This window comes from Microbacterium tumbae (assembly GCF_054780175.1).
In genome coordinates, this window is sequence record NZ_BAAGWV010000004.1 from 281,645 (window position 1) to 337,514 (window position 55,870).

Sequence of the window (55,870 nt, forward strand, 5' to 3'; positions counted from 1 at the left end):
ACAGAGGGACAACTCCTTGTCAGGGTGCAGGCGTGCGTTGCGCGCGCGCCGAACGGATGCGCCGGGCAGCTGCGATGACGCCTAGCGCTACCAGGATACCAGGGACCGTGAGCGCGATGAGCGGCAGGGTACCGTAGCGCAGTGAATCGGCGCTGGGAAGAAGCGGGGAACTCGCCGCGCTGGGGGGATCCGCGGCCGGCAGAGGGTCGACCTCGACCGGGCCGACGGTAGGCAACGGCGCCGGTTCCGAGTCGGCGCGCCGGTACAGTCTGATCCACTCGGCGAGGTCGGCGGCGGGATCGGCGTCGACCTCGGCCACCTTCGCCGTGACGGCGGCGTTCGCATCGATGAGGCCGTAGCCGTAGATCGCGTCGGGGACCTTCGTAGCGCCAGGAGCTGGCAGCGCCGTCTTCAGGATGCGGTTGATGACGTTGCCGGCATCCAGATCGGGATGGGCCGACTTCACCAGCGCCGCGACGCCGGCGACGATGGGCGCCGCACCGCTCGTGCCGCTCCAGTCCGCGAGCGTGCCGTCGGCCGAGACGCCGAGAAGTCCTTCACTGGGCGCCGATATGCCGATCGTGATGCCCTGCGTCGATGCCTCGATGCTCGCCTCGCCGTGCTGATCGACGCCCCCCACCGTGAGAACGCCGGGGATCGTCGCCGGAGCCCCGACGATGCTCGTCCCGCTCCCCCTGTTGCCGGCTGCGACGACCACGATGACGTCGTGCTCGAAGGCGTACAGGAAGGCGTCGTCCCAGCTCTCGTCCCAGTCCAGCGTGTTCGTCGTGAACGAGAGGTTGATGATGTCCGCGCCCTCGTCGACGGCCCAGCGCATCGCGTCGGCGATCTGCTCGGCGAACGGCACGGACGCCGCGGCGCCGAAGTTCACCGAGATCGACAGCAGATCGGCTTCGGGTGCGACGCCGATCATCCCGGTGCCGTCCGCAGCACCGCGACCCGCCGCGAGCGAGGCGACCCACGAGCCGTGGTCGACGTCGACCGTGCCGACGGGCGTCCGTCCGTCGGATGCCCCGGTGCCGGAGACATCCGTCCCGCCGATGACGGCGCCGTCGAAGATCGGGACCGTCGCGATCCCGGTGTCGATCACTGCGATCGTGACGCCCTCGCCTCGGGTCGCCTGCCAGGCCTGACGGATGCTCGCGCCGTCCAGCCAGTACTCCGCCGCGCGGATCGGATCGGTGGGATCGTCCGCCACCGGGGCGGGAGTGGCGGTGGCTCCGGCGAGCAGGACGGATGCCGCGACCGTCGCGAGGGCGACGGCGCTGCGCAGCATCCTGCGGTCGATCATGCGATCGCCGCGCCAGGACTCTCGCACTGGCATCGTTCGGGCGACCAGCTCGAACGGGCCAGCGCCGCATCGCCGATCGGATTCACGCCAGGGCCGGCCGCCAGCGCATGCCCGGCCAGTGCGTGCAGGCACTTCACGCGCGTCGGCATCCCGCCGGCGGAGACGCCGTCGATCTCCGGGACATCCCCGAACAGCGCACGGTCGGCCAGATACGCCTCGTGCGCCGCACGGTAGGCGGCTGCGACGTCCTCGTCCTCATCGAGCAGGGCGGCGAGCTCGGGCATCACCCTGGTGGCCTCCAGCGTGGACATCGCCGCGGTCGCGGCGGGATGGGTGAGGTAGTAGAACGTCGGGAAGGGCGTGCCGTCCGGAAGCCGCGGCGAGGTCGACACCACGGTCGGATTGCCGCAGACGCATCGGGCGGCGATCCCCACGACCCCGCGCACGGGGCGGCCGAGCTGGGCGGTCAGCACGGCGATCTCGGCGGGCGTCGGCGGGTCGAAGGGCGGTGTCGTCACGTCTCCAGGTTACGGGAGAGGATGCTGGCAGAACCCCTACCGCGCCTCCACGGCCGTCTGGGCGAGCCCCGCTCCCGCGACGCTGCGGAGCAGCTGCGCCATCCAATCCGCGGCGCCTTCCTCGAGAGCATCGCTGACCGGACCCTGCTCCTGCGGAAGGTCGGCGACGTCGAGATCGTCGTCGATGAGATAGACGACCTCGCCCGGCTTCACGAAGTACAGCCGCTCGCGGGCCTGCGTGACGATGTAGGCCGGGTCGTCCCAGCGCTCCTGCTCCTTCTCGAGCGCGGCGATCTCGTCCTCGGAGACCTGCACGGCCTGCTCGAGCGCGGCGATCTTCTGCCGCTGGTCGATGTAGGTGCCCAGCGTCGGCACGAGGACCCACGCCCCCAGCACGACCAGCGACAGCATGATCGCGGAGAAGGCGGAGAGACGGATGCCGGAGGCCCACTCCCGCACGTCGACCGTGCGCGCGGGGCCTTTGTCCTCGGCGCCGCCTCTGCCGGATCCGGCACGCCGCGCCGCGGCAGCGGGGCTCGCCCTCCGGGGGGACGACGAAGGGGGAGCCGGACGCCTCGCCATGGCTCCCCCTCAGTCGGTTCGATGTATCGCGCGCGCTCGCAGGTCAGGCCTGGAAGCGCGGGAAGGCGGAGCGGCCGGCGAAGACCGCCGCGTCGCCGAGCTCCTCCTCGATGCGCAGAAGCTGATTGTACTTCGCGACGCGCTCGGAGCGAGCCGGCGCACCGGTCTTGATCTGACCGGCGTTCGTCGCGACCGCGAGGTCGGCGATCGTGGTGTCCTCGGTCTCGCCGGAGCGGTGCGACCACATCGAACGGTAGCCGTTGCCGGTGGCCAGGCTCACGGCGTCCAGGGTCTCGGACAGCGAGCCGATCTGGTTGAACTTCACCAGCAGCGCGTTGGCGACGCCGCGGTCGATGCCCTGCTGCAGGCGCGTCGGGTTGGTGACGAACAGGTCGTCGCCGACGAGCTGCACCTTCGAGCCGATGGCGTCGGTGAGGTCCTTCCAGGCATCCCAGTCGTCCTCGGCGAGGGCGTCCTCGATCGTCACGACGGGGAAGGAGTCGACCAGGTCGGCGTAGAACGTGATGAGGTCGTCAGCGCTCTGCGCCTTGCCGTCGAGGGTGTACACGCCGTCCTTGAAGAACTCGGTGGCGGCGACGTCCAGGCCCACGGCGACGTCGGAGCCAGGAGTGAAGCCGGCCTTCTCGATCGCCTTGATGAGGAACTCGAGGCCCTCGCGGTTGCTGGGCAGATCGGGGGCGAACCCGCCCTCGTCGCCGAGGCCCGTCGCGAAGCCCGCGGCCTTCAGCTCGCCACGGAGCACGTGATAGACCTCGGTGCCCCAGCGCAGCGACTCGGAGAAGGTCTCGGCGCCGATCGGGGCGAGGAAGAACTCCTGGAAGTCGATGCCGTTGTCCGCGTGCTCGCCGCCGTTGATGACATTGAACAGCGGGACCGGCAGCACGTGCGCGTTCGGGCCGCCGATGTAGCGGAACAGCGGCAGGTCGGCGCTGTCGGCCGCGGCCTTGGCGACCGCGAGGCTGACACCGAGGATCGCGTTCGCACCGGTGCGCTGCTTGTTCTCCGTGCCGTCCGTCTCGATGAGGATCTGGTCGACGATGCGCTGCTCGCTGGCCTCGACGCCCTCGATGGCAGGGCCGAGCTCATCGATGACGGCCTCGACGGCCTTCAGCACGCCCTTGCCGCCGTAGCGGCTCTCATCCCCGTCGCGGAGCTCATACGCCTCGAACGCACCGGTGGATGCGCCGGAGGGGACGGCGGCGCGCTGCACGATGCCGTCATCGAGGAGCACCTCCACCTCGACGGTCGGGTTGCCGCGCGAGTCGAGAATCTCGCGTGCGCCTACAGCCTCGATCAGTGCCACGAATGTGCTCCTTGCTCAGGGAAAGGTGGTGGTGGAGCGTCGTCGATCCGCCGCCAGTCTAGCCGCGTAACCTGCCCGTCACACGACGACGGCGAGCGCGATCCCTTCAGCCGCTCCGTGGGGCTCTGGACGGGAGGAGGCTCTTGCACTTCCTATTCAACACGTGTCACACTACCGTCAACACGAATTGAACGAAGGAGTTCGAATGCGGATCATTCTCGACACGGACATGGCGATGGGCGTCCCCGGATCGGAGATCGACGACGGATTCGCGCTCGCGCTGATCCTCTCCGACGATGTCTTCGATCTGGAGCTCGTCACGACGGTCAACGGCAACATCGACGTGGAGTCGGGCACATATCTCGCCGCCGAGCTGCTGGAGCGCCTCGGTCGCAAGGACATCCCCGTCGTCCGCGGAGCAGGGGCTCCGCTGGCGGAGCCCGATCGGCTACGCTCGGCCTCCGACTCCACGCGCACCGCCTTCGGCCACCACGTCGCCGCCCCGGGATACGCCGCCGCGGAGATCGCCCGCCGGGTCGTCGATTCGCCCGGCGACGTGACCGTGATCGCCATCGGCCCCCTCACCAACGTCGCCGCAGCCATCGCCCTGGACCCCCGCGTCGCGACGCACGTCAAGGAGATCGTCGTCATGGGCGGCGTCTACCTGCAGCAGACGAACAAGGTCGGCATGCCGGGCGAGTTCAACTTCTGGGTCGACGCGCTCGCCGCACGCGCCGTGCTGCGCTCGGGGGCGCCGCTGCGCCTGGTGGGACTCGATGTCACGAACCGTGTGCGTCTGACGCGCGAGCATGCCGCGCAGATGGCGGCGAGCGGTCGCAGCTTCGGCACCTTCGCCGGCGACTCGACGCTCGCCTGGATCGACGCGAACGCGCAGCGGCACCCCGGCGACATCGCATCACTGGGATCCTGCGCGATGCACGATCCGCTGGCGGTCGCGGCGATCAGCCGGCCCGATCTGCTCACCTGGCGCGATGCGCGCGTCGACATCGTTGCGGACGACCCGGTCGGTCGCGGCATGTCGATCGCCGACTTCCTGCTCTCCGAGGATTCCCCCGCCGCCAACGCACGAGTCGCCGTCGACGTGGACGTGGACGGCTTCACCCGATACTTCGTCGGTCGCATCGACTCTCTCTGACCCGTACCCGCACCAGAACGCAACACCCGAGAAAGGCAGAAACATGCAAAGACGCAGTATCGCCGCCGTCGCCGCCCTCGGCACGGCATCCATGGTCCTCGCCGGATGCACGGCAGACCCCTCATCCCCGGACGGCGACGCCTGGGCTCTGCCGGAGGAGGATCCGACGGCGACGATCCAGGTCCTCGGCCACCAGGCGGAGGACACCGGGATCCTGGAGGTGATGGACGCATTCGAAGCGGCGCACCCGAGCATCACCGTCGAGTACGAAGCGGTGCCCTTCGATCAGCTCAACTCGATCCTGGATGCGCGCATCGGGAACAAGGACGGCAATCCCGACGTGTACTGGGCCGATCAGCCGCGCATCGCCACCCTTGCATCCCGCGGATTCACCGAGTCGCTCACCGAGCAGTTCGCCGACGAGATCGGCGTCCTCGACGAGGCCCCCGTCGAGTCGAGCTCCTACGACGGAGACCTCTGGGCACTGCCGATCGCGAACTCGACTCAGCTGCTCTACTACAACAAGGCCCTTCTGGATCAGGCGGGCATCCCGTACCCGTCGGCCGATCCCGAGGACCGCATGACCTGGGAGGAGCTCAGCGAGGTCGCCGCGCAGGCCGTGGACGGCGGGGCGAAGTACGGCATCCTCTTCGGCCAGCCGGATCGGTATTACCAGCTCGAGCCCCTGGCCGTCTCGCTGGGCGGTTCCGCCGGCGGCGCGGGCGACGGCAATCTCACCCCGGACATCACCACTGATGCCTGGGTCGACGCGCTCACCTGGTACGGCAGCATCTTCGCCGACGGACTGTCCCCGCAGGCCGTGAACTCCGAGCAGAGCTCCGAGGAGTTCCTGGCCGGGAACGTCGCCTACTTCGTGCAGGGGCCGTGGCTCGTGCCGAACCTCACAGGCGCCTCCGTCGACTGGGGCGTCGCCGCGCATCCCTACTTCGACGGCGGTGATCCGGTCACGCCGACCGGATCCTGGTCTCTCGCGATGAGCCCGTTCTCGGACGAGAAGGAGGCCGCCGCGATCTTCATGAAGTGGATGTCGATCGATAACGGCGGAGGCTATGCGGTCAACTTCCCCTCGCCCGAGCTCCCGGTCAGCGCGGAGGGCAAGGAGTCCTACTACGGCCGCGACGTCTTCGCCTCGCCCGCCGGCCAGGACGCGGCCGCTCTCATCGACTACGAGACGCAGAATACAGCCGTGCCGCGTCTGTCCACCATCGGATACGTCGAGTTCGAGGAGATCCTCGGACGGGCGTACTCCGACGTGAAGAACGGCACGGATCCGGCGAAGGCTCTGGCCGCGGCGAGCGCCGAGCTCGAGACGGCGTGGGCGAAGTACCAGTGAGCGTTCGCGAACTCGCGCAGGTCCGGGGGACGGACGCCCGTCCGTCCCCCGGACCCCGGCGCCGCACCGGACGTCGCCGCGAGGCGGCATGGGCCGTGGCCTTCATCGCCCCGGCGCTGCTGGCCATCATCACGATGAGGATCGCGCCGTCCATCGGCGCATTCTGGTCGTCACTGCACACCGCGTTCCCCGGCGGGCTCAAGGAGCCGGAGTTCACCGGCGCGGACAACTACCTCGAGCTGTTCGGCAGCGCCGCCTTCGGCGAGACCGTGCTGCGCACCCTCGTCTTCAACCTCATCATCAACCCGGCGCAGGTCATCATCGCGCTCATGATCGCCGTGCTGGTCACGCGCAGGATCAGGGCGAAGATGCTGTGGCGCACCCTGATCTTCATCCCCGCCACCATCCCGATCGTCGGATCCTCCATCGTGTGGGGCATCGCGATGCGCCCGGACGGTCCCCTCAACGCGCTGCTCGAGGCGCTGGGCATCGGCAGCCAGCCGTTCCTCACGTCGCCCGAACAGGCGCTGGCCTCGATCATGATCGTCGCCACCTGGGTGGGCGTCGGGTACTGGATGCTGTTCCTCATCTCCGGCATCGAGACGATCCCCGACGAGTACTACGAGGCGGCCAGACTCGATCGCGCCGGGCCCGTCCGGACCTTCTTCTCCATCACCCTGCCGCTCCTCAAGCGCCCTCTCCTGTTCGTGCTCGTCGCCGACACCGTCGCCAACTTCGTCCTCTTCGTCCCTGTTCAGATGCTCACCGGAGGCGGACCGGAGAACTCCACGACCATGCTCATGTTCGACGCCTACCGGACGACCTACACATACAGCGACAAGAGCCTCGGCTCGGCGGAGGTCGTGATCCTCACGCTGATCATGCTCGTCTTCGTCGCCGCCCAGTTCGCGCTCCTGCGCGAAGACCGCCAAGGAGTCTCGGATGAGTGAAACGACCTACCGCCGAGCGCGATGGACACGTCCGTCATGGCCGCTCACCGCCGCCGCGGTTCTGGTCAGCGCGATCTTCGTCATCCCGGTTCTCTGGCTGCTGGCCGGATCGCTGCGCCCAGGATCCGAGATCTTCGATTCCCTCTCGCCGCTGAGCTGGCGGATCCTGATCCCGTCCTCGGTGACCTTCGACAACTATGCCGCGATGATCTTCGGCCCGTTCGGACGGTCGCTGGTCAACTCCCTCCTCATCTGCCTGATCTCAGTGGCGATCGGCACCGTCGTCTGCGCTCTGGCCGCCTATGCGGTGGCCGTGCTGCGCTTCCCGGGACGGGGCGTCGTGTTCGCGGTCATCGTGGTCGGGTTCATGATCCCGTTCGAAGCCGTCGCGATCCCGCTCTCGCAGCAGTTCACGAGCTGGGGACTGGCCAACACGATCGTCGGCCTCGTACTCCCCGGCATCGGCAATGGATTGGCGATCTTCAACCTGCGTCAGCACTTCCTGTCGATCCCCTCGTCCTACCGGGAGGCCGCGAAGATCGACGGGGCGTCTGAGCCGCGGATCTTCGCCTCGATCTACTGGCGACTCGGCGGCGGTTCCCTGGTCAACTCGGCGCTTCTGATCTTCCTCGGCCAGTGGGGAGCATTCCTCTGGCCCCTCCTGGTGGTCTCGGACAGCGATCTGCAGGTGGCCCCGGTCGCCCTGGCTCAGACGTTCGGCGAGCACAGCGCGAGCTTCGGGCAGCACTTCGCCGGCGCGGTGATCCTGTCGCTCATCCCGGCACTGCTGATGTTCGCGCTGCAGAAGTCCTTCGGCGGCCTGTCCGTCGCGAGCGGAGAGAAATGAACCACACGCATCCTTCCCATCCCGTGCTCGTCGTCGGCAGCGCCAATCGCGACTACCTCGTCCGTGTGCCCGCGTTGCCCGCGCCCGGGGAGACCGTGCTCGCGCAGAGCATGAGCAATACCTGCGGCGGCAAGGGGGCGAACCAGGCGGTCGCCGCCTCGCGTCTCGGCGCGTCGGTGAGCTTCGTCGGCTGCGTCGGCGACGATTCGGACGGCGCACTGCTGCTGCGCGAGCTGCGCGCGGAGGGCGTCGAGGTCTCGGACGTGACCGTGCTGCACGATGCCGACACAGGTCGCGCCTTCGTCTGGGTGGATGATCGCGGCGAGAACTCGATCGCCGTGGTCTCCGGGGCGAACTTCCGCCTCTCACCGGCGAAGGTCCAGCGCGTGGTGAGGCGCTCGCCTGCGGGCACCATCCTGGTGATCCAGGCGGAGATCCCCGCGGACACCGTGACGGCCGCGGTCCGCGCGGCGGAGACGACGCGCGTGGTGCTGAACCTCGCCCCCGTGATCACGCTCCCGGAGGATGTCCTCTCCCGCGCGGACCCGCTCGTTCTCAACGAGGCGGAGGCGTCGGCGCTGACCGGGATCGAGGTACGATCACCCGACGACGCGATGCGCGCGGCCAGGGCGATCCGTCCTCTCCCGCGCAGCGTGGTCGTCACGATCGGCGCAGGAGGTGCAGTGTGGACAGACGGTCCGAGATCGGGCATCGTGCCGATCACCGAGCAGGTGCCGGTGGTCGACACCACGGGGGCCGGCGACGCCTTCGTCGGCGCGCTGTCCGCCGCTCTGGCGAACGGCCGGGCGCTGGATGCCGCGGTGGAGCACGGCGTACGCTCCGGAAGCTACTCGGTGACCCGGCCGGGTGCGCAGGCGTCCTACGCGCGGGAGTCCGACCTCGCCCCGGCACGGGCGTCCTGAGCACGTCCACGCCGGGGAGACGATCATGGCGGTGACCCGCGCCCAGGTCGCCGCGGCCGCCGGGGTGTCCCCCGCCGTGGTCTCCTATGTGATCAACGGAGGACCGAGACCGGTGTCCGCGAACGCCCGGAGCCGCGTCGAACAGGCGATCTCCGAGCTCGACTACCGTCCGAACGCGGTCGCATCGGCGCTCCGCCGCGGCAGCACACGGATGATCGGCCTGCTCACGGACAGCCCGATCAATCCGTTCTACGCCGAGCTCGCAGAGGCCATCGCGAAGGAGGCGACGCGTCACGGACTCGCCCTCACCCTCGGGATCGTGGACATCGTCGGAGAGAAGCACGTCCCGTTCCTGAAATCGATCGTCGATCATCGGGTCGACGGAGTGATCGCGGCGACCGATCATTACTCGCGGCTGGCGAACGACGTGCTCGGCGCCGTCCCCGTGGTCGCGATCCAGAGCACCCGCAGCCGCCGTGTCGGCACGTCTAGCGGCGTGGCGTTCGACAATGAGCACGCCGCACGCCTCGCCGTGGAGCACCTCATCGCCCATGATCATCCGGTGATCGCCTGCGTCGCCGGCCCCTGGCACTCCGCGAGCGCCGACGGTCGCGTGATCGGATGGCGGGAGACGCTGACGACCGCCGGTCTCCCCGCAGGAGACGACCTGATCGAGCACGCCGAGTTCTCGGCAGCGGGAGGCCGAGCCGCGACATACGCGCTGCTGGGACCGAGCGCGCGGCATCTCAGCCGCGCCAGCCGCCCTCGGGCGATCCTCGTCTCATCCGACGTGCAGGCGATCGGCGTGCTCCAGGCCTGTGCCGAGCTCGGGCTGCGCGTCCCGGAGGACGTCGCGCTCGCCTCCATCGACGGCACCGACCTCGCGCTGCGCCTGAGCCCACCGTTGACGAGCGTCCGCCAGCCCCTGGACCAGATGGCGTCCGCCGCGATCGAGGCTCTGCTCGCGATCGCTGACGACGCCGGGCCCTCGACGGAGATCGTCCGCGGCAATCTCGTCGTGGGCCGCAGCTGCGGCTGCACGCAGGACCTGCACGTCTGAGCCTCGAATGCGCCGGCTCCTCCGGCGCAGATCTCACACCCTCCGGCGCAGATCTCACACCCTCCGGCGCAGATCTCACACGACGACGGCGAGCGCGAAGCCGTCCCAGCCCTTGAGGCCGACGGTCTGCAGGGCCGTGGCGTCGAAACGGGGGTCCTCTCCCAGCATCCGCAGTCCCTGCCGTGTGCCGACGACGCGCGGATCGGCGGTGTCGTCGTTGACGATCTCGCCCTCCCGGCCGATGTTGTCGACGACCACCACGGTGCCCGGTCGCCCGAGCCGCGCCGCCCAGTCGAGATAGACCGTGTTGGACTCCTTGTCGGCGTCGATGAACACGAGATCGAAAGGTTCTGCGCCGTCCAGCGAGGGCAGCACCTCGGCTCCGCGCCCGATGCGGATCTCGACGCGATCGCCGACGCCCGCGGCATCCAGGTTGCGTCGTGCGACGGCGGCGTTGCCCGGCTCCGCCTCGATCGTGACGACGAGGCCGTCTTCTCCGACGGCACGTGCGAGCCAGGTCGTCGAGTACCCGCCGAGCGTGCCGATCTCGAGCACTCGCCGCGCTCCGGCGATCCGTGCGAGCAGGTTCAGCAGCTTGCCGCCGACCGGCGCGACCTCGATCGAGGGGAGGCCTGCCGCGCGCTGCGCGTCCAGCCCGGCCTCCAGGGCAGGATCGTGTCCGACGAGCGTGTCGACGAGGAAGATGTCGGCGGCGCGCCAGTTCTCAGGAGTCGAATCGGCCATGTGCCCAGCCAACCCTCGCGCCCGGAGCCCGTCAAGGGCCTTCAGCGCTCCGGCGACAGCAGGCGGACCGCGGCGCCGTCGAGCTCGGGCTGGCGACGGAACTGGCCGCTCAGCGCGAGCACGACGACCGCCCCGGCGCACACGATCCACCCCGCGACGCCCAAGGGGCCGGCGAGGGCCATGTCGATGGTCGTGCCGGCCGCATGGACCAGGACGACCATGCCTCCTGCCGCGTTCAGCGCGCCATGGGCGAAGACGGCGGGCCAGAGCGACGCCGACCGCAGGCGGAGCCATCCGAGCAGCACGCCCCACGCGATGCAGCCGCCGACCATCAGCAGGACCCCGGTGAGGTCGAAACGTCCGAAGTTGTAGCCCAGGAGGATCACCGGGGCGTGCCAGAGCCCCCAGATCACCCCGCTGATCAGGAGGGCCGGCCACGTGCCGAGCGGACGCAGCGCCGGCACCAGGAAGCCCCGCCAGCCGAGCTCCTCTCCGAACGCCATCACCGCGTTGATCGTCGCCGCGGCGATCGGGATCGCCACGAGCTGGGAGAGGACGACGACGATCGCGGGCGGCGCGGGCACCCCCTCCGGCAGGGAGGCCGCCAGCGTCTCAGCGAACCCGGAGAAGCCGATGAGATCCAGCTGCACCCAGCCGAACACCGCCGCCACGGCGATGCTCACGGCGACGAGGGCCACCGGCGCGAACAGCGCCGCGACGCTCAGCCAGACCACTCGCTTCGCCGGCCGCAGCGGCCACATGCCGAGGAACCTCAGCCGTCCCCCCTTCGGAACAGGACGCAGCGCGGTCATGACGATCAGCACGGCGAGAGCCGGCGTGAACATCATCACGGGGACGAGCGCTCCCGCGAGCGGGTTCGCAAGCCCTCCGGAGATCCACAGGGGAAGGGCGACCAGCCAGGCGAGCCCGCAGGCGAGGGCGACGAAGGCGATCGTCGCCACCGGACGGACGCGGGTGATCATGATGCTCCTCCTTCGGTTCCTTCGGAGATGCCGGACGCCGCCACCAGGACGGACGCCGCCGTGGCCGCATCGTCGACGGTGACGACGAACACCTTCCCGTTCCTCTGCTCCACCTGAAGGGCTTCACCGCCGCGCAGCACGACGCCGCGCCGACCGTCGAGGCCGATCCGGTAGCCCCAGCCGCCGAACTCGCCGAACGGGTTGACGGTCACCACGCGCACCGAGGCGACGTCAGAGGCGGGGATCGCGAACCGCGGCCAGCCCACGGCAGAGCGCACCTGCAGACCCGCGGCGTTCACCCTGACCCTGAAGACGAGCATCGTCGCGGCCAGCACGGCGAGCGCGATCCCGATGATCGCGGAGAACCACCACCCCTCGACTCCCCTCGCCCCCAGCAGAGCGGCTGTCGCGAGCACGAAGAACACCGCGACGCCGAGCACGATCTGCGCGCCGCGCGCCGTGCTCGCCGTTCCCATCCAGACGGCGCGCTCGGTGCCCGCCAGCTCCAGCGGCCCGGCCGGCACCCCGGCATCCGTCGTCGTGTACGCCGCAGGCTGGAGGAACCAGCCGAGCACTGCGAGCCCCGCCATCAGCACGATCCCCAGGATCACCCAGGGCGTGATGTCCGGCGTCTCCGCGGCGTCGGCGAGCCCGCGCTGCACGCCCACGCTTATCAGCGAGGTCGCGGCCAGCAGAGTCGACACTCCGAGGCTCATCGCGCCGAGGAAACGCGCGGTCGGCGACCACTGCGGTCCGTCCGGGCGGCCCTCGGAGCGCGAGCGCGGCGGCAGCCGGTGCCCGAGGAACGCCATCACGGCGAACAGGACGACGATGCCGCCGCCGATCCCCAGCAGCAGCGCGAGATACGTCCACCCGGGTCCGTAGCCGTCGACCCCGTCGAATCCCCAGTGGATCGCGGCGGGCTCGGGAACCTCCGGCAGCCACGCCGCGATGATGATCGCGGAGAGCGCGACGATCGCGGCGGGCACGATCACCCCCACCCAGAGGAAGGCGGTGCGGGCGCGACGGACGTCGGCGTTCATGCGGGAGTCTCCTTCACGAGAGCGGCCAGTGTGGCGGGTGAGAGGCCGAGAGCGGCCCCGCGGGCGACGAGCGCTGCGATGTCCTGGGCGAGTTCGGCGAGCGGCGCAGCGGATGCCGCCACCGCCGCCCCCCTTCCACGGCGCAGGTCGACGAGTCCTTCGTCGCGCAGCTGCTGGTAGGCGTGCAGCACGGTGTGCTGATTGACGTCCAGCGCCTCGGCCACCTCGCGGGCGGGAGGGAGCCGGTCGCCCGGCACGAGCTTCCCGGACAGCACATCGGCGCGCACGGACGCCGCGACCTGCTCGAACAGGGGCCGCGGACTGTCGACGTCGATCCGGATCAGCATGCCACCTCCAATGTTCTATTAATTCTATCCTAACTAGAACTTATGTCGCTACCCTCCATTCCGCTTCGCATACCCGTCGCGATCCGCCACACTGGCGACATGAAGGTCACCCCTCGCCGACTCGCGATCGGCATGAGCCTGTGGATCCCCAACCTCTTCAGCGGAATCCGCGTCCGCCGCTTCAGCACGGACTGGACCCGCGCCACTGTGGAGCTGCACGTGAACGTCTTCACCCGCAACTACGTCAAGACGGCCTTCGGCGGCTCCATGAGCGCGATGACCGATCCCTACTTCTTCATGCTCGTGATGCACCAGCTCGGTCGTGACTACGTGGTGTGGGACACCCGGGGCGAGATCGAGTTCCTCAAGCCCGGTCGCGGCGTCCTCACCGCCGAGTTCGAGGTCGCTCAGGAGCGCGCTGCGGAGATCCGCGAGCGCGCGCACGGCGGCGCAAAGGTGCTCGAATGGTTCGAGACCGTCATCACCGATCGCGGGGGCGACGTCGTCGCGAAGGTGCGCCGCGAGGTCTACATACGCGAGAAGAAGCGCGTCACCGCAGCGCGCGCCACCTGACGTTCACGTCGCCGTGCCACGATGGGCGCGTGCCCCTCTCCCGCCGCCTGAGCCTCTCGGATGCCGTCGCCATCGGCCTCGGCTCGATGATCGGCGCCGGTGTCTTCGCCGTCTGGGCACCGGCTCTGGGCGCGGCGGGTTCAGGCATCCTCGTCGCCCTCGCGATCGCAGCCGTCATCGCCTGCTGCAACGCGATCAGCTCCGCACAGCTCGCCGCAGCGCACCCGGTCGCCGGCGGAACCTACGCCTACGCCCGTGCGGAGATCGGGCCCTGGTGGGGATTCGTCGCCGGCTGGTCGTTCGTGATCGGCAAGATCGCCAGCTGCGCAGCGATGGCGCTGACATTCGCGTCCTATGCCGCGCCGGAAGGATGGCGCATCCCCGTCGCCGTGCTCGCCGTCGCCGCCCTCGTCGTCGTGAACTGCTTCGGGGTGACGCGCACCGCGCTCGCCACCCGCATCCTCGTCGTGGCCTCTCTCCTGGGGCTCGCGCTCGTCGTCGCGGCCGGAGCCTCGGGCGAGACGACCGCGCCCCCTGCGGACCTGGCCGAGGCCACGGCGTACGGGGTTCTCCAGGGCGCGGGACTGCTCTTCTTCGCCTTCGCCGGATACGCGCGGATCGCCACGATGGGCGAGGAGGTCATCGATCCCGCCCGCACCATCCCGCGCGCGATCGTGCTGGCCATGGCCGGTGCCGTCGTCGTCTACGCCGCCGTGGCCCTCACGGTCGTCTCGGTGCTCGGCGCGGATGCCGTGGACAGCGCCGCACCGCTCACCGACGTCGTCGTCTCGGCAGGATGGACATGGGCGTCTCCCGTCGTGCGGGTCGCCGCCGCCACGGCATCCCTCGGCGCCCTGCTCGCCCTGCTCACCGGGATCGGCCGAACGACCCTCGCCATGGCGAGGGAGTCCGATCTGCCTCGCTGGCTGTCGACGATCGACGAACGCTGGCACGCGCCGCGCCGCGCCGAGATCGCGGTCGGCCTCGTCGTGGTCGGCGTCGTGGTCGTCGCCGACCTCCGAGGCGCCATCGGATTCTCCTCGTTCGGCGTGCTCCTCTACTACCTGATCGCGAACGCCGCGGCCTTCCGGCAGCGCGCTCGACGCTATCCGCGCGTGATTCCGGTCGTCGGCGCCCTGGGATGCCTGATCCTGGTGAACACCCTCCCGGTGCTCGCATCGCTGATCGGAACCGGGATCGTCCTCGTCGGCGTGCTCTACCGGATGCTCCGGCTGAGGCTCATCCGGAGGCGGAGCGATACGACGCCGGCGTGAACCCCAGCACGGCGCGGAAATCATTCGTGAGGTGGGCGTGATCGGCGTAGCCGAGCTCGGCGGCGACGGTGGCCAGATCGGCCTCCGGATCCTCGCGGATCCGCTGCGCAGCCTCCTGCAGGCGGCGACGACGGATCATCGCGGCCGGGGACAGCCCGACGTGACGCTGCGCCAGACGCTGCAGCGTGCGCACGGACACCGCGAGACGCGCCGCCGCCTCCGCCGCCCCCGCGATCGAGGCATCGCCCATCAGCATCCTGGCCATCTCATTGGCCTGGTGCGCCGCCTGTCCGACCTCGCCGACGCGTGCGATGAGCCATGCCGCGAAGGCGTCGACAGCGGCACCGCGCTCGCCCTCCTCCATCGCATGAGCGACGGAGCGATGCAGCTCGGGCGCTTCGAACCGGGCGGAGTCGTCGCGGAGGAGCGCCGGCGCCTCGGCCAGCGCCGCGAGCGCGGCCGGTCGGAGCAGGGCGCCGACGGCCCACCCTCGCCCGGTCAGATCACGATGCGTCGCTCGCGTACTCGGGCCCGCGAGCTCCACGCCCTCCGCCTCGACCACCAGATTCGACGCCGGGTAGGCCACGATGTGCTGACGAGAGGCGCGCCCCGGTTCGACGTCCCACTCCGGGATCCAGAACCATTCGACGAGGTCACCGGCGCCGGCGGGCGGAGGAAGACGGTGGAACTCCGGCATCCTCGCCGGGTACAGCACTCCCCTGCGCGCATCCATCACGCTCACACGATAGTTCTCACCGACGACATCGTGTCGCGAATCTCCAAGCGCGCCTCCTCGCACCGCCCGTACCGTCGAGGCATGGACGACACAGGACTCACCGGAGCGCACACCACGAACGGCCGCCCGAACAACGCGACCTCGCTCACCCCCTTCCTCGCCATCCCCGGCGCCGCCGACGCGATCGTGTTCTATCGCGACGTCTTCGGCGCCAGCGTGATCGACGTGACCCGCATGGAGGGAGTCGTGGTGCACGCGGACCTCGACTTCGGCGCCGGACTGCTGCAGCTGGGCGAGCCCACCGAGGCGTACCGCCTGGTGGCGCCTCCCTCCGGCGAGGACGACTGCTACTCGCTCGGGCTCTACGTCGCGGACGTGGATGCGGTCGTGGAGCGCGCCGTCGCCGCAGGCGCCGTCGTGCGCGAGGCGCCGTCGGCCTTCGTCTCAGGAGATCGGTTCGCGTCGATCCGGGATCCCTTCGGCGTGCGGTGGTCGGTGATGTCGCGTGTCGAGGATCTCTCCCCCGAGGAGAGCGCCCGCCGGGTCGAGGAGTGGGCGGCGGGTCTCAACGTCGCGAGGACAGCGCCGTGACGACCGCGGGCAGCAGCGCCTCGGCGGTCTGCCGGTAGCCGGCGGCGCTGGGATGGAAGCGGTCGAGGCTGAACATCTCGTCCGGCTCCTCATGGAAGGTCGGCCCGACCATGTGCCGGAGATCGACGGGCACCGCCCCTGTGCGCCAGGCCACCCTGGTCTGCGCGAGTGCGAGGCGCCGGGACATGCGGGACAGCAGCGCCCGCAGCGGCTGCGGCACGGGGCGCAGCGCCCCGAGGTCGGGGCACGTGCCGACGACGACCGCGGTCCCGGCATCCTGCAGCCGCACGATGGCCTGCTCCAGCTGCTCGGCGGCGGCGGTCGCCGAGACGAGATGCGTCACGTCGTTGCCGCCCACCACGATGACCGCGACGTCGGCGCGGTACCCGCCGGGCAGCGCGTCGAGCTGGCCGGCGAGCGCGGAGGACTCCGAGCCCACCACGGCCGCCGTGCGCAGCCGCACCGGCCGCTGCAATCGGCGGGCGAGTCCCTTGGCGACCCGCCCGCCGAGCGTCTGCTTGCGGTGCTCGGCGCCCAGCCCGGCGGCCAGCGAGTCGCCGAGCACGAGCAGCTCGATCGGACTTCCATCCAGGGATCGCCGCCAGACCCGATCGGCGTCGAGCGACACCTCGCCCAGGGGCTTGCCGATGCGCCGCCGCGCGATCGCCGCCTGACGACGCAGGAGGATCCGGATGCCTGCGACGAGAACGACGCCGGACGACAGGCACGCCGCGAGGACGGTCGCCGGTCCCCTCACGCGCGTCACGCCCGGGAGTCAACACCGCCGAGGTGAACCCGCGGTGAACCGGCCCCGGGGGGGGAAGAGGACCGGATCGTGATGCGAGGAGCTCCGTTTCGACCCGCCCCGCTCCCTCGGCGAAAGGGAGAGGAGTCTCCGCGGAGGACGCCTGCGAGTCGAGACGCAGCCCCCGATCCCGGCTGCATCAGCTCAGCGGCTTGAGCTCCAGCGATCCGGTCGCCGCGCCGGCGGAGACGGTCGCGAAGGAGGTGTAGCCGTCGGCCGCCGCGCGCTCCAGCAGCGCTTTGAGGTTCTTCGTCCGTCGCTCCAGCCGCACCCGCACGCCCTCGGAGGTCAGGAGCGCCGCCTTGTGCGCGATGAGCTCGGCCACCGGCACATCCGTGTCGTGCACGATGACGACGGACGAGGCATCCGCCGCTTGCGCGTCCGCGACGAGATCGACCAGACGCTCGAAGCCGAGCGAGAACCCGACGGCGGGCACCTGCTGGCCGAGGAACCGCCCGATCATCCCGTCATAGCGGCCTCCGCCGCCGAGCGAATAGGGCACCGAAGGGTGCGCGAGCTCGGCGATCGTCCCCGTGTAGTAGCCCATGCCCCGCACGAGGAACGGGTCGAAGACGAGCGGGATCTCCTCGTTCGCGCCCCGCCCGGCCGCGACCGCCTCCCCGATGCCGACGAGGTGGGCGACGATGTCGTCCGGAGCGCCATCGGGCAGCGCCTTGCGGATCTGCCGTTCGCCGTAGGCGTTGTACTCCCTCGTCTGCGGACGTCGGAGGAACGCATCGAACGCGTCGGCGGCCGATGCGCTCGCGCCGCGCTCGCGCAGTTCGGCGACGATGCCGTCCGGACCGATCTTGTCGAGCTTGTCGATCGTGATGAGGACGCCGGGGCGCTCCGCCTCGGGGAAGCCGAAGGAGTCCAGCATCCAGTCCAGCGCGCGGCGGTCGTTGATCCGGATCGTCGCGCCCTCGAGGCCCAGCGCGTCGACGGCATCCAGAGATGCGACCATGAGCTCGGCCTCGGCACGGGCGGAGTCGTCGCCGATGATGTCGATGTCGCACTGCACGAACTGGCGGTAACGCCCCTTCTGCGGACGCTCCGCCCGCCAGACCGGGCCGATCTGGATGGATCGGAAGACACCGGGCAGCTGCGCACGATTCGATGCGTAGAAGCGCGCGAGCGGGACCGTGAGGTCATAGCGCAGGCCGAGATCGCTGAGCGCCGCAGGGTCGTCGGCGGCCGCGCGGATCGCGTCGGCGTCGAGCCCTCGACGCAGGATGTTGTAGGAGAGCTTCTCGTTGTCCCCGCCGATGCCGGCGTGCAGACGCTCGTACTCCTCGACGACGGGCGTCTCGATCTCGTCGAAGCCGTGGGCCAGGTAGCGCTCGCGGATGACGGAGAGCACGCGCTCACGGCGGGCCTTGTCGGCGGGGAGGATGTCGCGCATGCCGCGCGGCGGGTTCACAGTAGCCACGTGTCCATCTTCCCAGGTCGGACGCCGCGCGCTCACGCCTCGGCGGCGCGCACCTCGTCCTCGAGAAGGCGGATGCGCTCGCGTAGCGCGCGTTCGGCGTCCCACCCGTGCGCGCGCGCCTGGGCGACGAGGGCGAGAAGGGCGTCGCCGAGCTCCGCCTCGGACGCCGGAGTGGGCGGAGCGGGTTCGGAGCTCCATCTCGACTCGCTCGCGCTGCGCGCGCGCTCGCCCGAGGAACGACGGAGGGCGCCGGGGACGGAGGCCGCGCGGCCCAGGACCTTCTGGGCGAGGGCGAGGGCGGGCATCCCCCTCGGGATGCCGTCGAGCGCACTGGTCCTCGTGCGCTTCTCCGCCGCCTTCGCCGCATTCCAGTGGACCAGCACCTCCTCGGGCGTGGTGGCGACGGCATCCCCGAAGACATGCGGATGACGCCGGACCATCTTCTCCGTGAGCGTCCGGGCGACGTCGTCGATGTCGAAGGGATCGTCCTCGTCCTGCGCGGCGATCGCGGCATGGAACAGCACCTGCCACAGCAGATCGCCCAGTTCTTCGCGCAGCTCCGCTCTGTTCCCCGTCTCGACGGCGTCGATGAGCTCGTGGGACTCCTCGATCAGGTAGGGCACGAGCTCGCGGTGGGTCATCCGCTGCGACCATACGCAGCGATCGCGCACGGCCCGCATCGTCTCCGCTGCATCTCGCAGCGCGTCCTGGCTCATCCGGCCTCCTTCATCCGACGTCGTCATTCCGCAGCAGAGCTCACCCTGCGATACCAGCCCGCCCTCGCGGACACCGCGACCGCCGAGATCACGAGCGCGATGAGAGAGCCGACCAGCACGCCCAGGATCGCCTGATCGCGCACCGCTGCATCGCTGGCGAACGCGAGGTTCGCCAGGAGCAGCGACACCGTGAACCCGATGCCGCCCAGTGCGCCGGCGGCGAGCAGGTCGGCGGTCGTCAGCACGGGAGGGCGTCCGCGGGATCCCACCCGCATGGCGACCGCGCCGAACAGGGTGATGCCGATGACCTTCCCCACCGGGAGCGCGATCGCGATGCCGAAGAAGGCAGGCGACAGCTCGGCCGGCGAGACGGCGGGGATCACCACGAAGGCCGCCGCGAACGCGAACACGGGCAGGATCGCGCCGTTCGCCCAGGGCTCGATCGTTCCGCGCGCACGGTCGGCGGGAGCCGGCGCCATCGCCAGCCCCAGCATCACGCCGGCGATCGTGGCATGCACGCCCGAGGACGCCACGACGCCCCATGTGAGGACGGCGACGACGACCATGAGCACCGCGACCGGGATACGCGCCCGACCCCGGAGCATCCGGCTGAGAACGCCGAACACGGCGACGCCGAGGAGGCCGAGCACGAGCATCGCCGGGTTCAGATCGCGGGCGAAGAGGACGGCGATGAACACGATGCCGATGATGTCGTCGAGGATCGCCAGGGCCAGCAGGAACACCCGGACGGTTGAGGGCAGTCCGCGACCGAAGACCGCCAGGACACCGAGCGCGAAGGCGATGTCGGTGGCGGTGGGGATCGGCCATCCGGCCGCCGTCCCCGGGCCTGTCGATGAGCCGCCCGCGATCGCCAGGTAGACGAGGATCGGCACGATCACTCCGCCTGTCGCGGCGATGGCCGGCTGGATCGCCTTCCCGAAGGAGCTCAGCTCGCCGCGGGTCAGCTCGTGCAGGAGCTCGATCGCGACCACGAAGAAGAAGATCGCGAGCAGGCCGTCCGAGATCCAGTGCGACACGGAGAGGTCGAGGCCGGCGAGGGGGATCGCCAGATGGGCGTCCAGCACCCCAGCGATCGCATCGTGCGCCGGCGTGTTGGCCAGCACGAGTCCGAGGCCGGCGGCCCCGAGAAGGAGGATCGCAGGGAACTGCGCAGATCGGAGCGGGTTCCAGGAGGCAGGCATCGGAGCCATGCTACGCGTGGAGGCGTCGGGCCGCCGGTGCGGACGATCACGCCGGCCCTCGAGGACATGTCCGCGAACTCGCGGGTGCAGCGACCCGCCACCGACTCCTTCCCGGACACGGCTCACACCGATGTCGCAGAAGCCGTCGTCGATTCGCGTGAGGACCCGCACCGTCGCGAGGAGGCCCCCACCGTATCGAGCGCGTCAACGCTCCGTCACGCGGTCGGGAGTGCTCTCCGCTCCGGGATACGCTCGAATCATGACCCCCGAGCCCACTCCCACGGAAGCCATTCGCGTCATCGGCCGCTTCGAAGCGGGCCAGGGCATTCCCGAGGCCATGCGCGCGGACGTCCGCATGCTCGGCGCCCTCCTCGGCCAGGTGCTGCGCGAGTCCGGAACCCCGGGCCTGTTCGAGGACGTCGAGCGCCTGCGCCTCGCCACGATCCAGGCCTACGACGACGAGAGCCTCGAGGACTTCGAGCGCGCGGCGTCGATCGCCGACGAATTCACGATCGAGCGTGCCGACGAGGTCGCGAGGGCCTTCACCGCCTACTTCCATCTCGTCAACCTCGCGGAGGAGCACCAGCGGGTGCGCGTGCTCCGGGAGCGCGCCGGCCAGCCGGGACGCGAAGGAGCAGCGGACACGGTCGCCGGGGCCTTCGCGCAGCTGCGCGAAGAGGTCGGCGAGGATGAGGCCCGGCGTCGCCTGGCCGGGCTCCGGTTCCACCCCGTCTTCACCGCCCATCCGACCGAGGCACGACGCCGCGCGGTGTCCACGAGCATCCGTCGGCTGTCCGAGCTGCTCACGCAGCACGACGCCGCCAGCGACGGCGGGGCGGAGCAGCACCGCGCGCGGCGCCGGATGCTGGAGGAGATCGACACCCTCTGGCGGACCGCGCCGCTGCGGGCCGAGAAGCCGACGCCCGTCGACGAGGTCCGCACCGTGATGAGCGTGTTCGACGAGACGCTCTTCACCACGGTCCCGCATGTGTACCGCCGGATCGACGACGCGCTCCGCGGCGAGGAATCGGGCGCCAGCGCCCCGATCGTGCCGGCGTTCGTGCGCGTCGGATCCTGGGTCGGCGGCGACCGCGACGGCAACCCCTTCGTCACGGCGTCCGTCACGCGCGAGGCGGCGCAGATCGCCTCCGACCACGTCCTGCAGGGACTCGAGCGGGCGCTCAACCGGATCGGCCGCACCCTGACCCTGGATGCCGAGAGCACACCCGCCTCCGCGTCCGCGGCCGCACTGTGGGAGTCGTTCGCCGCGACAGACGCCGAGGGCGCTGTCGAGCTTTCCGCCCGCTCCCCCGGAGAACCGCACCGCCGCCTCCTCCTGCTGTTCGCCCGCCGCGTCGCCGCGAAGCGCACCGGCGCCGCCGGCGGCTACGCGCACCCGGACGAGCTCCTCGCGGACCTCCGCACCGTGCAGGACTCGCTCCTCGCCTCCGGCGCCCGCCGGCACGCGTTCGGCGGCGTGCAGCACCTGATCTGGCAGATCGAGACCTACGGATTCCACCTCACCGAGCTCGAGGTGCGTCAGCACTCGCAGGTGCACCGCGAGGCCCTCGCCGAGCTGGACGCCGGTGCGGAGCCGAGCGAGCGGACCGAGGAGGTGCTGGAGGTCTTCCGGGCGATCGCCGAGATCCAGCGTGAGTTCGGCCCCAGCGCGGCCGGCCGCTACGTCGTCTCCTTCACGCAGTCCGCCGAGGACCTCGCGAACGTTCGCCGTCTCGCCCGCTATGCGCTGGGCGACGACGCGCCGGTGCTCGACGTCGTCCCGCTGTTCGAGACCTTCGCCGACCTGCAGGCGGCGCCCGCGATCCTCGCCGAGGTCGTCGGATTCCCCGAGTTCCGCGAACGCATGGCGGAGACCGGCAACCGCCTCGAGGTCATGCTCGGCTACTCCGACTCCTCGAAGGACGTCGGCCCCGTCGCCGCGAACCTCGCCCTCTACGAGGCGCAGGAGAAGATCGCGCAGTGGGCGCTGGATGCCGGCATCGAGCTGACCCTGTTCCACGGCCGCGGCGGCGCCCTCGGCCGCGGCGGCGGGCCCGCGAACTCGGCGATCCTCGCCCAGCCGCCGCACTCCGTGGACGGCCGGTTCAAGCTCACCGAGCAGGGCGAGGTCATCTTCGCCCGCTACGGCGAGCCGGCGATCGCCATGCGCCACATCGATCAGGTCGCCGCCGCGACTCTCCTGGCGTCCTCCCCGACGGTCGAGCGGCGCACCAGCGGAGCGGCGGAGCGGTTCGCCGGGATCGCGGCGACGATGGACACCGCATCCCGCGCGAGGTTCTTCGAGCTCGTGCGCGCAGAAGGCTTCGCCCCGTGGTTCGCCAGGGTCACTCCTCTGGAGGAGATCGGCCTGCTGGCGCTGGGCTCGCGCCCTGCTCGCCGCGGACTCTCCGTGGAGTCCCTGGAGGATCTCAGGGCGATCCCGTGGGTGTTCGCGTGGACGCAGGCGCGCATCAACCTCGCGGGCTGGTTCGGGCTGGGGACGGCTCTCGAGGCCGTCGGCGACGAGGCGCTGCTGACGGAGGCCTACCGGGAGTGGCCGCTGCTGCACACCATGATCGACAACGTCGCGATGAGCCTGGCGAAGACCGACGAGCGGATCGCTCGGCGCTATCTCGCGCTCGGCGACAGGGACGATCTCGCGCAGCTCGTCCTCGACGAGATGACCCTCACCAGGGAGTGGGTGATCCGCCTCACCGGCGGAGCAGGTCTCCTGGAGAACAAGCCCGTGCTGCAGCGCGCCGTGCAGCTGCGCAGCCCCTATGTCGACGCGCTCTCCCTGCTGCAGCTGCGCGCCCTGCGCGCCCTGCGCTCCGAGGAGCCGATCGGCTCCGGGACGGATGCCGAGCAGCAGCGCCTTCTCCTGCTCTCCGTGTCGGGCGTCGCGGCCGGCCTGCAGAACACCGGGTGACCCGGCTCAGGCTGCACACAGCCGCGTGTAACGTGCCGGAAACATTCGCGTAGAGTGAGATCTCGCGCCCACTCGGCGACCCTTTCACGCGACACGATCGCGCTTCCCCGGTTCCCGTTCCAGAAAGCCGTTCCCGCGTGTCCGAAAACACCTCGTTCCATCCGCTCGCTCCTGCCGTCCAGCCCGTCTTCGACGCCGTCCAGGGCCGCAGCCCGCACGAGCCGGAGTTCCAGCAGGCCGTGCACGAGGTGCTCGGCTCGATCGCCCCGGTGCTGGAGAGGCACCCGGAGTACGTGGACGCCGGCATCCTGGAGCGCGTGGTGGAGCCGGAGCGGCAGATCATGTTCCGCGTACCGTGGATGGACGACGCCGGCCGCCTGCACGTCAACCGCGGCTACCGCATCCAGTTCTCCTCCGTCCTCGGCCCGTACAAGGGCGGACTGCGCTTCCACCCCTCGGTGAACCTGTCGATCATCAAGTTCCTCGGCTTCGAGCAGATCTTCAAGAACGCGCTCACCGGCCAGGGGATCGGCGGCGCGAAGGGCGGATCGGACTTCGATCCGCACGGACGCTCCGACGCGGAGATCATGCGGTTCTGCCAGTCGTTCATGAACGAGCTCTACCGGCACCTCGGAGAGCACACCGACGTGCCCGCCGGCGACATCGGCGTCGGCGGACGCGAGATCGGCTTCCTGTTCGGCCAGTACCGCAAGATCACCAACCGCCACGAGTCCGGCATGTTCACCGGCAAGGGCACCGGCTGGGGCGGCGCGGAGGTGCGCACCGAGGCGACCGGCTACGGCGCGGTGTTCTTCGCGCAGGAGATGCTCGCCGTCAAGGGCGACTCCCTCGAGGGCAAGCGGGTGGCGGTGTCCGGTTCGGGCAACGTCGCGATCTACGCGATCCAGAAGGCCGCGCAGCTCGGTGCCGTGGCCGTGACGGCGTCCGACTCCTCCGGCTACGTCGTGGACGACGCCGGCATCGACCTCGGTCTGCTCCGCCAGATCAAGGAGGTCGAGCGCGGTCGCATCGTCGAGTATGCGAACCGCCGCGCGAGCGCCCGCTTCATCGAGAACGGCAGCGTCTGGGAGACGCCCGTCGACATCGCGGTGCCGTCTGCGACCCAGAACGAGCTGCACCTGGCGGATGCTGAGGCGCTCATCGCCAACGGCGTCCGTGCGGTGTCCGAGGGCGCGAACATGCCGTGCGTGCCGGAGGCCGTCGAGGCATTCCAGAAGGCAGGTGTGCTGTTCGCTCCCGGCAAGGCGGCCAACGCCGGCGGTGTGGCGACCTCCGCCCTGGAGATGAGCCAGAACGCCTCGCGCCAGCGCTGGGCCTTCGCCGACAGCGAGCGCAAGCTCCGCGAGATCATGTCAGACATCCATCACGCCGCCTTCGACGCCGCCGAGAGGCACGGCATGCCCGGCGACTACGTGGCGGGGGCCAACATCGCCGGCTTCGAACGCGTCGCAGCGGCGATGCTGGCGCAGGGCGTCATCTGACGCGCTGCGGGCTCCCACCCGACGGATCGCATCGCGCTGCTCTTTCCGGAGTCACGCTGCTCTTCCCGGAGTCACGCTGCTAATTCCCGCGTCACGCTGTTTTTTCCCGGAGTCACGCTGCTCTTTCCCGGATCGTGCTGTTCTTTCCCGCATCCGCTGCGGGAATACCCGCAGCGCGAACAGATTTGAGCAGCGCGACTCCGGATTCAGCAGCGCGGCCTCGAGCGAGGCGGACCAGGGCAGACCAGGGCAGCCTGGGCAGACCAGGGCTGCCTGGGCGGACCGAGCAGGCCCGGCGGAGCAACCCCGGGTGGACCGAGCAACCCGGGAGACTCAGCGCGCGCCGTCCTTCCAGACCCCGGCCACGAACGGCACCCCCGGGTCGATAGGCCAGGTGCACGCGGGTCGGAGCACCGCAGGTGCCCGCTGCCGATCAGGCGCTGCGGATCCTGCGCCACCTCGCGCGCAGGGGCCGGACCTGGGCGCCTCGGCGTTCGAGCTCGCGCCGGCGGCTACGCCAGGCAGGAGCCGCTCGCACGCCTGGGGTGCTCGCTGCTCGCGGCTCTCGCCGTGATGACAGGGCGCGATGTCCTCTACATCGTCGAAGAGCGCACCGCCCGCCGCCCCGCGCTCGTCACCGACGCGGGGGTTCGCCTGCCCGCGCGTCTCACTGCGACGGGTCGCGCGATGCTCGCCGCTCTCCCCGGGAGCAGGTGCGGGCGCTCTATCCCGATGCCTCGGCCTTCACCGAGCGCACCGGGACCGGTCCCGCGCGTCCCGCGCAGCTGCGCGGGGTGCTGCGGGACGTCCGGCGCGCCGGGTTCGCCAGGGAGGACGGCGAGGTCACGGACGGCTTCCGCTCCGTCGCGGCCGCGATCCAGAATGCCGCGGGCTGGCCTGTCGCCGCCGTCGCCGAGCTGCAGCGCAGGGTGCGCGGACGACCGCTCTCTGATCGCCGACTCATGGGAGCGAATCGGGGCGCTACGCTCGAAGGGTGCTCGAGACTCTCACCGGATTCGCCGTCGTGGGACTCGCGATCGCCGTGGGGTACGTCATCGGCCGGATCGACCTCCTCGGCTCCGGCGCACGTCATGTGCTGGGCCGCCTGACGTTCTTCGTGCTCTCTCCGTTCCTGCTGTTCACCGTGCTCGCGCAGGCGGATGCCAGGGTGCTGTTCTCCTCGCTGCTGCCGGTCTCCGCGATCGCCGCCGGCGTCGTGATCGTGGCGTACGCCCTCATCGCGCGGTTCGCCTGGCGACGGCCGATCGGCGAGACCGTGATCGGGGCGCTGTCCGCGGGGCAGGTGAACTCGAACAACATCGGCATCCCGCTGTCGCTGTACCTGCTCGGCAGCGCCGCCTATCCGGCTCCCGTGATCCTCATGCAGCTGCTGGTGTTCACGCCGATCTCCCTGACGATCCTGGACACCGTCACGCGAGGACGCGCCTCGCTCGGGCGCACGCTCGTGCGGACGATCACGAATCCGATCATCCTCGCCTCGGCGCTCGGCACTCTCGTGTCGGTGTTCGGCGTCGAACTGCCCCCGATCGTCATGGAGCCCGCGCTGCTCCTCGCCAACGCGTGCGTTCCGGTGCTGCTGATCAGCTATGGGATCTCCCTCTACGGCCAGCGGGTGCTCGGCGCCTCAGGGCATCGCAAGGACGTGCTGCTCGCATCCGGTCTGAAACTGCTCGTGATGCCGGTGCTCGCCTGGCTGGTCGCGCAGTACGTGTTCGGGCTCACGCCGCACGCGGTGCTCGTCGTTGTGGTGCTGGCGGCGCTTCCGACCGCGCAGAACGTCTTCAACTACTCGCAGCGCTACGACATCGGCGAGGCGATCTCCCGCGACACCGTCTTCCTCACGACGATCGGATGCGTCCCGGTGCTGCTCGCGGCGACGCTCATTCTGGGCTGAGCGACCCGCTTCAGACGAAGGCGACCCGCGGCGTCGGGTGATCGACGTGGACTCGCCCTGCCGGACTGGTCCATTCGATAACCCCTCCTGGGAGGTGCCGAACCCGCCAGCGATGCCGATCCTGCACATCGGGATGCTTGAGACTGTGGTGCTTCACGCAGAAGCAGGAGAGATTCTCGGTCTCCGTCTTCCCGCCCTTGGCGTAGTCGAGGTTGTGGTCGATCTGACATCGTCGCGCCGCTCGCACGCAGCCGGGGAACCGGCAGTGCTGATCCCTCGCCCGCAGGAATCGCTTCATCGTCTCGGTCGGGGAATACGAGTCGGCAGAGGTCGTCATCCCCTTCGCATCCAGGAACAACCGCGACCACACCGGCTGCTCTGCCGCGAGTCCCCGCACGATCTCGGGGAGAACAGGCCCCGCCCCATCGATCTGCCCCATCCGATCGTCCGCACCGGTGAGAGTGGTGGCGGCGATCGTGACCTGGACGCTCGCACGGATCGCCTCCGCGGGAGTGCCGATCATGTGCTCCGCTCCACCGGCGACGAGCAAGGCGATAACGACATCGGTGCGCACCTGATCGAGGGTCCGCTCGTCTTCGGCACCCGGCTCGCGGTCGGCGATGATGGCCTTCGACATCTCTGTCGCACGATCGAACGCCGCGCGCACCAGGACCTCCGGCCCTGTGACCTCCAATACGCCGAGTCCGTCACTGTCCGTGTACACCCGAACCCGGTGGAACGCCTTCGCCCTGCGGTGACGCTCCGCCACATCGAAGGCCGCGATATCCGCCGCGAGCATCTTCGCCTGGAACTCCGTCCGACCGGCTGACTCCGCAAGCGCGATCTCCAGGGCCCGTTCCGCGTACTCCGCCCGGTCTGCCTCCGAAGCATCCACCAGCACGGCACCGGCATTCGCGATCACCTCTGCATGGCGCAGCGTGACCCGTCCTTCCTCCAACGCCGCCAGCACCCTCGGGTACTCCCGGGCGATGATGTGGGACCTGTGCAGCATCCCCTCGGCCATCGCCGACGAGACATGCCCGGCGGCCGCCACCTCAGCGGCCAGGGAGCGCACCGCCATCTCGTGGTAGCGCGACCCGAACGGGTCTTCGCGCAGCAAGAGGTCGAAGCGGTCTGCCAGCGCGCGGACCCGCCGCCCCTCCAGGGAGGCCACATGCCGCGAGGACAGCTCGAGCACCGACAGCAGAAGATCATTCTGCGGGGTTCGAGTCTCTGCGGGGATGGCCATACCCCACTATCGAACATATGGACGTACTATGTCAAGGCATATCTAGAACAAATATTCTAGCTTGGAGACTACCGTGCCCTGAGCACCGCGGGGAGCACGATGTGCGCGTCCGGGATCATCCCCGGCGTGACCCGCTTGCGGAAGATCCAGTAGCTCCACGCCTGGTATACGAGGATCACCGGCAGGGCGCAGACGACGACGATCGTCATCACTCCCAGCGTGTACGGGCTGTTGGACGCGTTGGCGATCGTGAGATCGTATGCGGCGTCCACCGTCGAGGGCAGCACGAGCGGGAACATCCCGGCGAAGATCGCCGCGGCGCCGAACAGTCCGAATCCGGCGTAGCCGAGGAACGCCCTCCCCTCACGGCGCCGGCGCGCGGCCGCCCAGCCGAACGCGGCGGCGGCGACGGCGAGCACGATCAGCGCCCAGGCGAGCAGGTTGCCGCCGTGGACGAGCTGCACCCAGATCGCCCAGCCGGCCGCCGGCACGAGGCACAGCGGCGCCCAGCGTGCGGCGAAGCGCCCGGCACGCTCGCGCACGTCCCCGTCGGCCTTGAGCCCGAGGAACGTCGCCGAGTGCGCGAGAGCGAAGCCGACGACCGCGAGCCCGCCGAGCACGGCCGGGACGGTCAGCCACACGAAAGCACCGCCGACGCGATTGCCGCCCGCGTCGATGGGAAGCCCCGTGGACGTGAGCGCCAGCGCCGCGCCGATGCAGAACGCCACGATCAGCGAGCCGAGACCGATCATCCTCGTCCAGAACGTGCGCCAGCGCTCGGTGTGGATCTTGCCGCGGTACTCGATGCCCACCGCACGGACGATGAGTCCGACCAGCGCGATCGTCAGCGGGAGGTACAGCGTCGAGAACAGCGAGGCGTACCAGGCCGGGAACGCGGCGAACATGGCGGCGCCCGCCGTGATCAGCCACACCTCGTTGCCGTCCCAGACCGGCCCGATCGTGTTGAGCATGACCCTGCGGTCCCGCTCTGAGCGCGTCGAGAAGATCATGTGCATCCCGACCCCGAGATCGAATCCCTCGAGCAGCAGGTAGCCGATCCACAGCGCGGCGATCGCGATGAACCAGAAGACGGCGAGCGGTTCCATGGTCGTTCCTCTCTTCGTGCCGTGGTCAGTAGGCGAAGGCGAGCACGTCGTCTCGCCTGTCGGGGTCGGTGTCGTCGCCGGCATCCGGATGATGTCCGAGCTCCGGCATGGATGCCGCGACACCGCCGCGGACGTACTTCACCATCAGGAACAGCTCGATCACGAGGATGACGGCGTAGACGAGGGTGAGGGTGATGACCGAGAACAGGAGCTCCCCTGCCGTCACGCCGGGCGAGACCGCCGCAGCGGTGTACATGAACACCCCGTCGACGCCGGTGGCATCCGGGTTCGGCGCGACGACGAAAGGCTGACGCCCCATCTCGGTGAAGATCCACCCTGCGATGTTCGCGGCGAACGGCGCCACGATGCCCAGCAGCGCGAGGCGCATGATCCACGGCGAGCGCGGCACGGTGCCCTTGCGGGTGAGCCACAGGGCGACCACGCCGCCGAAGGCGACCACGCCGCCCAGTCCGATCATGAGCCGGAAGCCCCAGTACGTCACCCACATCACCGGCACGTACTGCACGGTGCTGCCCGCCCGGTCTCCGTAGAGTTCATCGTCGGGGATCGTCGCACCGTACTGGTCGACGTAGGTGGGCTCGAGGTCGCTGATGCCGGGCATCTCGGCGCCCCATTCCCCCGTGCCGAGGAAGCCGAGGAGCCCTGGCACCTCGACGAGAGTGATCACGTCGGCGCAGTCGCGCGATCCTGGATCTCCGAGGGAGAGCACCGAGAACGCCGAGCCGGTGTGGCAGGCGGCCTCCGCGGCCGCCATCTTCATGGGCTGCTGCTCGTACATGAGCTTGCCCTGGACATCACCGCTGGCGACCGTGCCCGCGAAGCCGAGGATCGCGACGACCGCGCCGAAGCGCAGCGACCAGAGCCAGACGCCGTGGTCCTTGCGGTCCCTACCGGGGACGGCGGCCGCCTCGCCGACGACGACGCGGCCGGACGCATCCACCGTGTCGATGCCGTCGCGGCGGCGCTGCCAGAGCTGGTACCAGGAGATGCCGAGCAGGAACATGCCCGCGACGACGAGCGCTCCGAAGATCGTGTGCACGTACGCGGCGAGCGCGGTGCTGTTCGTGAGAACCGCCCAGACGTCGGTCATGACAGGGCGCCCGTCCTCGCCGAGCTCCACGCCGACAGGGTGCTGCATCCAGGAGTTGGCGACGATGATGAAGAACGCGGAGACCCAGGATCCGATCACCGCGCACCACAGCGCCGCCAGGTGCAGCCCCTTGCGCAGACGCCCCCAGCCGAAGATCCAGATGCCGAGGAAGGTCGACTCGACGAAGAACGCGAGCAGCCCCTCGAGCGCCAGCGGGGCGCCGAAGACGTCGCCGACGAATCTCGAGTACTCGCTCCAGGCCATGCCGAACTGGAACTCCTGGACGAGCCCGGTGGCCACGCCGACGATGAAGTTGATCAGGTAGACCTTGCCCCAGAACTTGGCCATGCGCAGGAACTTCTCGTCGCCGGTGCGCACCCAGCGGGACTGCATGATGGCCACTGACATCCCGAGTCCCAGCGTGAGCGGGACCATGAGGAAGTGGTAGACGGTCGTGATGCCGAACTGCCAACGGGCGATGTCGAGAACGTCCACGGCGGGACTCCTTCACGAAACGGGCGATCGAGCGGGCAGGGCAGCCGCTCACCAGAATTCTACGCCACGTAGAACTTCTTCGACAGAGCATAGAACAATTTCGACCGGGGGTAGAATGAATGCGCCGTGAAAACACGCCGCGGCGAGGGAGGCCGTCATCATGGGAACGCTCGGAGAGCTCGAACGCGCCGTCATGGACGCGATCTGGGACGCCGATGCGCCCGTGACCGCCTACGACGTGAAGGATCAGCTCGAGGCGGCTGGTCGCCCCCTTGCCGTGACGACCCTGCTGACCGTGCTGTCCCGGCTGGAGAAGAAGGGCTTCGTAGCACCCGACCGCTCTTCGCGTCCGCACCGTTACTCGGCGGTGGCCTCGCGCGCCGAGCACACCGCCGAACTCATGCACTCGGTGCTCGGCGGCGCGGGCGATCGCACCGCCGTGCTGGAGCGCTTCGTCGGCGGGGTGTCCGCGGAGGATGCCGCCGTGCTCCGCCAGCTCCTCGACGGCGCCGCCTGAACCGCGTGGCATGAACGCGCTTCCGGCTCTGAGCGACCCCGCCCTCGTCGGTGCTGTCGTGATCCCGCACGGCGCGGTGATCGTCGGCGCGATCGTGCTGGGCCTCGCCGCCCTCGCGCTCGCGTGGCCGGTGCCCGTGGCGCTGTCGCGGTCGACTTGGCCGATGCGGATGCCGGTGATCGCGCTGCTCCTCTGGCAGGCGATCGGCCTGGCCGGCGGTCTGTCGATGATCGGCGCCCTCGCCCTGGCCGGATACGCGATCGCCCCGCGGCATCCGTGGCTCGCCGTGATCCCGGCCGCCGCCTTCACGGTCTACCTCCTCTCGCACCTGGCGGTCACCGTCGTCCAGGTGACGCGCCAGCGGCACCGCCATCTCGCCCTTCTCGAGATGCTCACGTCTCCGCATCCCACCCGGGCCCGCACCCGCGTCATCGACGAGGCCGTGCCCGTGGCGTACTGCCTGCCGCACGGGGCGCGCTCGGTCACCGTCCTCTCCCAGGGACTCCTGGATCGCCTCGATGCCGACGAGCTCGTCGCCGTGATCGCCCACGAGCGGGCGCACGTGGAGCAGCGCCACGACCTCCTGCAGCTCGCGTTCCGCGCCTGGCGAGCCGCCCTGCCGTGGTTCCCCATCGCTGCGAGGGCGGAGGCGGAGGTCGCGGCCCTCGTCGAGATGCTCGCCGACGACCATGCCCGCCGCGAGGTCCGCGACGAGGTGCTCGCCCGCGCCATCCTCGCCGTCGGGGCGAGCGGGATGCCGGGCGAGGAGCGCGTCGTCTCCGGTTCGACGAGGGTCAGCGACCGCTTCCGGCGCCTGGCGGCCTGAAGCCCTCGCCCGCCCCGGATCCTGGCGCTCCCACGCGGGTTCCTCCTCTTGCCGCCTCTGCCACCGCGAGGTTCCTCCTCGTGCCGCGTGCAGCGTCGACACACGGCGGGATGAGACACCTGCCTCGGACCATGCAGACGGGCCGCCTCACCGCAGGGTCGGGCTCAGCGAGATGACGTCGTCGCCCGGCGTCCGGTCGGCGGAGCGGTGCGAGACGAGGAAGACCACCCGGTCGGAGGCAGCCTGCCGCACATCCGCCATCATCGCCTCGGCGGTCGGTGCGTCCAGATGGGCCGTCGGCTCATCGAGCAGGATCACATCCGCCCTCGTGAGCAGCGCCCGCGCCACCGCGAGGCGCTGACGCTCGCCGCCGGACAGAGCGGACCCTGCGGCTCCGACACGCGTCTCGAGTCCCTCGGACAGCCCGCCCATCAGCGCGCCGAGGCCCGCGCGCTCCAGGGCCTCGCGCATCGCGGCTTCGTCGGGGGCGTCCTCCCGCGATCTCGCGAGCAGAAGGTTGCCGCGCACGGTGGAGTCGAAGACGTAGGCGTCCTGCGGACACCATGCCACCCGTCCGCGCCATCCGCGCTCGGTCATCGAGGCGATCGGAACGCCGTCGGCGCGGATCTCACCGTCCTCCACGGGAAGCGCCCCCATCACGGCGGACAGCACCGTCGACTTCCCCGAGCCGGACGGGCCGTCCAGCACGAGCCAGCGCCCGCGGCTCGCCGTGCCGCTGACGTCCGTCACGGCCGGCTCCCTCGTTCCCGGATAGCGGATGCGCAGCGCGTCCAGTCGCACCTCTGACACCGGATCCTGCGGCTCGCCGCGGCCCCAGGGGATGCGGGGGGCGGGACGGAGCACCGGTCCCAGCGCTGCCAGCACAGCCCTCAGCGCGGGCAGCCGGTGCGCGGCGGCGGCGAAGGCCACGAGCGGTTCGAGCAGCGCCAGCGCGAGGAGCGCGACCACGCATCCGAACTCGGCGGGCAGCCCGGGGTCGAGGACCGGGACGAGCACGGCGAGCGCAGCCGTCACCAGAGTGACGAGGGCGGCGCCCAGGCCCGCCGACCATGCCGCCCGCCGCTCCGCCGCAGCGAGGCGCTCCGCCGCAGCATCCAGCACCGCGAGCGCGGCATCCGACACCCCGTTCCCGCGCAGGTCGGCCGAGGCATCTGCGAGTGCAGCGGTGCCGCGCACGATGTCCGAGCGGGCGGCGACGCGGGCCGCTCCCGCGCCTCGTTCGGCGCCGAGAGCGAGCAGCGCGGCAGCGACGACCGCGCCGAGGAGCGCCACGGCGACGGTCACGGCCAGCGTCGGCGCGATCAGGACGGTCGTGACGATGGCGCCTGCGGTCACGAGCATCCCTGCCGCGAGCGGAGGAAGCACCCGTGGGAGCTGGTCGCGCAGGTCGTCCGTCAGCGTGACGAGGTAGTCCAGCGGTGCACCGCCCTCCAGCAGACGCCGGGAGCCGGCGCCTCGTGCGGAGATCGCGCGCCAGAGCCGCAGCCGCAGCGCATCGACGACCTCGAAGGCCGCCCGGTGCGTGACGAGCCGCTCGGCGTACCGGCTGACCGCGCGCCCGATGCCGAAGGCCCGCACGCCCACGATCGCCACGAGGAGGTACATGATGTACTCCTCCACGCTGGCGCGGACGATGAGCCAGCCGGAGACCGCCGTGAGCGCGGCCCCCAGGCCCGCGGTGAGCGCCGCGAGCAGGACGGAGGCGATCCAGATCCCGAGATGCGGGCGCAGCAGCGCGAGCGGCGCCGCGGATGCTCGTCTCGTCGCAGCATCCGCACCACCGCCATCCCCACCAGGTGTCTCAGATGGTCGCCTCGACTCCGCACGCGACGGCGCGGGGGTCTTGTATGGCCGCGTCACGCGCTCGGATACGACCACACGAGGCACCTCCCCCGCACCCGCAGACCCCGAGGCGACCACACGAGGCACCTCTCCCGCGCCCATCGGTGCGGATCCGACCGCCACCGTGCCCGTCGCGAGCGCGAGGGTCTCGGGCTCGTGGCTCGCCAGCACCACGACGCATCGCTCGGCGCGGCGGAGGATCGCCGAGCGCACCGCATCGGCGGAGGCGACGTCCAGATGCGCCGTCGGCTCGTCGAGGATCAGCAGGCGTGCTCCCGCATCCGCCCTCGCCAGAGCACGGGCGACGGCGAGACGCCGCTGCTCCCCCGGGCTGAGCTCCGCGACGGACGCATCGGCGAGCGCCGCGAGCCCGACCTCTGCGAGGGCGGCGCGTCCCGCTCCATAGAGCTTCAGCTCTTCCAGGGCCGTGGCGCCGAACGCGCGCGGAGCCTGCGGCGCGTAGGCCACCGCGCCCGGGGACACCCCCGCGATGCCGCCCGATATCTCGGCGTCGGCGGGCAGGACGCCCGCGAGCGCGGCGAGCAGTGTCGACTTGCCGGCGCCGCTGGGGCCGACCACGGCCGTGATCCCCGACAGGTCCGCTGTGACGGCGTCCACCGCCGCATCCGATCGCCCGGCGTACCGAACGGTCAGCGCCTCGATGCGCGCCGAGGCGGGATCGTCCCGGCGCACGTCGACAGTCCGGGGGCGGTCGATCAGGGACTTCGCGCGATCCAGCGCCGACAGGCCGTCCTGCGAGGCGTGGAAGGCTGTGCCGACCTCGCGCAGCGCCGCGAAGCACTCCGGAGCGAGGATGAGCGTGAGCAGTGCGGGCTCCAGCGTCATCGTGCCGTTCAGCAGGCGGAGGCCGAGGAACACCGCGACCACGGCGACCGAGATGGTCGCCGTCAGCTCGAGCGCGAGCGCGGAGAGGAAGGCCCAGCGCAGGGTCTCCTCGGTACGCGACCGGTAGCGGAGCTGGATGTCATCGAGCGCCGCCGTCTGATCGAACGCCCGGCCCAGCCCGACCAGCACGGGCAGACCCCTGGCGAGCTCGGAGAGATGATCGGCGAGACGCGTCAGCGCCGAGAGCGCCGCGTCCGTGCGCTGCTGGGTGTGCTTGCCGATGAGGATCATGAACAACGGCACGAGGGGGACGGTCAGCACGATCACGACGGCGCTCACCAGGTCGGCGCCGAGGATGCGCACGCCGACGATCAGCGGCACGACGGCCGAGGAGATCACGGCGGGCACGGTCTGGACGAAGTAGTCGTCGAGCGCGTCGAGGCCGTCCGCCGCGAGCACGGCGGTGCCGCCGCCGGAGACGTCGCCCGCGGCGATGCGGCGCCACAGTCGCCCCCGGAGATCGCTCTTCACGCCGCTCGCGAGGCGCCGGGCGTGCACGGACGCCGCCCATTCCGCTCCCGCGCGCAGCGCGGCTCCCCCGAGGCCGATCGCCACGATCAGGCGGATCGCGCCGGCATCCGATCCCCCCGAGGCGAGGAGGCCGATGCCGCGCGCCACCGACTCGGCGATGAGGACGAGTCCGAACGCCCTCAGCGCCGCGAGGACGCCGAGCGCGTACAGCGAGCGCCGCGGAACGGCGGACAGGTCCGGCGGACGGAAGCCCGGCGCCTTCGCCGCGCGCTCCGCCTCGATGACCCAGGGATCGTTCGGCACTGGCTCTCGGCTCACGAAATAATTCTACATTGCGTAGAAGTCGAGGACGGCGCCCGCGACCCCTAGCGGCGCAGCGAGCGGATCGCCGCGATGAGGATGCCGAAGGCCACGATCTGCAGACCGGGGACGAAGCTGCGGACGTTTCCGCTGAGCATCGGCAGAAGGACCGCCACGATCACCCCGATCGCGAGGATGGCGATGATGATCACGCGCCAGAGAAGCGCGCCCCTGTCCGGTGTCGGTGTCGGTGTCGTCATGCCGTCGCTCTCCTCATCCCTCCGGCGGATCGGAGCCCCAGGCTATCGGACCCGACCTCACCCGAACGGGAGGATCTCACCCGAACGGGAGGACCGGATGCCGCGCACCGCTCCTCCCGTTCGGGTGTCCTCCTCCGGTTCGGAGGGCCCGCATCGCGGGAGTCGATCCCCTGTTCGCGTCCGGGAGACCCGCCCGCGGCCGAGCAGCGGCTACACCGGCTGCGGATGCGCGTCCGCGACGAGCTCGAGCAGATGAGTGGAGGGGGCGCCGCCCCGATCCCACGAGGGCGAGACCACGGAGACCTTCCACAGCGGACCCGCGTCGTCCGCGAGCGCGACCGCGCGCAGCTGTGCGGCCTGGGGCTTGGCAGCGACGTGCTTCGGCACGATCGCGACGCCGAGACCGCGCGTGACGAGATCCAGGAGCGTGTGCACGTCGTTGACCGTGCATCGGATCCGGCGGTGGATGCCCTGCGCGAGCAGCAGGTCGTCGTTGAGCACCCGGACACCCCACGTGGGCGCGAAGTCGATGAAGTCCTCGCCCGCGAGGTCCTTCCAGTCCACGGGCGTTCGGGCGGCCAGCGGATGCTCGGCGGGAGCCAGCAGGACGAGGGGCTCCTGGCCGAGGGTGCGATGCGGAAGCGAACCGAGGTGACGGGCGCCGGCGACGAACGCGACGTCGATCTCGCCGGAGCGGGCCATCGAGATGAGCTCCTGGGACCCGGTCTGCGTGAATCGGGTCTCGACGCGAGGATGCCGGCGATGGAACCTCTCGAGCAGGGTGACGACGTCGACGAAGCCGAGGCACTGCTCGGCGCCGATGTGCAGCGATCCCGTCACCTCCCGCGTCGCCTTCACGACGGCATCCCGCGCGCCGGCCGCGTGCGCGAGCATGTCGCGTGCATAGGGCAGGAGCGCGACGCCCGCCTCGGTCAGCTCGACGCGACGCGTCGTCCGGTCGAACAGCGGCGTGCCGAGCTCGAGCTCGAGGCTGCGGATCGCCGACGACAGTCCGGACTGCGAGATGCCCGCGACCTCGGCGGCGCGCGTGAAGTGGCGCTCCTCTGCGACGGCGAGGAGGTACTCCATCTGACGAAGATCCATTCAGTGCTTCCGCTCATGAGTGTGAGAAATCACGGCTGTTGGACTTCTAGATTAGCGATTCATAGAGTGGCCCTGCGACGCCGCAGCGGCGTCCGCATCTCTCGGAGGAAGAACCCATGCAGCAACGCACCATCGGCGGCCGGAACGTCTCGGCGATCGGGCTCGGCGGAATGCCGATGTCGATCGAGGGGCGCCCCGATGAGGCGCGCTCGATCGCGACGATCCACGCCGCGCTCGACGCCGGCGTCACCTTCATCGACACGGCAGACGCCTACCACCGCGATGCGAACGAGGTCGGTCACAACGAAGAGCTCATCGCACGCGCGCTGCGCGAGTACGGCGCGGGCGATGTGCTCGTCGCCACGAAGGGCGGCCACCTGCGTCCGGGCGACGGCACCTGGACGCGCAACGGCGATCCCGAATACCTCAAGCGCGCGGCGAAGGAGTCGGCCCGCCGGCTCGGCGTGGACGCGATCGGCCTGTACCAGTTCCACCGTCCCGACCCCGAGGTGCCGTACGCCGACTCCGTCGGCGCCGTCCGCGACCTCCTGGACGAGGGCGTCATCCTCATGGCGGGCATCTCGAACGCCGACGTCGCCCAGATCGACGAGGCGCGCGAGGTGCTCGGGGGCCGGCTGGTGTCGGTGCAGAACCAGTTCTCCCCCGCGTTCCGCTCCAGCCAGGGCGAGCTCGAGCACTGTGCGGAGCTCGGCATCGCCTTCCTGCCGTGGAGCCCCCTCGGCGGCATCAAGAACGCCAAGGACCTCTCCGGTCGTCACGGCGCGTTCCAGCAGGTCGCCGACGAAGTGGGGGCGAGCGTCTACCAGGTCACGCTCGCGTGGGAGCTCGCGCTCGCTCCCGTCGTGATCCCCATCCCCGGCGCTTCGCGCCCCGAGAGCATCCGCGACTCCGCCGGCGCACCCGAGCTCGCTCTCACCGCCGACCAGCTCGCGCGGCTGTCCGCCTGATCCGAAGAGGAAGAACAATGAAGACCTTCACCCTGCCCGGCACCGACATCGTCGTGCCCAATGTCGTCCTCGGCCTGATGCGCATCCAGGACAAGTCCGATGAAGAGGTCCGCACGCTCGTCCGCACCGCCCGCGACGCCGGCATCACGTTCCTCGACCACGCCGACGTCTACGGAACCGGGATGCACGGCTGCGAGCGCCGCTTCGCCGAGGCCCTCCGGCTCTCGTCCTCGGAGCGCGAGGAGTACGTGATCCAGTCCAAGGCCGGCATCGTCAAGGAGGGGCCGTACTTCGACTTCTCCTACGAGCGCATCGTCGAGTCCGTGAACGGATCGCTCGAGGCGCTCGGCACCGACTACCTCGACATCCTCCTGCTGCACCGCCCCGACGCGCTCGTCGAGCCGGAGGAGGTCGCACGGGCGTTCGACGAGCTCTCGTCCGCCGGCAAGGTCCGCGCCTTCGGCGTCTCCAACCAGACGCCCCGCCAGATCGATCTGCTGCGCAAGCACGTGACCCAGCCGATCGTGGCGAACCAGCTGCAGCTGTCGATCACCCACGCGCCGATGATCGCGCAGGGCGTCGCCGCGAACATGCAGAAGCTCGACCAGTCGATCGTCCGCGACGACGGGATCATCGACTACTGCCGCCTGAACGACATCACGATCCAGGCCTGGTCGCCGTTCCAGGCCGGCTTCTTCGACGGGCCGTTCCTCGGGTCCGACCGCTACCCCGAGCTGAACGCCGTCGTCGACCGGCTGGCGGAGAAGTACGGCGTGCCGGCCGAGGCGATCGCCGTGGCCTGGATCACCCGCCACCCTGCGCAGATGCAGGTCGTGCTCGGCACGACCACGCCCTCTCGCGTGCAGGCGGCCGCCCAGGGCTCGGACATCCCGCTCACGCGCGCCGAGTGGTACGAGCTGTTCCGTGCGGCCGGCTACACCGTGCCGTGATCGGCCCGCTTCCCTGACGGCGAGAGGCCGGATCCGTGCGTCGAACGGGTCCGGCCTCTCACTGCGCGAGCGTTCGATCGTCGGCGGCCTCGTCGTACCGGTCCTGTGCGTCGAGGACGTCCTCGACGTGGGTCTCCGCCCAGGTCTGCAGAGCCTTGAGCGGTTCGTGCAGCGTGCGTCCGAGGTCCGTGAGCTCGTAACGGCCGTGCCCGTCCTCATGGACCGCATGGACGACCATGCCGTCGCGTTCGAGGGCGCGAAGCGTGTCGACGAGGACCTTCTTCGTGATGCCTTCCACCTCACGGTGCAGTTCGCCGAATCGAAGCGGTCGCTCGTGAAGCAGGATCGCGATCATCGCGGTCCATTTGTTCGCGATCCGCGCCAGCGATCGGCGTGACGGGCACTTCGCGGAGAAGACCGTCCATTCCCGGGTCATGCGCTGCTCCTTGGTGACGTTGAGGTAACCGCCCGCCTCCCGCGAGGCTGGGGTCTCAGGTTATCCAGCAGAAGAGAAGAGGAGACGAACATGTCGGCTATCGATGTCGTCGGACGATACGGGGCCGCGGCGGCGGCGGGAGACATGGCCGCGCTCGCGGCCGCATTGACGGAGGACGTCGTCTGGCATCAGCCCGGCGCCAACCGGCTCTCGGGCGATCATGTCGGTCCCGACGCGGTCGTGGCCCACCTCGGCCGTTTCATGGAGCTCAGCGGCGGCACGTTCGCTCTCGAGACCGAATCGGCCGCCGAGAGCGGAGATCTCGTCGCGACGACCGTGCGGTTCACCGCGCAGCGCCCGGGAGCGGCCGATCTGGACCAGCACGGCGTGGACGTGTTCAGGGTCCGGGGCGACCGGATCGCGGAGATCTGGCTGATCGGCGAGGATCAGGCCGTCGAGGACCGGTTCTGGGGCTGAGCCGACTCGGATCTCCGGCGACCGTCCGCCTGGCGATCAGACCTCGATCGCCAGGCGGACGATGCGCCCGTCGCGGAGCTCGAACTGGTAGCGGAGGATGACCGTGCCGCCGGGGAAGTCGCCGTCCAGCCGGATCTGCACGACCGCGCGAGCGTCGTCGACGACCCTCTGCCCTATCCGACTGCTGGTGTAGGTGTACTCGGCGGAGGAGTTCTCGAGCCAGTCGTCGATCTCGGCGATGCCCGTGTGGACGCTGCCGTCGTCGAGGACGGTCGCGTCCGGCGCGAACGTCGCCGAGGCGTCGGCGAACCGGTGCTCGTCGTGGGCGTCGAGGTAGGCGATCACCGGATCGGGCAGGATCGTCGGGTCGTAGTCGACGAAGGTCTCGGTCATGCTGTTCTCCGTTCAGAGGATGGTCGGATAGGTGGACGGGCTGCGGTCAGGTGGTGCGGATGGTCCCGCCGTCGACGACGACGTCGGCGCCGAGGATGCTGCCCGCAGCATCCGACGCCAGGAAGGCGATGACCTCGGCGACTTCCTCCGGAGTGGCGAAGCGCCCCAGCGGCACGCCGCCCAGGGCGTCGACGAGCGACTTCCACGCGGCGTCGCGATCGCCGCCGAGGCGCTCGGCCAGTCGTTCGACGAGGTGATCGGCGCCCTCCGTCTGGATGCCTCCGGGCGAGACCGTGTTGACGCGGATGCCGTGCGGCGCCAGCTGGCCCGCCAGTCCCTTGCTGTAGGAGCGAAGCGCCGCCTTGGCCGCCGCATACCCGAGGGTTCCGTCCCAGAGCGGCATGCGTCCCTGGATCGACGCCACGTGGATGATCGCCCCGCGCCCCGCCCCGATCATCGCCGGGATCAGTTCACGGTCCAGGCGCACGGCGCCCAGCAGGTTGAGGCCCAGCTCCCTCTCCCATTCCGCCTCGCCCAGCGACGCGAATCCTCCCGAGGGAGAGCTGGACCCGCCCGCCGCGTGGACGATGACGTCGGGAACGCCGGCGGCGAGGACGGCGTGCGCGGCCGCCTGCACCGCGACGGGATCGGTCAGGTCTGCGGAGACGAAATGCGCGAGATCCTTCTCGTCGGAGCTGCGAGCGATGACCGTCACGCTCAGACCCGCGTCCTGCAGGCGGCGGACGACCGCCGCCCCGGTTCCCCGGGTGCCGCCGGTCACCACCGCTCGACGAGTCACTTTTATTTTAGAAGTCATGGTGACTGCTAGAATAGCATGCGATGTTCGGGGCTTCGAGAGCCAGAAGCCCGCCAGCCCTCGGAGGAGATCGGCATGCCCGCACGCGTACGCATCGAGGACCGCGGCTGCCCGCTGTCGACGGCCGTCGCCTACGTCGGCGAATGGTGGACGATCCTGATCCTGCACGACTGCTTCGACGGGTACACCCGGTTCGACGAGTTCCAGTCGAACATCGGCCTGTCCTCGAGCATGCTCACCTCGCGGCTGAACACGCTGATCGAGCGCGGGATCCTGAGGAAGCAGCCCTACCAGGAGCATCCGGTGCGCTACGAGTACGTGCTCACCGAATTCGGGCGGACGCTGCGGCCGATCCTGGTCGCCCTCGCCGCCTGGCGGAACGAGCAGCTGGCTCCGTCCGAACGGCAGATGGTGCTCGTCGACACCGCGACCGGCCGCGAGGTGGAACCGGTGACCATCGACCCCGTCACCGGTCTTCCGGTGACGGATCCGCGCTTCGCCTTCCGCTCCGGCCCCGCCGCGAGCACGCAGATGCGCGCGCGCTACGCCTCCCCGCGGACGCCGTCGGGGGCGGGAGCCGCGCCGAGATGAGCATCCGTCTCGGATATCCGGCGACGGAGACCGTGACGCCGGGGCGAGGAGCCCCGCGTCACCGCCCTCCCTCCGCTGCCATGCTCCCCGCAGGCGGCATGGCCGCGGACGCCCTGGCCGCGGCGACGACCCGACGCTGCTCCGCGAGCTGGTCACGGTCCGCGGCGCTGCCGCGCGCGACCCGGATGGCGAGCACGGTCGCCTCGGCCTGGTAGCGTCCGAGCGCGCGAGCGGCCGTCCTGCCCGCGCTGCGCCGGACCTCCGCACGCCATTGCCTGCGCGCGCGAAGGCGCGTGAGCGACTCGGCCTCGCCGGAGGCGATGTCGCCGCTGCGGACCAGGACGGGCACGCCGGCGGCGATCATCCGTCCACCACGACGACGGAGCACGACCGCGAGGATGAGCACGGCCACGAAGACGGGGACCATGACGGCGGCGTAGATCTTGAAGATCAGATACGGGTCGCTGCTGGCCAGACCCGCCCAGTCCCAGATCCCGTGCAGGACGATCGCGGCGAGGAGGCCGAGCGCGACGGGCAGCAGCCGCGCGCCGCGACCTCTCGAACGCGCGGCGATTCCGGCGCCGATCCCCGTCAGCGCGACCATGAGCGAGTGGAAGAAAGGCATCATGAGGACGCGCATGAAGATCGTGACGCCGAGCACGGAGATCGCGGCGGCATCCGAGGCCCCGGACCCGAGGACCTCGATCAGGGGGCGTCCGAGATAGAGGCTGTTCTCGGTGAACGAGAATCCGACGCCCACCAGACCGGCATAGACGATGCCGTCGAGGACTCCGGTGATCTCGCGTCGCCGGCGCACCAGAAGCCAGACGAGGAGCAGACCCTTGAGCACCTCCTCGGTCACCGGTGTGATGATCAACGGCCGCACCCACAGGCCGGCATCGACGCCCCAGAGCGCGTCGACCAGCGAGTGCAGCCACTGCTGCGACCAGATCGAGCAGAAGGCCGCGACGCTCGCCCCCCACGCGAACGCGGACAGCAGCAGCGCAGGACGCGCCCGATTCCATCTATTCAGCCAGAGGAAGGCTCCGGCGACGGGGATCGTGATGACGAGGGACGAGGCGAGGCCGAGTCCGACGCCGCCGAAGCCGATCTGACTCGCCGCCCACGTGATCGATCCGAGCCAGGCGACCACGGCCATGACGGGCCAGAGCGCCCTCGCTCGTCGTTGTCCGGTTCTCGTGCCGGTCCTCATGTCTCCTACCTCCGAAAGTCGATCCGCCGCCCCCATGGCGGCGGATCGCACCAGTGGACACCATGCCGTTACGGCATACTCAAGAACGGGAGAAGGGAACCGCCGATGAGCTGGAGCACACGCGACGTCGCGCGGCTCGCGGGCACCACGCTCCGCACGGTGCGCCACTACCACGAGATCGGACTCCTCGACGAGCCGGAACGGCAGCCGAACGGCTACAAGTCGTACCGCACGGAGCATCTCGTGCGGCTTCTCGAGATCCGCCGGCTGACGCGCCTCGGCATTCCGCTGTCGACCATCAGGACGGTTCTGCAGGATGCCGGGGATCTGGATGCCACGCTGGACGCGATCGAGAAGGATCTCGATTCGACGATCGCGCAACTGCAGCGAGCGCGGAAGGAGATCGGCGAGCTGCGCCGCACGCCGGTCGAGACCGATCTGCCGTTTCCCGCCGCCGTGGCGGCGAAGGGCGCGGAGCTCTCGGCAGCGGACCGGTCCCTGTACGCCGTGATCACACAGGTGGCCGGAGACCAGGGCCTCGCCCACTGGAGCTCGATCCTCCGAGGATTCGCGCGCACGCCGGCCTTCGACGAGTTCGACGCGCTCACCGCCGACGCCGATGAGGAGACCCGAGCGCGCCTCGCCGAGCAGATGACCCCGCACACATCTGATCTCCTCGCCGCGAATCCTCTCCCCGCGGACGCGCTCCCGCCCAGCATCCGCGAGCAGTCGGCCTTCGCCCGCACGGTCGTCGATGCGATGATCGACCTCTACAACCCCGCCCAGCTCGACGTCATCGCCCGCATCTGGCGCGCCATGGGGCTCGTATGATCGGTCTCGGGACGCGCAGGATCGCATCGGCGAGGATCAACGAGATCGCGCGGACGAGGAGCCCGCCTCGCCTGTCGCCCGCGGGAAACCGTTCACTCGCACCGTTCTAACGTTTCCGCCAACAGACGTCGTCGGCGAGACCCCCCGGGCTAGGTTACCCATGGGGGATATCTCTTACCCGAGCGCGACCCCAGGCGCGCGAGCCGGCTGTGCCCGACCGTTTCGGTCGGGCACAGCCGGTGCACATGAGGCCGCTCCTTCTGTGCCCTCTCCGGGCCTGCACATCATGAACGGCGGCCGGATCATGCCCCTCACCCCCCGCGCGAGGAGCAGGGCGCGCGCCACACGGCTTTCCGTCGCGGAAGAGGATGACCACGGCCGCCGGATCCGGCATCATGTCGGTATGCGACGGGGAATGAGCGTTCTCCTGACGGCCGCGCTGATCGCGGCCGCCTCGATCACGGGCGGAGTCGTGAGCGCTCCTTCGGCGCGCGCGGACGAACCGACGCCCTTCCCCGTGTCCGGGGGCGAGACACCGGTCGAGAAGGTGCGGGACACCGCATCGTTCCACGACTATCCGGGCGTTCAGGCGGACGACGAGGACATCTACACGGTGTCACTGGATCCGGGCCGCATCTGGGTCGACAAGACGGTGTTCAAGGATGACGCCGACCTTGCAGGGCAAGGGAATCCGGACGATCCGATGACCTTGCACACGGATGAGTTCTCGGTCGTCCTGTCAGCGCTGGGATCGACGCGTCAGATCAGCTCGACGCGCAGCATCTCGATCGACCTCGCGCTGATCCTGGACAACTCGACGTCGATGACCCAGTGCGTGCAGGCCGGCGCATCGTCGGACGGATACTGCAACGATCCCGGCAACTGGCAGCAGTCCAGGGCCTTCGCCATGGCGCAGGGCGTGAACACGGCGATCCGCACGATCGTCTGCGCCGATCCCTCGGCACGGATAGGGATCGTGCAGTTCGGGAACGACTCGGGAGTGGTTCACGCGCTGGGGACGCCGACCGCCGTGCCGGGATCGGCATCGGCGGCGTGCGAGCCGGGAGACGCCCCGACTCCGACGACCTACGTCACCCTCAGCGCACCGGGATCGGCGAACGGGAACATGACCCTGCGGGTGGGGACGGGTTCGCTGACGGTCGGCTCCGCGGGAGGCGTGTCCCAGAGCACGAACATCCAGCGGGGGATAGCCACCGGCATGGGGCTGCTCACCTCGCCTCCTGCGGGCACGGGAGTCACCGGAGACACCCAGCGGATCCCGAGCGTGATCGTGTTCACCGACGGCGAGCCGACCTACTCCGCCACCAGTGCGACATGGTGGGCGCCCGGACCCTCCGGCGGCAACCAGGGGCCGCAGGTCCCCGGACAGAACCAGTACTACGGCAACGGGTTCAAGGCGGCGATGACCGCCGCCTACTACAAGAACCGTATCGACGACGTGTACAACGACGAGGCCTACAACTCGGCGAACGGGCTCGAGGACGTCAAGGCGCTCGTCTACACGGTCGGCCTCGGCATCGACAGCCTCACCGCGAACGGCCGCAATCTCGCGCTGGCGACGCTGGACCCGAAGACGAACCTGGGCAGCACGGCGAACTCGATGTTCCAGGGCTTCACGAACGCCTTCGCCACGTATTCGTCGGGCTCCTCGGCGTCCGTGCCGATCAACGGGGCGAACTCGAACCCGAATCAGTTCTTCACGGTCACCCATCCGACGGCGCCGAACAATGCCTACGACGTGACCGATCTCCGCTACAACGAGTCGTTCTCCCCTGCGGCGTCGACAGAGCAGCTGATCGAGATCTTCGAGGGCCTGGCGAACCAGATCATCCAGAACAAGCCCGTGCTGCCGATCGACGTCGAATCGCCGAACCCGAACGCGGACGGCTATGTGACGTTCACCGACCCTCTCGGCGACTTCATGCGGGTCACCGATGTGCCCCGCATCACGTATTGCCAGGTGGATCGGGGCACCAGAGATCAGGACGACTGCGAGCCGTACACGTTCGAGACGCAGGTCCCCGGCTCGCCGTTCGTGAACGGGAACGTCTCGCAGTACGTGTTCGAGGGATCCTTCGACGCGAACGACCTGTTCCCCGAGACGCCCCTGTCGAACATCATCATCACGGTCGAACGCAACCCGGCGCTGGCGGTCGGCGACAAGGTCACGGTCAGGATCCCGGTGTCTCTTCTGCCGATGCGGGACACCCATGTCGTGGAGGACGCATCGGGCGATCCGGTGTCGATGACGTGGACGGCGCAGCATCCGGTGCACGTGTACTACGACGCCGCTCCCAAGGCGGGCGTGGCCGATGCGGTCGCCGATCCCTCCGTCATCGACGGGATCAACGGCAACGCCTACGGCGACAAGGAGCGTCTGGCGCAGTACGTCGCGGCGAACTCGGCCGACGGTCGCGTGCGGTTCTACACGAACGACTACGAGTCCGTCGACGGCGCCGACGTCGCGTCGTCCGCGGCGACGTTCCAGCCCGCAGAGTCCAACGACTACTACCTCTACGGCTACGACACGTCGCTGTGGCAGAACGAGACATGCACCGATCCCCTCACGCAGTCGGAGTGGAACGCGATCGTCTCTCCTGGCGCGATGGCGAATGCGCCGGTGTTCCACTGCTATCCGCGGTACACCCTCAACGGCGACGACACCGTGACCAAGGACCATCTCCCCCTGCGCACCTCCAAGCGCGCACTGCTGGACGGCGAGTACGGCACGATCACCGTCGCGGCGTATCCCGCCGGTCACCCGATGGCCGGGCAGATGCACGCCCCCGAGGGCCTGTACGACATGACTCTGCGGCCGCACGCCCTCGACACCGAGAAGTGCGCGGAGGGCGGGATCACCTGGCCCCAGGAGGCGAACAACTCCCCCGTCTGCACCGACCCCGGCGGGAATCTGACGGACACGGACCAGTGGAGCCACCTCACCGCTCTCTCCCCTGGCACGACGCCGGGCGTCCGGGTGCGACTGGGCAACAACGGATGGCTCTCCTACGCCGTCCCTGGGACGTTGCGGATCTCCAAGGTCGTCGACCATCCGGCCGGGCTCAGCCCCGACGCCTCCACCCTGTTCACCTTCCGGGTCTCGCTCACCAGCGGCGGGGAGCCTGTGGCGGGCGCGTTCGAGACCACCATCAACGGAGTCGACGGGACGACTCGCACGGACACGATCTCCGACGGCGGCACCCTGCAGCTGCGGGACGGGGAAGCCGCCCTCGTGCAGGGACTGCCGGCGGGCACGACGTACACGGTGACCGAGGAATCGCCGCCGCCCGGCTATGCGCCCGGTACGGTGACTCCCGCAGACGGCACCGGCACGATCACCACCCCGCAGACCACGACCCCGGCCGTCGAGTTCCGCAATGTCTACAGCGCCGACCCCGCGACGGTGGAGGACGCCCCGTCGGCGACGAAGTCGCTGACGGGGCGCGACTGGCTCGACGGGGAGGCCTTCCCCTTCCGGCTCTGCCCTGCCGGCGAAGCGCCCGACCCCGCCGCGCCCGCTCCGCCCGGCACCGGTCCCGATCCGGCGACGGGCTGCGTCACGGTCTCCGCCACGGAGGACGATCCGACCGTGGCCTTCCCCGGCGCGACGTTCACGACGCCCGGCGTCTACGACTACCGCATCTTCGAACCTGAGGGCGCTGCGGCGGGAATGACCTACTCCCATGCCGAGTACATCTGGCGTGTCGATGTGCGCGACAACGGCGAGGGCGCGCTGGAGGTCTTCTCGACACAGCTGCTGCGCGCGGTGGAGGACGACGGCACCGCGGCGACGCCGCCGGCTCCTGTCACCGACCCACAGGGCGCGGTGTTCGGGAACGCTTTCACCGCCGGCGACTTCCAGCGCCCCCTGCGCATCGTCAAGCTCGTCGAGGATCACTCCCTCACCGCACCGGGGCAGCTGCGCCCGCCGATCGCCGACTACACATTCCGGTTCGCCGTCGTCGACCCGCAGCCCGAGACCGGAGCCCCCCTGTTCGGAGCGGACCCGCCCGCGACCTCCGGAACGACCACCGTCGACGTCGTGAGCACATCGGGCAGCTCGTCGATCGTCTCGCCTCCGCTCACGTTCTCCGCCGATGACGCAGGCCGGACGTTCTACTACACGGCCGAGGAGGTTCCGGAAGGCGGCGCCCCCGGCGTGGACTACTCGGAGGACAAGTGGTTCTTCCGCACACAGGTCGTCATCGATGACACGGACCCCGAGAACGTCATCGTCGAACCCGTCGTCACCTACTGCCTGACCACGATCGCCGACTCGAGCGGCCCGTCGCCGGATGCGCCGTGGGGAGCCTGCGATCCCGACAGCGGCGAGTACCTCGGCCTCGCGGAGATCGACGGAACGCCCGCTCTGCTGAACACTCTGGACCCGCTGCCGACGACAGCAGTCGAGCTGCCGTTCAGCAAGGCCCTCACAGGCCGTGCGATGACGGCGGCCGACGCGTTCGTGTTCGATCTCGCCCCCGCCTCCGCGGCGACCGAGACCGCGATGGCCAATGGCTGGATCACGATGCCCGCTGACACGGCCGCAACCGTCACCGGCCCCGCGGATGCCGGGGTCCAGACGACCGGAGCGTTCGACGGGATCACCTTCGCGAAGCAGGGCCTGTACTCGTTCAGGATCACGGAACGCGATACCGGCCAGAACGGGATCGCTTACGACGCGCATGCGCTGATCTACGACGTCCGGGTGGTCGATCAGCTCGACGACGACCGGCTCGACGCGGTCGTCACGATCCGAGGCGCCGCTGACCCCGCTCCGGCGTCCGCCGACGACTTCGTGAACGCCTATCAGGGCTCCGCTCTCTACGCGGGCGCTGAGCTCTACAAAGTGCTCGCCGGACGCGATCAGCGAGAAGGGGAGTTCCTCTTCGACGTCACCGTCGACGAGGCGTTGCAGGCCAAGCTCGGCTGGGGTTCCCCGACGTTCACACTCGCGAACCCCGATACCGCGACGGCCGGCCAGAGCCTGCTCGTCGCCCGTCTCGAGGGCATGACCTTCACCCAGGCCGACATCGGACAGGAGTTCCGCGCGACGATCGTCGAACGCGAGGGCACGGCCCCCCGCGTCAGCTACGACGCGACCGTGTACGACGCGTACATCACGCCCCGATTCGACCCCGACGCGGATCTTCTGTACACCCTGACGCGAGTCGAGGCCGACGGCACGGAGGTCGCCTCCTACGACTCCCGCGACGACGACGCCCCCACGATCCGGTTCGACAACGCCTACACGCCCGCGGCGACCACTGCCGACATCCCCCTTCTGAAGGGTCTCGCCGGCGACCAGTGGACGGGGCGTTCATTCCAGTTCCGCCTGACCCCCGTCGGCGACGCCGGCTCCGTGCCGATGCCACCCGCCGGTGACACCGTCACCATCGACGATGAATCCGCTGTCGCCGCCGACCAGGCCAGGATCGGCGCGTTCGAGGACATCCCGTTCACCGCCGCGGGCGTCTACGCATACGAGATCCGCGAACTCGTACCGGATCCCGCGGATCCCGTCGTGGCCTACGACGCCCAGGTCAAGACCATCACCGTCACGGTGACCGACGACGGAGACGGGAGCCTGCATGCCGACGTCGCCTCCGACAGCGGGCAGCGGTTCGACAACGCCGTTCGACGAGAGTTCCGCACGCTGGTCTACAAGCATTTCGACGATCAGGCGATCAGCGACTCCCAGTTCTGGTTCAACGTCCGAGGTCTGGACGAGGCTTCTGCGGCCATGGGCGGCATCCCCTACCCCGAGGGAGTCGACTTGGCCACCTCGTCCACGCCACCGGGCCAGCCGTCGCTCATGGCCACGGGCGGTGATACCAACTTCACCGTCGATGCGGCCGGGCAGACCTTCTGCTACGCATACACGGAGATCGCCCCGCCCGGCGGCGCCGATCCCGCCGTCGTCTACGACGACCGGGAGTTCACAATCTGCGTGACGCCCGAGTTCGACGCCGACGGGTTCCTCTCCGCGACCTCGGTCATCACGGGATCCGACGGCAGCGAGACCACGTCCACCTGGTACGAGAATCAAGCCGGGTCCGCCTGGCCGGAGATCCACTTCGACAATCGCTCCGTGCCGGACCTCGAGATGGACAAGACCGCAGCGGGCCTTCCTGCCGTCGGCTATACAATCGGCGGCGAGTTCGAGTACGACCTCACCGTGACGAACCGTGGCGCAGGTCCCGCGTTCGCCCCCGCGATCACCGACGACGTCCCCACGACCCTCGAGGTCGTCGATGTCGCCGTCCCTGACGGCTGGACCGATCAGAGCAGCGGGAACAGCGTCCGCGCCACCGGTGAGAGACTCGCTCCGGGACAGTCGACGACGGTCACCATCCGCGTGCGCGTGCTCTCGGGCGGAGCGGACATCGCGAATCTGGCATGCGTCTCAGCCCCCGACGACGCCGATCCCGCGAACGACTGCGACTCCGTGAGCGTTCCTCCGAGCCCTGGGCTCGCGACCACGGGTGGAGCTCCGATGCTGCCCTGGATCGCCGCTGCTCTCCTGCTCATCGCGATCGGCATCCTGATCACGATCCTGCGCAGGCGTCGTCGGGGCGGGCCCGAGGACTGAGGCAGACCTGCGCGTCGACGACGGCGCTGGAGCCACGGGACCGCATCCTCGCCGCGCCGATCACCGTGATCGCATCCTCGCGTCATGCTCCGCGTTGTACTGCTCGAGCTTCTGCACGACCCGCATGCTCGCGCCGAACACCGGGGCGACGCGCAGCAGCTGGCGATCGTAGGAGACGACGAGATCGATCTCCTTCTCGTAGAGCCACTGCGTCTGCAGGCCGTCCATCAGGGTGATGAGCAGTTCGGCGAGCTCCCGGCTGTCGATGTCCGCGCGGACGTCCCCGAAGGTCTTCGCCAGGGAGAATCCGAAGGCGAACACACGACGTTTCCAGTGGAAGTCGTTCACGAAGTAGTCGTGAAGCGGATGGCCGATGTCGGAGGCCTCCCCGACCATGGCGAAGTAGAGACGGGTCAGTTCAGGATGCTCGGCGGCATTGCGGATCATGATGCGCGTCGGCTCGAAGTCCCGCATCTGAGCGATGCCCGCGCCGGAGCGTCGTGTGCGCTCATCGAGCACCGCCCGCACCAGCTCGTCCTTGGAGGAGAACTGGTGCAGCAGGCCCGACTGCGTCAGTCCTGCGCGCTCGGCGACCTGCCGCATCGAGAGACCTCGATAGCCGCTCGCGGCCAGCAGAGGAATAGCGGCGTTCACGATGGTGCGCCGCCGCCGTACGCTCTTCGGATACAGACGACGCTCTTGAGGACTCTCCATGGTCTAGAGACTACGGAAAGGGCGCCGCCCACACAGGGAGGACGATGCCCGGCGGCGGAAACCGTTCACTCACGCCGTTTTAACGACTCCGCAACTCGGTCCGGGTGCATCCGATGGACGGCATAGATTTTCCCTGTGCGGCATGTACCTCCCGACATGTCCCATCGTGATGCCGTGACCCGGCGCGGTGGCGGCCGGCCCGCTCCTGGCGGCCCGGCCGGCACAGCTCAGGCGTGGCTGTCAGGCTCGCAGCCTCGATGATGACTGCCGAACCGATTCGACAGGAGAGGAGCATGATGGCCCGTCACCGCAAACGTCCAGGCGAGGACCCCGACTACACGGTCCTTCCGGACGTACTGCCGTTGGACGATGTGGTCTATTCCCATGAGACCGTCGATCCGGAGCTCGCTCGCGAACTCTCGTCGGAGAGCGCTCCCCCGTCGCCGATGTAGCGGAAGGCACGTCGTCGGAGTCGAGCGGGCCCGAGACCTCGCCGTCGAGAGGTCATCTCCTCCGTGCGAGATCGGAGATCGTGGATGGATGCGCGGCATGCCGGCGCGCCGGGGGCAGGCGCACCGCGCGCGCATCGGATGCTCTCCGCCCTCCCCCGCGAAGCTCCGCTGCACGGGATGCGGTGGACGTTCCCCCTCCGGGATCGTGATAATCTGTCTGAGGTTCAAGGGCCTATGGCGCAGTTGGTAGCGCGCCTCGTTCGCATCGAGGAGGTCAGGGGTTCGAATCCCCTTAGGTCCACCCTGTGATGAGTCGCGACATAGGTCGCAGATGAGTCGCGAGATATGTCACGAGCGAGAGCCTGGCCATCGGCCGGGTTCTCGTTTTCGGTTTCGCCAGCATGAACGGTCTGGATCGATCGTGTGGGTGGAGAGTGCTTCGCCTGTCGCGATGTCATGAACCCAGACACCCTCAGGTCCACCATTGTGATGAGTCGCGACATGTCCCTCAGACGAGTCCACGCACGCTGAGGGCTCGGACTCCTTGCCGCAGTCCCCGAGAGGCACCCGATCGTGGAATCCGGTCCTTCCTCTTCGGGCAGTCCCGACGCGCGATCTGCGTGGCGGCGAGCTCATCGCAAGCCTTGCGGGGCCGGACCTCACACTTCCGCCTGCTACGTCGTCTGAATCAATGGGAGTGCACTTGCACCCATTGAGAGAGGAAAAGACGTGTCGCACGTGAACATCAGTAAGGTCTACTCGGCCCCGTACCAGGCGATGGCCGAGTTCGGAAACCAGGCAGCAGCGGCGGGGGTCGACGCGGGTCTGTCGCCCCTGCTCGTCGAGCTGGTGAAGGTGCGTGCGTCTCAGCTGAATGGCTGCGCTTTCTGCCTCAAGATGCACAGCGCGGACGCATTGAAGCACGGAGAGTCCCCGGATCGGCTGGCCGTGATCGCGGGCTGGTGGGAGTCTCAGTACTTCACCGAGGAGGAGCAGGCGGCGCTTCAGATCACAGAGCGCGTCACGATGATCGGAGATCCTGGACGGCTCCACAACCGCGGTGTCGACCCCGAGTCGATCTTGAACGATCAGCAGATCGCCGCTGTCACCTGGCTGGCCATCGTCATCAACAGTTGGAACCGCATCGCGATCAGCAGCCGCTTCCCCGTGGCTCCCTAGATCCTGTGGTCGATGAGGCCGCTCGATCGGTTGTGGTGACGTGACGAGAACCTCCCGGGCAGAGTGGCGCTACCAGCGTTCCTGCTCCGACCCGCGGAGGTTCTCGTGTGTCACCGTGTAGTGACGGCGGCCGGAGGACGTCTGCCAGACGTCCCGCTCTGCTCAGCTGTGTCGTCTTAGTCATGCAGGAATCGGAGGATGAGATGAAGAGGGATTCTGATGACATGTCTCTGGCGCAGGTGCTTGGCGAACGTCAGCATCTGCTCAACCTGTCGTTTCAGATGCTGGGCACCGCGGCCGATGCGGAGGATGCTGTTCAGGAGACCTACGCGCGATGGTTCCGCCTGACCGACGGGGAGCGGAACCAGATCCGCTCCCCGCAGGCATGGCTGACCCGCGTCGCGGGGAACATCTGCCTCGATGTGCTCGGTTCAGCCCGGCGCCGGCGCGAGGAATACGTGGGCGAGTGGCTGCCCGAACCGCTGTCGCACACCGCGGTCGGGGGATCATCCACCGCTGCAGATCCCCTGGACCGGGTCACGATGGATGACTCCGTCACGATGGCGCTGCTCGTCGTGCTGGAATCGCTCACTCCCGCGGAACGAGTGGCGTTCGTGCTGCACGACGTGTTCGCCCTGTCGTTCGACGAGATCGCTGAGATCGTCGGGCGCTCCTCGCAGGCGTGCCGGAAGCTCGCCTCCTCCGCTCGTCGACACATCGCCGAGCGCCGACGACGCGAATCCTCGGTCGAACGCCACAGCGCCGTTGTCAGAGAGTTCTGGGCCGCCTGTGACAGCGGGGATCTCACTGCTCTTCTGCGTCTGCTCGATCCGAACGTCGTGGCCCTGGTCGACGGCGGTGGGAAGGTGAGGGCAGCGCTCAAGCCCGTCAGGGGCGACGACAACGTGGCGCGTTTCCTACTGGGGGTGCTGGCGAAGCAGAGCGAACTGGAAACCCGCCTGGAAACCGTCAACTCGCGCACTGGCCTGGTCTTCCGCCAGCACGGTGTCGTCGCCGGCGTACTCAGCTTCGAGGTGAGAGACGACCTCGTCACTGATCTCTGGTTCGTGTTGAACCCGGACAAGTTACGCACCTGGAATCACGACTGATCACATTCAGCCCGACTGCTTCGTCTTAATGCATAGCGGGTGAGGTGAAGAGCCTCCTGCATCCGTGGGGAGGGCAGAAACCGCTCACGATGGACTGCCCATTCAACGAGCACTTGATCCACGTTGGAGAGCTATGACCTCCATCCTCACGCTGCCCGGCTCTCGACGGGTGCCGCTGAATCGAAAGGAAGAATGAGATGAGAATCGCTGTCGCCGGAGGAACCGGCACCGTTGGCCGACACGTCGTCGACATCGCGCGCGAGCGAGGGCATGACGTCGTCGTCCTCTCCCGCACCACGGGAGTGGACCTCATGACCGGCATCGGTCTCGCCCCGCGGCTCGACGGAGCAGACGCTGTCATCGACGTCTCCTCGGTTCTCACGCAGTCAGCCGCGAAATCAAGAGAGTTCTATCAGAGCCCAACGACGAACCTGCTCGCCGCCGAGAAGACCGCGGGCGTGCCCCACCACGTCGCGCTCTCGATCGTCGGCAGCGACAAGGCTCCGTTCGGCTACTACGCCGGAAAAGAGGTGCAGGAGCGTCTCGTGAGTGCAGGCCGTGTGCCGTGGACGATTCTTCGCGCCACCCAGTTCCACGAGTTCGCGCAGCAGCTCTACGGCCAGATGAAGTTCGGCCCGATCGCCGTCGTTCCCAAGATGTTCTCGCAGCCGGTTGCTGCACGCGAGGTCGGTGAACGCCTCGTCCTGCTCGCCGAGGGAGAGCCCGTCGGGCGTCCGGCCGATTTCGCCGGCCCGGAGCAGCTCCGAATGGTGGACATGGTGAAGGCATACGCGGGAGCGATAGGCGGCAAAGGCGCGATCGTGGAAGTCACCCTCCCCGGCGGCTTCGGCAAGGCGATGCGCGACGGCACGCTTCTCCCCGCCCCCTCTGCTGATCACAGTGTTCAGACCTACGCTGAATGGATCGCCGCAGCTCGCCTCCGGAAGCAGTCCTGACCGCAGGGCGAACGCGACGGATCAATCCCGAGACACGGCCCGCGAGATAGCGCTCATGCGGGCCGCGGAAGTGGCGGGGATGATCCGATGCGAAGTGGCTTGCCGATGCGATCCGCGGCCTCGAGCGCCGTGTCGAGGACCGTGATGAGGCGGCGGCCATCGGAGGTCACGTGGTAGTCGGCGAGCGTTGTGATCGTTGATGCGATGTCGCCGCCCCAGGGCGGACGACGTGTGCGATCGTCGATGTCCCAGACCACAGCGGAGGGCGCGAACGACCGCAGCGCCTCAGCGACCTCGCCAAGCTCCTGTCTGGCTGCGGCGGTGTGGTCAGGCGGCAGCTCACCGACTTCGTAGAGGGATGCGAGAGTCGCGTACCGGCTGCCTCGCGAGCCGTTTTCGAGCAGCACGGCAGTCGTGTCGAAGAACGACCCCAGAAACTCGGCGCCGCCCACGGGATACGCGATGGGACCGACGCGAAAGCAGAGCATGGCCCTCATTCTAGAAGGGCGCGAAGCAGCGCTCAGCGACCGGAATGCCAGCGCGTGCCCCTGGCCGGGCTCATGCTGTTCCGTCAGCGCTTCCGCGTCGGTGCAGCCTCTCCATCGCCAGGTCCGCACGTGCGCTCTGACAGCGCTTGTGCATCATGCGGTCCGAGGTATCGGACTCGTCGGCGAAGACACGGAACGTCTCATAGAGCACCTTCCGCACCTTGCATCGGTCGATCTCGAGATCGACCGCGATGACCTCCATCGGTACCCGCCGCGGAACCTCGATACGATCAGATCGAGTTCTTCACGAGTCAGTTCACGGCACGTGGAGCGTTCAGCCGGAGGATCACGCTGATCCCGAGATTCGGTCCGTGCAGACCGGTCCAAGCATCCCTGTCGGACGCGACGAACCTCGCTGACCAGGCGTTTCGGCATGACGGCGGGGATCCAGCCCCCACCCTCGTGATGAGCCGAGAGTCCGGTCGCATGCCGGGCTGTCGCCCTTCGGCCCCGGCTCCGCCGACCCCGCCTCTGCGATCCGCATGGCATTCTGACGTGCAGGCACGGCCGGCGGAGCCGGCACGATCCCGGAACGGCGTCTCAGCCGACCGCACGACGGGCGAGCAGCTGCCGGACGTGATCCTCGATCTCCGCATCGTC

The 55,870-nt window shown here is 69.5% G+C and carries 50 protein-coding genes, 1 tRNA gene and 1 pseudogene (1 of these 52 only partly in view); 25 read left to right on the plus strand and 27 right to left on the minus strand.

The genetic code is table 11. From position 1 onward, the window contains the following. Positions 1-19: 19 nt before the first annotated feature. Genes ACYVGQ_RS16310 through eno form a run of 4 tightly spaced genes read right to left on the minus strand, consistent with a single transcriptional unit; the run spans position 20 to position 3,736 of the window. Positions 20-1,312 carry a S8 family serine peptidase gene (locus ACYVGQ_RS16310; RefSeq protein WP_460785731.1) on the minus strand — a complete coding sequence of 431 codons (1,293 nt, stop codon included), beginning with the start codon at positions 1,310-1,312 and terminating at the stop codon, positions 20-22. Further along, positions 1,309-1,830, minus strand: coding sequence for a DUF501 domain-containing protein (locus ACYVGQ_RS16315; RefSeq protein ID WP_460785732.1), 522 nt, complete (start codon positions 1,828-1,830; stop codon positions 1,309-1,311). Before ACYVGQ_RS16315 ends, ACYVGQ_RS16310 begins: the two co-directional genes overlap by 4 nt. A 36-nt stretch (positions 1,831-1,866) precedes the next feature. Then, positions 1,867-2,412: an FtsB family cell division protein gene (locus ACYVGQ_RS16320; protein ID WP_460785733.1), complete on the minus strand. Its 546-nt coding sequence runs from the start codon at positions 2,410-2,412 to the stop codon at positions 1,867-1,869. 43 nt (positions 2,413-2,455) lie between these two features. Further along, the gene (eno, locus tag ACYVGQ_RS16325; protein ID WP_460785735.1) at positions 2,456-3,736 is read right to left on the minus strand and encodes a phosphopyruvate hydratase; all 1,281 of its coding nucleotides are present in this window, start codon (positions 3,734-3,736) and stop codon (positions 2,456-2,458) included. Between the two features lie 205 nt (positions 3,737-3,941). On the opposite strand from eno, the gene ACYVGQ_RS16330 reads away from it, so the two are divergent. Genes ACYVGQ_RS16330 through ACYVGQ_RS16355 form a run of 6 tightly spaced genes read left to right on the plus strand, consistent with a single transcriptional unit; the run spans position 3,942 to position 10,026 of the window. Further along, positions 3,942-4,892 carry a nucleoside hydrolase gene (locus ACYVGQ_RS16330; protein ID WP_460785736.1) on the plus strand — a complete coding sequence of 317 codons (951 nt, stop codon included), beginning with the start codon at positions 3,942-3,944 and terminating at the stop codon, positions 4,890-4,892. A 43-nt stretch (positions 4,893-4,935) separates the two neighbouring features. Continuing rightward, complete coding sequence (locus tag ACYVGQ_RS16335; RefSeq protein ID WP_460785737.1) at positions 4,936-6,246, plus strand: ABC transporter substrate-binding protein; 1,311 nt, start codon at positions 4,936-4,938, stop codon at positions 6,244-6,246. Beyond that, a complete protein-coding gene (locus ACYVGQ_RS16340; RefSeq protein ID WP_460785738.1) occupies positions 6,243-7,196 on the plus strand; it encodes a carbohydrate ABC transporter permease in 954 nt (317 codons plus the stop codon). The genes ACYVGQ_RS16335 and ACYVGQ_RS16340 overlap by 4 nt, the downstream gene beginning before the upstream one ends. Continuing rightward, on the plus strand, positions 7,189-8,043 hold the full coding sequence (locus ACYVGQ_RS16345; RefSeq protein ID WP_460785739.1) for a carbohydrate ABC transporter permease: 855 nt from the start codon (positions 7,189-7,191) through the stop codon (positions 8,041-8,043). Before ACYVGQ_RS16340 ends, ACYVGQ_RS16345 begins: the two co-directional genes overlap by 8 nt. Then, positions 8,040-8,966, plus strand: a complete 927-nt coding sequence (locus tag ACYVGQ_RS16350; RefSeq protein ID WP_460785740.1) for a ribokinase — start codon at positions 8,040-8,042, stop codon at positions 8,964-8,966. The genes ACYVGQ_RS16345 and ACYVGQ_RS16350 overlap by 4 nt, the downstream gene beginning before the upstream one ends. Positions 8,967-8,991: 25 nt before the next feature. Then, positions 8,992-10,026, plus strand: coding sequence for a LacI family DNA-binding transcriptional regulator (locus ACYVGQ_RS16355; protein WP_460785741.1), 1,035 nt, complete (start codon positions 8,992-8,994; stop codon positions 10,024-10,026). Positions 10,027-10,101: 75 nt separating this feature from the next. Here ACYVGQ_RS16355 and ACYVGQ_RS16360 read toward each other — a convergent pair whose 3' ends face one another. From ACYVGQ_RS16360 to ACYVGQ_RS16375, 4 genes are read right to left on the minus strand one after another with little or no spacing between them, the layout of a single operon-like run. Continuing rightward, positions 10,102-10,770, minus strand: coding sequence for an O-methyltransferase (locus tag ACYVGQ_RS16360; protein WP_460785742.1), 669 nt, complete (start codon positions 10,768-10,770; stop codon positions 10,102-10,104). A gap of 41 nt (positions 10,771-10,811) precedes the next feature. Beyond that, positions 10,812-11,753, minus strand: a complete 942-nt coding sequence (locus tag ACYVGQ_RS16365; protein WP_460785743.1) for a lysostaphin resistance A-like protein — start codon at positions 11,751-11,753, stop codon at positions 10,812-10,814. Next, on the minus strand, positions 11,750-12,796 hold the full coding sequence (locus ACYVGQ_RS16370) for a hypothetical protein (protein WP_460785744.1): 1,047 nt from the start codon (positions 12,794-12,796) through the stop codon (positions 11,750-11,752). Before ACYVGQ_RS16370 ends, ACYVGQ_RS16365 begins: the two co-directional genes overlap by 4 nt. Continuing rightward, a complete protein-coding gene (locus ACYVGQ_RS16375) occupies positions 12,793-13,143 on the minus strand; it encodes a GntR family transcriptional regulator (protein ID WP_460785745.1) in 351 nt (116 codons plus the stop codon). Before ACYVGQ_RS16375 ends, ACYVGQ_RS16370 begins: the two co-directional genes overlap by 4 nt. A 99-nt stretch (positions 13,144-13,242) precedes the next feature. Here ACYVGQ_RS16375 and ACYVGQ_RS16380 point away from each other — a divergent pair, with 99 nt between their 5' ends. After that, the gene (locus ACYVGQ_RS16380; RefSeq protein WP_460785746.1) at positions 13,243-13,716 is read left to right on the plus strand and encodes a PaaI family thioesterase; all 474 of its coding nucleotides are present in this window, start codon (positions 13,243-13,245) and stop codon (positions 13,714-13,716) included. A gap of 29 nt (positions 13,717-13,745) precedes the next feature. Then, positions 13,746-14,990 (plus strand): APC family permease, encoded by a 1,245-nt coding sequence (locus tag ACYVGQ_RS16385; RefSeq protein ID WP_460785747.1) that lies wholly within the window; start codon positions 13,746-13,748, stop codon positions 14,988-14,990. Here ACYVGQ_RS16385 and ACYVGQ_RS16390 read toward each other — a convergent pair. Continuing rightward, entirely contained in the window at positions 14,956-15,723 is a 768-nt protein-coding gene (locus ACYVGQ_RS16390) for a helix-turn-helix domain-containing protein (protein WP_460785991.1), read from the minus strand. The genes ACYVGQ_RS16385 and ACYVGQ_RS16390 overlap by 35 nt on opposite strands. Positions 15,724-15,807: 84 nt before the next feature. Here ACYVGQ_RS16390 and ACYVGQ_RS16395 point away from each other — a divergent pair, with 84 nt between their 5' ends. After that, complete coding sequence (locus tag ACYVGQ_RS16395; protein ID WP_460785748.1) at positions 15,808-16,317, plus strand: VOC family protein; 510 nt, start codon at positions 15,808-15,810, stop codon at positions 16,315-16,317. Here ACYVGQ_RS16395 and ACYVGQ_RS16400 read toward each other — a convergent pair. The 4 genes from ACYVGQ_RS16400 to ACYVGQ_RS16415 all read right to left on the minus strand — a co-directional run bounded on the left by ACYVGQ_RS16400 (position 16,292) and on the right by ACYVGQ_RS16415 (position 20,469). Next, positions 16,292-17,083, minus strand: a complete 792-nt coding sequence (locus ACYVGQ_RS16400) for an SGNH/GDSL hydrolase family protein (protein ID WP_460785749.1) — start codon at positions 17,081-17,083, stop codon at positions 16,292-16,294. The genes ACYVGQ_RS16395 and ACYVGQ_RS16400 overlap by 26 nt on opposite strands. A 178-nt stretch (positions 17,084-17,261) precedes the next feature. Beyond that, a complete protein-coding gene (locus ACYVGQ_RS16405) occupies positions 17,262-18,524 on the minus strand; it encodes a histidine--tRNA ligase (RefSeq protein ID WP_460785992.1) in 1,263 nt (420 codons plus the stop codon). Between the two features lie 59 nt (positions 18,525-18,583). Next, complete coding sequence (locus ACYVGQ_RS16410; RefSeq protein ID WP_460785750.1) at positions 18,584-19,267, minus strand: nucleoside triphosphate pyrophosphohydrolase; 684 nt, start codon at positions 19,265-19,267, stop codon at positions 18,584-18,586. A gap of 23 nt (positions 19,268-19,290) precedes the next feature. Continuing rightward, positions 19,291-20,469 (minus strand): Na+/H+ antiporter NhaA, encoded by a 1,179-nt coding sequence (locus ACYVGQ_RS16415; protein ID WP_460785751.1) that lies wholly within the window; start codon positions 20,467-20,469, stop codon positions 19,291-19,293. A gap of 259 nt (positions 20,470-20,728) precedes the next feature. Between ACYVGQ_RS16415 and ACYVGQ_RS16420 the strand changes: the two genes are divergently transcribed. The 4 genes and pseudogenes from ACYVGQ_RS16420 (at position 20,729) to ACYVGQ_RS16435 (ending at position 26,815) form a co-directional block, all read left to right on the plus strand. Then, a complete protein-coding gene (locus tag ACYVGQ_RS16420) occupies positions 20,729-23,398 on the plus strand; it encodes a phosphoenolpyruvate carboxylase (protein ID WP_460785752.1) in 2,670 nt (889 codons plus the stop codon). A 137-nt stretch (positions 23,399-23,535) separates the two neighbouring features. Continuing rightward, positions 23,536-24,900, plus strand: a complete 1,365-nt coding sequence (gene gdhA, locus ACYVGQ_RS16425; protein WP_460785753.1) for an NADP-specific glutamate dehydrogenase — start codon at positions 23,536-23,538, stop codon at positions 24,898-24,900. Positions 24,901-25,378: 478 nt separating this feature from the next. After that, positions 25,379-26,009 (plus strand): annotated as a pseudogene (locus ACYVGQ_RS16430) (IclR family transcriptional regulator domain-containing protein); the annotation flags it as partial. Continuing rightward, complete coding sequence (locus ACYVGQ_RS16435) at positions 25,895-26,815, plus strand: AEC family transporter (protein ID WP_460785754.1); 921 nt, start codon at positions 25,895-25,897, stop codon at positions 26,813-26,815. The pseudogene ACYVGQ_RS16430 and the gene ACYVGQ_RS16435, both read left to right, overlap by 115 nt. A 10-nt stretch (positions 26,816-26,825) precedes the next feature. Here ACYVGQ_RS16435 and ACYVGQ_RS16440 read toward each other — a convergent pair whose 3' ends face one another. The 3 genes from ACYVGQ_RS16440 to ACYVGQ_RS16450 all read right to left on the minus strand — a co-directional run bounded on the left by ACYVGQ_RS16440 (position 26,826) and on the right by ACYVGQ_RS16450 (position 30,776). Beyond that, positions 26,826-28,064, minus strand: coding sequence for an HNH endonuclease signature motif containing protein (locus ACYVGQ_RS16440; RefSeq protein WP_460785755.1), 1,239 nt, complete (start codon positions 28,062-28,064; stop codon positions 26,826-26,828). Positions 28,065-28,132: 68 nt separating this feature from the next. Continuing rightward, positions 28,133-29,170 (minus strand): cytochrome d ubiquinol oxidase subunit II, encoded by a 1,038-nt coding sequence (cydB, locus tag ACYVGQ_RS16445; protein WP_460785756.1) that lies wholly within the window; start codon positions 29,168-29,170, stop codon positions 28,133-28,135. Positions 29,171-29,195: 25 nt separating this feature from the next. Beyond that, the gene (locus ACYVGQ_RS16450) at positions 29,196-30,776 is read right to left on the minus strand and encodes a cytochrome ubiquinol oxidase subunit I (RefSeq protein ID WP_460785757.1); all 1,581 of its coding nucleotides are present in this window, start codon (positions 30,774-30,776) and stop codon (positions 29,196-29,198) included. Positions 30,777-30,936: 160 nt separating this feature from the next. Here ACYVGQ_RS16450 and ACYVGQ_RS16455 point away from each other — a divergent pair, with 160 nt between their 5' ends. After that, a complete protein-coding gene (locus ACYVGQ_RS16455; protein ID WP_460785758.1) occupies positions 30,937-31,293 on the plus strand; it encodes a BlaI/MecI/CopY family transcriptional regulator in 357 nt (118 codons plus the stop codon). 10 nt (positions 31,294-31,303) lie between these two features. Further along, positions 31,304-32,119, plus strand: a complete 816-nt coding sequence (locus tag ACYVGQ_RS16460) for a M56 family metallopeptidase (RefSeq protein WP_460785759.1) — start codon at positions 31,304-31,306, stop codon at positions 32,117-32,119. Positions 32,120-32,266: 147 nt separating this feature from the next. On the opposite strand, the gene cydC is transcribed toward ACYVGQ_RS16460, so the two are convergent. The 3 genes from cydC to ACYVGQ_RS16475 all read right to left on the minus strand — a co-directional run bounded on the left by cydC (position 32,267) and on the right by ACYVGQ_RS16475 (position 37,023). Then, positions 32,267-35,677, minus strand: a complete 3,411-nt coding sequence (cydC, locus tag ACYVGQ_RS16465) for a thiol reductant ABC exporter subunit CydC (protein ID WP_460785760.1) — start codon at positions 35,675-35,677, stop codon at positions 32,267-32,269. Between the two features lie 47 nt (positions 35,678-35,724). Beyond that, on the minus strand, positions 35,725-35,919 hold the full coding sequence (locus ACYVGQ_RS16470) for a hypothetical protein (RefSeq protein ID WP_460785761.1): 195 nt from the start codon (positions 35,917-35,919) through the stop codon (positions 35,725-35,727). Positions 35,920-36,129: 210 nt separating this feature from the next. Next, positions 36,130-37,023: a LysR family transcriptional regulator gene (locus ACYVGQ_RS16475; protein ID WP_460785762.1), complete on the minus strand. Its 894-nt coding sequence runs from the start codon at positions 37,021-37,023 to the stop codon at positions 36,130-36,132. 116 nt (positions 37,024-37,139) lie between these two features. Here ACYVGQ_RS16475 and ACYVGQ_RS16480 point away from each other — a divergent pair, with 116 nt between their 5' ends. Further along, positions 37,140-37,991 (plus strand): aldo/keto reductase, encoded by an 852-nt coding sequence (locus ACYVGQ_RS16480; protein WP_460785763.1) that lies wholly within the window; start codon positions 37,140-37,142, stop codon positions 37,989-37,991. 17 nt (positions 37,992-38,008) lie between these two features. Continuing rightward, positions 38,009-38,941 (plus strand): aldo/keto reductase, encoded by a 933-nt coding sequence (locus ACYVGQ_RS16485; protein ID WP_460785764.1) that lies wholly within the window; start codon positions 38,009-38,011, stop codon positions 38,939-38,941. A 58-nt stretch (positions 38,942-38,999) separates the two neighbouring features. On the opposite strand, the gene ACYVGQ_RS16490 is transcribed toward ACYVGQ_RS16485, so the two are convergent. Further along, a complete protein-coding gene (locus ACYVGQ_RS16490; protein ID WP_460785765.1) occupies positions 39,000-39,377 on the minus strand; it encodes a winged helix-turn-helix transcriptional regulator in 378 nt (125 codons plus the stop codon). Positions 39,378-39,467: 90 nt separating this feature from the next. On the opposite strand from ACYVGQ_RS16490, the gene ACYVGQ_RS16495 reads away from it, so the two are divergent. After that, positions 39,468-39,854 (plus strand): nuclear transport factor 2 family protein, encoded by a 387-nt coding sequence (locus ACYVGQ_RS16495; RefSeq protein ID WP_460785766.1) that lies wholly within the window; start codon positions 39,468-39,470, stop codon positions 39,852-39,854. Positions 39,855-39,890: 36 nt separating this feature from the next. Here the strand turns inward: ACYVGQ_RS16495 and ACYVGQ_RS16500 are convergent, their stop codons facing one another. Together ACYVGQ_RS16500 and ACYVGQ_RS16505 are read right to left on the minus strand one after the other, a co-directional pair. Beyond that, the gene (locus tag ACYVGQ_RS16500; RefSeq protein ID WP_460785767.1) at positions 39,891-40,247 is read right to left on the minus strand and encodes a nuclear transport factor 2 family protein; all 357 of its coding nucleotides are present in this window, start codon (positions 40,245-40,247) and stop codon (positions 39,891-39,893) included. Positions 40,248-40,293: 46 nt separating this feature from the next. Further along, positions 40,294-41,046 carry an oxidoreductase gene (locus tag ACYVGQ_RS16505; protein WP_460785768.1) on the minus strand — a complete coding sequence of 251 codons (753 nt, stop codon included), beginning with the start codon at positions 41,044-41,046 and terminating at the stop codon, positions 40,294-40,296. Between the two features lie 93 nt (positions 41,047-41,139). On the opposite strand from ACYVGQ_RS16505, the gene ACYVGQ_RS16510 reads away from it, so the two are divergent. Then, the gene (locus ACYVGQ_RS16510; RefSeq protein WP_460785769.1) at positions 41,140-41,655 is read left to right on the plus strand and encodes a winged helix-turn-helix transcriptional regulator; all 516 of its coding nucleotides are present in this window, start codon (positions 41,140-41,142) and stop codon (positions 41,653-41,655) included. A 58-nt stretch (positions 41,656-41,713) separates the two neighbouring features. Here ACYVGQ_RS16510 and ACYVGQ_RS16515 read toward each other — a convergent pair whose 3' ends face one another. Continuing rightward, on the minus strand, positions 41,714-42,868 hold the full coding sequence (locus ACYVGQ_RS16515; RefSeq protein WP_460785770.1) for a PrsW family intramembrane metalloprotease: 1,155 nt from the start codon (positions 42,866-42,868) through the stop codon (positions 41,714-41,716). A gap of 105 nt (positions 42,869-42,973) precedes the next feature. Here ACYVGQ_RS16515 and ACYVGQ_RS16520 point away from each other — a divergent pair, with 105 nt between their 5' ends. Together ACYVGQ_RS16520 and ACYVGQ_RS16525 are read left to right on the plus strand one after the other, a co-directional pair. Continuing rightward, on the plus strand, positions 42,974-43,699 hold the full coding sequence (locus tag ACYVGQ_RS16520; protein ID WP_460785771.1) for a MerR family transcriptional regulator: 726 nt from the start codon (positions 42,974-42,976) through the stop codon (positions 43,697-43,699). A gap of 415 nt (positions 43,700-44,114) precedes the next feature. After that, on the plus strand, positions 44,115-50,312 hold the full coding sequence (locus ACYVGQ_RS16525; protein WP_460785772.1) for a Spy0128 family protein: 6,198 nt from the start codon (positions 44,115-44,117) through the stop codon (positions 50,310-50,312). Between the two features lie 60 nt (positions 50,313-50,372). On the opposite strand, the gene ACYVGQ_RS16530 is transcribed toward ACYVGQ_RS16525, so the two are convergent. Beyond that, positions 50,373-51,026, minus strand: coding sequence for a TetR/AcrR family transcriptional regulator (locus ACYVGQ_RS16530; protein ID WP_460785773.1), 654 nt, complete (start codon positions 51,024-51,026; stop codon positions 50,373-50,375). A gap of 680 nt (positions 51,027-51,706) precedes the next feature. Between ACYVGQ_RS16530 and ACYVGQ_RS16535 the strand changes: the two genes are divergently transcribed. The 4 genes from ACYVGQ_RS16535 (at position 51,707) to ACYVGQ_RS16550 (ending at position 54,722) form a co-directional block, all read left to right on the plus strand. Then, positions 51,707-51,779: transfer RNA gene (locus ACYVGQ_RS16535), tRNA-Ala, on the plus strand. Positions 51,780-52,216: 437 nt separating this feature from the next. After that, positions 52,217-52,657 carry a carboxymuconolactone decarboxylase family protein gene (locus ACYVGQ_RS16540; protein ID WP_460785774.1) on the plus strand — a complete coding sequence of 147 codons (441 nt, stop codon included), beginning with the start codon at positions 52,217-52,219 and terminating at the stop codon, positions 52,655-52,657. A 224-nt stretch (positions 52,658-52,881) separates the two neighbouring features. Next, a complete protein-coding gene (gene sigJ, locus ACYVGQ_RS16545) occupies positions 52,882-53,766 on the plus strand; it encodes an RNA polymerase sigma factor SigJ (protein ID WP_460785775.1) in 885 nt (294 codons plus the stop codon). Positions 53,767-53,963: 197 nt separating this feature from the next. Further along, positions 53,964-54,722: an SDR family oxidoreductase gene (locus ACYVGQ_RS16550; protein ID WP_460785776.1), complete on the plus strand. Its 759-nt coding sequence runs from the start codon at positions 53,964-53,966 to the stop codon at positions 54,720-54,722. A 53-nt stretch (positions 54,723-54,775) separates the two neighbouring features. Here the strand turns inward: ACYVGQ_RS16550 and ACYVGQ_RS16555 are convergent, their stop codons facing one another. From ACYVGQ_RS16555 to ACYVGQ_RS16565, 3 genes are all read right to left on the minus strand, one after another. After that, complete coding sequence (locus tag ACYVGQ_RS16555; RefSeq protein WP_460785777.1) at positions 54,776-55,219, minus strand: Imm70 family immunity protein; 444 nt, start codon at positions 55,217-55,219, stop codon at positions 54,776-54,778. 61 nt (positions 55,220-55,280) lie between these two features. Further along, positions 55,281-55,472 carry a hypothetical protein gene (locus ACYVGQ_RS16560; protein WP_460785778.1) on the minus strand — a complete coding sequence of 64 codons (192 nt, stop codon included), beginning with the start codon at positions 55,470-55,472 and terminating at the stop codon, positions 55,281-55,283. Positions 55,473-55,810: 338 nt separating this feature from the next. Then, positions 55,811-55,870, minus strand: partial view of a hypothetical protein gene (locus ACYVGQ_RS16565; RefSeq protein ID WP_460785779.1) — the 3' end only. 795 nt of this gene lie beyond the right edge of the window; 60 of the gene's 855 nt are visible here — the last part of the coding sequence; its start codon lies beyond the right edge, outside the window; its stop codon occupies positions 55,811-55,813.

Excerpts from the sequence above, each read along its gene's own strand:
- ACYVGQ_RS16310 (WP_460785731.1), bottom strand. The coding sequence starts at position 1,312 with ATGATCGACCGCAGGATGCTGCGCAGCGCCGTCGCCCTCGCGACGGTC.
- ACYVGQ_RS16320 (WP_460785733.1), bottom strand. The coding sequence starts at position 2,412 with ATGGCGAGGCGTCCGGCTCCCCCTTCGTCGTCCCCCCGGAGGGCGAGC.
- ACYVGQ_RS16330 (WP_460785736.1), top strand. The coding sequence starts at position 3,942 with ATGCGGATCATTCTCGACACGGACATGGCGATGGGCGTCCCCGGATCG.
- ACYVGQ_RS16335 (WP_460785737.1), top strand. The coding sequence starts at position 4,936 with ATGCAAAGACGCAGTATCGCCGCCGTCGCCGCCCTCGGCACGGCATCC.
- ACYVGQ_RS16345 (WP_460785739.1), top strand. The coding sequence starts at position 7,189 with ATGAGTGAAACGACCTACCGCCGAGCGCGATGGACACGTCCGTCATGG.
- ACYVGQ_RS16350 (WP_460785740.1), top strand. The coding sequence starts at position 8,040 with ATGAACCACACGCATCCTTCCCATCCCGTGCTCGTCGTCGGCAGCGCC.
- ACYVGQ_RS16355 (WP_460785741.1), top strand. The coding sequence starts at position 8,992 with ATGGCGGTGACCCGCGCCCAGGTCGCCGCGGCCGCCGGGGTGTCCCCC.
- ACYVGQ_RS16360 (WP_460785742.1), bottom strand. The coding sequence starts at position 10,770 with ATGGCCGATTCGACTCCTGAGAACTGGCGCGCCGCCGACATCTTCCTC.
- ACYVGQ_RS16365 (WP_460785743.1), bottom strand. The coding sequence starts at position 11,753 with ATGATCACCCGCGTCCGTCCGGTGGCGACGATCGCCTTCGTCGCCCTC.
- ACYVGQ_RS16370 (WP_460785744.1), bottom strand. The coding sequence starts at position 12,796 with ATGAACGCCGACGTCCGTCGCGCCCGCACCGCCTTCCTCTGGGTGGGG.
- ACYVGQ_RS16375 (WP_460785745.1), bottom strand. The coding sequence starts at position 13,143 with ATGCTGATCCGGATCGACGTCGACAGTCCGCGGCCCCTGTTCGAGCAG.
- ACYVGQ_RS16380 (WP_460785746.1), top strand. The coding sequence starts at position 13,243 with ATGAAGGTCACCCCTCGCCGACTCGCGATCGGCATGAGCCTGTGGATC.
- ACYVGQ_RS16390 (WP_460785991.1), bottom strand. The coding sequence starts at position 15,723 with ATGGATGCGCGCAGGGGAGTGCTGTACCCGGCGAGGATGCCGGAGTTC.
- ACYVGQ_RS16395 (WP_460785748.1), top strand. The coding sequence starts at position 15,808 with ATGGACGACACAGGACTCACCGGAGCGCACACCACGAACGGCCGCCCG.
- ACYVGQ_RS16405 (WP_460785992.1), bottom strand. The coding sequence starts at position 18,524 with ATGCGCGACATCCTCCCCGCCGACAAGGCCCGCCGTGAGCGCGTGCTC.
- ACYVGQ_RS16410 (WP_460785750.1), bottom strand. The coding sequence starts at position 19,267 with ATGAGCCAGGACGCGCTGCGAGATGCAGCGGAGACGATGCGGGCCGTG.
- ACYVGQ_RS16415 (WP_460785751.1), bottom strand. The coding sequence starts at position 20,469 with ATGCCTGCCTCCTGGAACCCGCTCCGATCTGCGCAGTTCCCTGCGATC.
- ACYVGQ_RS16420 (WP_460785752.1), top strand. The coding sequence starts at position 20,729 with ATGACCCCCGAGCCCACTCCCACGGAAGCCATTCGCGTCATCGGCCGC.
- ACYVGQ_RS16440 (WP_460785755.1), bottom strand. The coding sequence starts at position 28,064 with ATGGCCATCCCCGCAGAGACTCGAACCCCGCAGAATGATCTTCTGCTG.
- cydB (WP_460785756.1), bottom strand. The coding sequence starts at position 29,170 with ATGGAACCGCTCGCCGTCTTCTGGTTCATCGCGATCGCCGCGCTGTGG.
- ACYVGQ_RS16455 (WP_460785758.1), top strand. The coding sequence starts at position 30,937 with ATGGGAACGCTCGGAGAGCTCGAACGCGCCGTCATGGACGCGATCTGG.
- ACYVGQ_RS16460 (WP_460785759.1), top strand. The coding sequence starts at position 31,304 with ATGAACGCGCTTCCGGCTCTGAGCGACCCCGCCCTCGTCGGTGCTGTC.
- ACYVGQ_RS16470 (WP_460785761.1), bottom strand. The coding sequence starts at position 35,919 with ATGACGACACCGACACCGACACCGGACAGGGGCGCGCTTCTCTGGCGC.
- ACYVGQ_RS16475 (WP_460785762.1), bottom strand. The coding sequence starts at position 37,023 with ATGGATCTTCGTCAGATGGAGTACCTCCTCGCCGTCGCAGAGGAGCGC.
- ACYVGQ_RS16480 (WP_460785763.1), top strand. The coding sequence starts at position 37,140 with ATGCAGCAACGCACCATCGGCGGCCGGAACGTCTCGGCGATCGGGCTC.
- ACYVGQ_RS16485 (WP_460785764.1), top strand. The coding sequence starts at position 38,009 with ATGAAGACCTTCACCCTGCCCGGCACCGACATCGTCGTGCCCAATGTC.
- ACYVGQ_RS16490 (WP_460785765.1), bottom strand. The coding sequence starts at position 39,377 with ATGACCCGGGAATGGACGGTCTTCTCCGCGAAGTGCCCGTCACGCCGA.
- ACYVGQ_RS16495 (WP_460785766.1), top strand. The coding sequence starts at position 39,468 with ATGTCGGCTATCGATGTCGTCGGACGATACGGGGCCGCGGCGGCGGCG.
- ACYVGQ_RS16500 (WP_460785767.1), bottom strand. The coding sequence starts at position 40,247 with ATGACCGAGACCTTCGTCGACTACGACCCGACGATCCTGCCCGATCCG.
- ACYVGQ_RS16510 (WP_460785769.1), top strand. The coding sequence starts at position 41,140 with ATGCCCGCACGCGTACGCATCGAGGACCGCGGCTGCCCGCTGTCGACG.
- ACYVGQ_RS16515 (WP_460785770.1), bottom strand. The coding sequence starts at position 42,868 with ATGAGGACCGGCACGAGAACCGGACAACGACGAGCGAGGGCGCTCTGG.
- ACYVGQ_RS16520 (WP_460785771.1), top strand. The coding sequence starts at position 42,974 with ATGAGCTGGAGCACACGCGACGTCGCGCGGCTCGCGGGCACCACGCTC.
- ACYVGQ_RS16525 (WP_460785772.1), top strand. The coding sequence starts at position 44,115 with ATGAGCGTTCTCCTGACGGCCGCGCTGATCGCGGCCGCCTCGATCACG.
- ACYVGQ_RS16530 (WP_460785773.1), bottom strand. The coding sequence starts at position 51,026 with ATGGAGAGTCCTCAAGAGCGTCGTCTGTATCCGAAGAGCGTACGGCGG.
- sigJ (WP_460785775.1), top strand. The coding sequence starts at position 52,882 with ATGTCTCTGGCGCAGGTGCTTGGCGAACGTCAGCATCTGCTCAACCTG.
- ACYVGQ_RS16550 (WP_460785776.1), top strand. The coding sequence starts at position 53,964 with ATGAGAATCGCTGTCGCCGGAGGAACCGGCACCGTTGGCCGACACGTC.
- ACYVGQ_RS16555 (WP_460785777.1), bottom strand. The coding sequence starts at position 55,219 with ATGAGGGCCATGCTCTGCTTTCGCGTCGGTCCCATCGCGTATCCCGTG.
- ACYVGQ_RS16560 (WP_460785778.1), bottom strand. The coding sequence starts at position 55,472 with ATGGAGGTCATCGCGGTCGATCTCGAGATCGACCGATGCAAGGTGCGG.